Source organism: Moorena sp. SIO4A1 (assembly GCF_010672065.1).
Classification (GTDB): Bacteria; Cyanobacteriota; Cyanobacteriia; order Cyanobacteriales; family Coleofasciculaceae; genus Moorena.
Window position 1 is genome coordinate 1 of record NZ_JAAHHX010000035.1, and the last position, 57671, is coordinate 57671.

A 57671-nucleotide genomic window follows, 5' to 3' on the forward strand; every position below is an offset into this window, starting at 1 on the left:
GTCTTTTTCACGCGCGTTATCGCTGTTCCAAGGCGTCACAACTCAGGTGGGGCTTCAGGGTCAACCTTTTGGGCATAAAACTTACCATGCTCTGTCTTAACAGTAAGTATACACCCGGATTTGATATAACCCATGTGCGGACGCTTACGTAGGGCTTACAGCCCCTCATAATGAGCGGGCAGGATTAATGACCGGCTGCATTAGTACATATGTACTAAGTTGTGCGTGGAATTGAACACAGCGTGACAGTTCTGCTTATTTTTTGTCTAATTCTTCTCACTTTTTGTCTAATCAGTTATAATAGACGAGCAAGTAATGGTGAATTAAAGTCTATTAAAGTTGATGACCAAAGGCGAAAATGCACCGGTTAACGACAGTAGACATCAAACCTCCTGTGGATAGAGCAATCAAAATCAGAAATTTGGCTGGGGCATCCCGTCATAAGTAAAGCTTGCCTTATACCCGAACGCAGAAGCGTTTCCGTAAGGAAATAGCGATGGCTGGGGTTGGCGAAAAGCCTACACCTAATCGATAGAGAGGTTTGGGAAATGTCACCGTGACTAGTTGCGGGTTAGATTCCCCTGATCAGGTAAGTCTGCTGGTGTTGAAGCGGCTTACTTTCGATTGCGCGATGATTTGCCTCTAGCTTGGCATAGCTTCGGGAATATTAGCTGTTTGGTGCAAACATTTTACAGAAAATTTATCTACGGTATGGTTAGTGGTAAGCTATTTTACTGAACTAGCTAATAACCCTATGTGATAGAGCCAAACTGCTTGCTGCTGTCTGGCAAACAAGAAAAGGGCAGAAAACAAAGTTAACTGCCCTATTTTAATTAGGGCTTACGCAATTTAGCCATCGACACACGACATGTAGGTTTTAGAGGGTAACTATAAAACTACATGTAGAGTTCATCCGCAAGCCCTATTTAAGCAAAGCGTTCAAGTTTTCTTGAACAAAAACAATTTATTATGAAAAGCCAAGAAGATCAACCTCTTACCCTGGTACAACTCAGGGAAAATGCCAATCTGACTCAAATGAAATTAGCTATTGCTGTTGGTGTCAGCATTACGACGATTAGTGACTGGGAAAATGGCAAAGCCGAACCACGCTTAAAGCACGTCAGGCTCCTGGTTGAAATACTGGGTTGTTCTTTCGAGGACCTTTCTCAAGCCTTTGAGCAAGCAAAACGTCGTTCGTAAAGCGATGCAGGGTGGTAAAAGGGAGCCAGTGCGGTCAAAGGGAGCCAGTGCGGTCTTGGAGGTCCCCCAAGACCCCGCTGTATCTCTACTCCCTACTCCCTACTCCCTACTCCCATTAACCCAGGACTTTCTACCTCACCCAATTGAGAACTGCTATATATAAACATAAGCGTGAAAATGAACCATTAACCCAATTGATATCTCAGCTGAAAGTTAATTTCCCCAAAGGTCTAATGATTCAACGCTTAGGAGCATTATCAAAAGCACGAGCGATCGCATTCCAGGCTAACTTGGGCTTGAAATCTGCATCCAGAGGTAGAGGTCGCACTGGGGCACCATCTGAGCGGGGATGGAAGCTACTTAAGTATGTGTAGCGATCGCTAAATCCCCAGGTCACTACTGCAATCACTGCTGGCTCATCAAGTACCACAGACAGATAATCTTCATAAGCTTGAGCCACCATGCGATCGCGTACAGTCACATCCTTTGGTAAATTGTCATCTCTGACATCTAGTTCAGTAATCAAGATTTTAAAACCCATACTCGCCACATCCCGGAGAAATTTCCGCAGGCTTTGGGGGTTAATCCGTTTATTCCCTCGCAAGTGAGCCTGGATTCCCAGGGCATGACAGGGGGTTCCCTGAGACTTCAACCCCTCTAGTAGCTTCAAGACAGCCCTACGCTTGGCTTGCTCATCACTCGAATCATAACTCAGTCCATACTCGTTGTAGAGTAACATTGCCTTGGGGTCAGCAACAGCCGCAATGCGAAAGGCTAGGTCAATGTATTTCGGACCTAAAAATTTTAACCATGGCGTTTTGCGTAAACCATCTGCCCGTCCTTGGAAGGTAGCGATCGCTTCATTAACAACATCCCAGGAGTGCATTTGTCCAGCATAACGCCCAGCCACTGTCTTAATATGTCTAACCAAGAACTGTTGAGCGTTTTGGCGATTTACTGTCTCCTCAAACCAAGGGGGTAACGAGATGTGCCAAACTAGGGTATGTCCCCGAAACAGCAATCTATGAGTCTGGGCAAAGTCTGCCATCCAATCCCCAACGGTAAAGTCAAACTGATGGGGGTGAGGGCACAGGGGAGGGGAAGAAGGAGTAGAAATAAACCACTTGAGTCCCCATCCGGGAACCAGCATGGCACACTCTTGAGCAAAACGGGTGGCTAAGGCTGGGTTTGAGGATAAGTCTGGGAATCGACTCTCGGCTCCATAAATTAATCCTTTTGCCGCCGCACGCTCTTTTAAAGAAGCTCCTTGAGCTACTGCAAAGTCTCGCTTCGGGTCATCAATAGCTTGAATTTGGTGACTATGTATCATAGATTGACACCTTGTCAGAGGGCCTACACTGGCTAAGCTACCTAAACCCAGTAATAATTCACGTCGTCCAATCATTAACTTGTTTTTACTCCTAGAAACCATCACGTAATATGCTTAGCTTTAATTATTTCAGCCATTTATCCCTGAGGGGGTGACAAAATAGCAGAAAAAGCTTATTTGGGAAAAAATGCCGGTATTTCTGGTAAAAAAATATCGGTTTAGTTATCTCAATAAGACCAATAAAAATGATCAGCTTACCGTAAGCATATGCGCTACTTGAGGTGCTACTTGAGGTGTCAAAGGCCACGCTACGGGAATAGCCACGCTACTTGAGGTGCTTTCAGCTTATGCTTACGGTTTTAAACCCATTTTTTTTCCCCCAAAAAACTAATTGATGTAGTGAGGTAGCGCACGAATTGTGCAGGCATCAATAAATTGATGATTCTGGTTCAGCTATTGCAATTTCTTCCTTCTTTTTCTGGAGTAGCTGGCAATTTCATTGTAGGCATTAATCGTTTGATTGGCTAGTTCTTGCCAATCAAACGCCTCTAGAGGAGCTTGTTCTGGACGGGGAGTGTTTAATGCCCAATCTAAAGCTTTTTCAATGTCATAATCAGTAATTTCTCCTGTATAGGTATAGACCCATTCTTCACCAACTTGCTCTTGAACTTCAGGGAGAGCGCCAATTTTAGGAACTAATATGGGTCGGTTAAAAGAGAGGGCTAAGAAAGCACTACCAGAGTTTAAAATCTCGCGGTAGGGCAAAATAACTAAGTCAGCAGCACTGAAGTACCATTGCATATGGTCTTGGGGTATGAAATCTAGGTTGATTCGCACTCGTTGATCTAGGGCGGATTCCCTTTCAATTTCTGCTGCTAATTCAGTAAATTCTGGACTACCCACAATGTAGAGTATGGCTTCTGAGTCAAACAACTTTCGGAAAACTCGAATCAATTGAGGAGCATTTTTGTAAGGTCTAATTCTGCCAAACAAAAGCAATACTTTCGCCGAATTGGTAATTCCTAGGTAATTGCGAGCTTCTTGAGAACTGACTTGATTCGGATACTGCCCTCGGTAGTGACCATGGGGTACTACAAAACCTGGAATATTCTTTAACTGAGGGAAGCGCTCTTGGGCAGCTTTCATCCCAGTTTTGCTAAGGTTAATGTAACCATCCAACTGTCTTGTAAAGACTTTCCAGAACCAAGCCTCTAGTTGCGGGTAAAGCTGTTCATGAGAGGCTAAGTTGTGTACTGTCCAGACAATTTTTGTTCCCCGCCAGCGAGCCAAAATCATCAAGAATAATAGAGCTAATGTTTTTGCGATCGCTCTGAAGAAGTTAGGTTCATTTAAGTTTCGTTCTGGCCAGTGCCGATGCCAGATAGAATAATGATTTATCAGCAATTTTTTAGGAGAAAACTCATGGACATCAACCCCCAAAGTAGCCAGGTGGGTGTAAACTAGCCAGGTATAAGGGTTTTTGTCACGATCTTTAAAGGCTGGTTGAGCAATAATTTTCATATTTCACCTACTCCATTGAGCTTTGGTTAACTTTAGAGCTGCCGTTACTTTCACGCTACTACCTAAACCTTGAAATCCAGGACCAGTCAAGGTGTCTACCGCAAACTACTTCATAGCTTTAAAAAAACGTAAACATTCTCAGGTTTCTAGTGACCAGAATTGATCAGACTGATAAAACGGTAGATCGAAGAGTTTAACATAATTACGCACAACCTCGACTTCAGATTGGGTCATCGTTTGTTTCCATTTATTTATTTGTTGGTTGCTTATACGTACCTTGGAATAACGACCAGGTATATTGTTAGTTGAACTCTGGAGTACATGCTTTTCTACCCGCCTATTCCATGGCAATTCAAACTGCTCAAATAGCTGTTTGAACTTACCAATAGGGTCTAAGCATAAGTCCTCATAAAAGACCAATAACCATTCAGGATTTCGAGACAATGCATCGGCTACAACACGATGTCTTGCTGCCCAGATAGCTGCAAATATTTCTATTGGCGTTTTTGCTGCCTCTATCACTGAGCGGTAGGGTTCGAGATGATCTTCAAATAAGCTAGATTGATGTAATAAAGTATCTCGCGAAAGCTCAGCAGGAGTTTCTTTGTTAATTTCTGATAATACGGTAGGGCAAGGATGTCGAACAATTACCAATAGTTTGGGATTGTAGCGCTTGAAAACCCACTCGATGGACATCAGAGATGCTACATCTTTCACGATGATTTGATAATTAGGCAGTGCTCTAGCCCAAAAACCTCGGTACCAACCGCCTCCAAAAGGTAGACCTTTGAAGACATTATCAAAAGCATTTTCAAGCAAGTCATCTCGCTCACCAGGTCGTGTATATTGGAACCATGTGTCCATGTTACCTTTTCCAGTAATAGCTGGATTACATGGCTCGTAGTAGTATATAGCACGATTTGCGGTGGACAATGTTTTCCCGACCCAACTGGTACCGCTGCGACCATGACCTAAAATCAAAATTGGGCGTTTGCCAACTTGCCAGTGATTCAAAAACCACGAGGTAAGATAGTAGCTGGTCTTAGTAATTAAACGTTGTTTTCTCATTTATATTTTACTGAATTTACATTTAATATTTTTATTGATGGTAAATCAAACAAAACAATTAATTAGGGGTGTATTTTTTTAAATATAACCATCAAAATTATCTAAAACTATGCTAACTAAAATTTAATCAACACTAAACACTAAAATAGTATGAAAAATATCAAAATTTAGCTATATCAAGATTTAGATCGAGCTAACTGGTTATACTTTGAAAGTGAAACCAGAGAATCTATTTCCGAAATCACGCCTTCTATTGCTTTAGAACCAAACAATTCCTCAAGCACACCTGGATTAACATTATCCCTGACAGGATGGGACAAAAATCGGATAATTGCTTCTGCAAAGGATGACTTATCCACAGCAATTTCAAAGTAGTGATGAACCTCTTCTGGTAGACCTGCTATTCCCTGTGGTGTGGAAACAATCGCTCTACCAGAAACCAGCATTTCTAGGGACTTTATACTAACGCCACTCCCAGCGGAAACTGGATTAATGAGAACCCGCCCCGACTTGTATACTTCTGCAGAAGACACTGGATTTATTTTCAGATCAACTTCTGGAGTTTCCTCACATAGCTGCCTAACGTGCTGGACAGGATTTGAACCCGCTATTAAAACAGTAAATGTTGGTAACGCCAAACGTATTATAGGCATAACTTGGGTAATAAACCAGATTATTCCCGCTACATTGTTGTCCGAAAAGAGGTTACCCAAAAAAACGATATCATAGACAGGATGGGTGCTTAGTTTATCTCTGGATATTGCTTCCCTATTCTCTTCAGTAAACTCAATCAGAGGTGCTAAGTAGCGACCATTTTTCAATCCTTGACTTCTCCAAAAATTTAGGTCATCTAGGGATATATCGTAAAATAAAGTACTCTTTTTTAGTAAATTTGTTTCATAATTTGCCAAGTTAGACAATGATAAATATCGTTTGAACTTGTTGAACCCTTTGGCAGACGCAAGTTTTCGCTTATAGTACAAATGCTCGATATTGTGAGAGCGAATAACCAGCAGCCGATTCAAGTGTTGACTTAACTGACTTGCTACTTCTCCACCGTGAATACCATCTAGGAAGATGACATCAGGATTAAACGCAGCCACATCAGACAGTAATAGCTTGAATTCTTTACCTCTGACAATTCTAGATGTCACTTCCAAAGGATACTTGAGTAAGTCAATTATCCGCCGAATAAAAGAGCCGAGTGTCCTTGGAAACTTTATCAAAAAAACTTGCTTGGCATACTTCCTAATTTCCAGGACTTCCTCTGGTTTTGGAGTATGGCTACACCAGCAGATAACTTGTAGCTCAGTCCCTAAATTAGAGAAAGCTTTTATCCTTCGCCACATGTCTAATCGCGCCCCATGGATGGGCGGATAGGGAATATCATGGCATACTAATGTAATCTTCATAATACGGCTACTCTTACTCTCAGTTGTTTGCTGCTATAGAATTAATCATGATAATTATCAGCACTGACTTGTAATTATTCAATAACCTAGATGTTCCATAAATTAGGCAGATTTAAAATGTATAATATCACTATATTATCAATAATAGTTATCCAAAGTTACTACAATTTCCTACTTTATATTGACTAGATATATCTAGAACACTATTTAAATACAGCTTAATTTTTTAAGCAATATCAAACGCTTTGAGTAGTTCAGATTTTTGAAAAGATATGAATCGTAAATCTGTCGGCAATATCCCCCTTTGTATTCATCGGATCAATATAATAGTCAGGGGTTGGAAGCGATGCAGCGCGGTCTTGGGGAGGCAGCGCGGTCTTGGGGGTCTCCCCCATGAGCGACTGCCGTGGTTTCCACGGGGCTTACAAGGTGCGGACGCAGGTTCCGCACACAGCCCCTCCCCATGAGCGACTGCATCAAGAATTGAGGAATTTTGGTGATGCTAGTCATACACTATAAATACTGTAGGGTCACTGGACGAACTACTTGATCAAGAGGAGTAGGCAAAGTCTTGTAGACTAAGTATTTACCTAACTCCTACCTGCCATAGTAGGGCGGTCTAGTTGATCACTGGCTATCTTTGATTCCTTACGAGATTTGTCAAAAGTACGAGCAATAGCATTTCACCCAGACTTTAGTTAAAAGTCCGAGGTAGGAATTAAAAGCAAGCCAACGTGCTGATTGGCTTTGCCAGAGACTTATTGCTAGCTCTAGTTGATTCTAAGAGAATATCCGTAAAAATTATGTAAAGCTTTATTAAAGAAAGTGAAATTTCATCCTAAGTAACAGCAAATTTTTTGTAAAAATCAGCCAAGGTCATGGGTAATGGTGATCCGATTACCGATTACCCATGACCAATTACCCATGAGCAATTACCCATGAGCAATTACCTAACAATCTTAGGTTACATCCCTCTTAGAGAAAGGGGATAAAGATTAATGTTCCGATTCTTGAAGGCGCTTGCTTCTAGTCACCTCTTGCCGATATAAGACAAACACTAATAGCCATAAGCTGAGCATCCTCAAGGAATCTGAGGTTAAACTTGACCAGGCAGCTCCCTTCCATGAATACAGAGGAATTAACCAAAGGTTTAACGAAAAGTTCAACAGAGCTGCCGTTACTTGTATGCTACTACGCAACCCTTGAAATCCAGCACCAGTCAGGGTGTCCGCCGCAAAAAACTGCATGGCTTTAAAAAACGGTATCGGTGCTAACCAACGTAAGGCATTGACTACCTCCCTATAGTCATCACCTATAATGTAGGGTACCATTGGAGCGGAGATAAACAACCCGATACCAGCAGCTATTCCGTACATACCAGCAATTGGTGATAGACGCTTGGCCAGATTGAGACTTCCCTGGATGCCAGCGGCTCCCTTCTGAAAAAACTTGGCATAGGAAGCCGCTAACAGAGATTGTACAGGGACAAATGCCACATCAATTAAACGGTATGCAGCAGCATATATACCTGTAGCTTGTAATGTAGAAAGACGCGCTAGCATGGTTTTATCTACATTGTTGTTAACCGTTTCAGCACAAAGGTTGAGAGAAAAGTAGAATCCCTGAAGCATCTCCGGCTTGATCTTTGATATTGCCAATTTAGGAGTTCCTAACATCCGATGTACCATCAGAAATCCAACCCCAGCTGCTATTGCTGTACTAGCCAGATATAAAGCTCCCCAAACTACAATATCTGATGTCTGAAAGAAGCTGACAAAACAAAGTGTTGCCACTAAGTTTTTTAGACTGAGTAAAAAATGAATCTGGGCGGTGTGCTTAAGCTGACTGACCGCGATAAATGCCTGACCAGCGGTGGCTAAAATTTTCAAAAAGAGTAAGTCAGACAAAAATACCAAAAATATTAGCAGGGGCGACGTTTCTTTAGGTAAAATAGCTGGAGCTATAAGCATAACTAAGGCAATTAGCACCAAACTAGAGGTAAAAATCATCAACAGCGCATTGCCCCAGTATTCCTTGAATAAGGCTCGGTTTCTAGAAACATTTTTAATTAAAACATCTCCACTCCCCCAGGTGGCGAAAGGGGATATAATCGCCGCTAAAGCCGTCAAACTAGCAAACAGACCATACTGTTGAGCACCGAGGGTACGAGCAATCATCACGAAGTAGGCGGCTTGGACAATCATCTTCAGAAATTTAGCCAATAGCATCCACAAGGTGTTACGTACTAGGGATTTCTGAAATATGCCAATGAGCCTGGATTTGAGGGATTGAAAATTCATATCAAGTAATTTGGAGCATACCTTTTCGCTGCCAGGATTATCTGCCAAGTTGGTAACTGATCGAAAATTATCTCTGATTACCCAGACTAAGAAGACAATCAGGGAATTGGTATGACTTATACCAAGTTGCCATCAAAGATATTACTATAAAAGTTAGCATCATAATACCTCTGAAGGCAACTTATATATTATCTGATTTATTCCTGCTTAGATGGCTAATTTTTCATTATCCTCACCCTTAGGCTGACTAGCTGCTTAATCCCACTAATTCTTTGCTATACCATGCCGATATCTCCCGCCCCAATAATTTGAATAGCTTTTGATTGTCATTGGCATAGATGGTGTAGAGTTTTTGAATCGCTGATGGACTGGGGCGAAGCTTTTGGTGTTGTAAGGGTAAGCGCTGATCAACACGATTGATCAACCCACGCATAAATGGGAAACGGGTTCCCAGATAACGAGCAATTGGTGAACTAGTGCTTTGATGGACTTTCTTAGACTTTTTACTAAAATCAAAGGAAGAATCTATGTCAAGGAATTCACAAACTTTTTTCATAGAATCCTCTGAGTTTTGAGCAATGTCTTCTTCAAAGACTAGAATTAGCATTTGCTTAGGATCGAAGTATTCATAGTAGGCTTGCAGTTGGCGATAATATCGTCCCATATCGATGATGCCATAGCGCTCAACTAGGGGTTGTTTATCACCAATTAATAGGTCATCAAGGTCATAATTTAGAGATATAGCTCCATTTTTGATAAAGTGATTTATAGCAGCAATGGCTCGTTCAACTGGATTTCTTAGGACTACAATAAGTTTGGCTTCAGGCAATGTCTCGTAGATTAGTCGATGGGAATAGGAAATTTCTTCGAGAGGGTCATAGTAGACTTTACCCTGGGCATCAGGCAATGGTTCGATCCATAAGTAATTAGGAGTTTTTTCTCCAATTGCTTTTTTCCCATTAACATCAGCAAAATGTTTTTTATACCATTCAATACCTTGATTGAGATTATACCTCTTATTAAAGTAATGAATCTCATTTGCAGGTATAAATACCTCAGGATGTTCCCTGAGATTATGGGCTAACCAGGTAGTTCCAGCCTTTTGGGCTCCAATGATTAAAAAGTTCGGTAAAGTCACTAACAACTCTCTCGTCATATGGCACTGCTATTTCGCCATTAATTCTACCTATATAAAAATCGACAAAACAATTGACTATATTGCTGATTATCCTAAGTAAGTTTGCTGATCAGCACTACGCAAATCTAGGGATTAATACGGATTATTTTCCCTAGCCAGAGCATAATTTGAGCACGAGAGTCTGAACTAATTAGCTAATAATAAATTAATTTTTTGTTATTATGAATAACCAGATAATACCAAGAATTTAAGGGGTGCATCTCACTTTTGCAAAAATACCAAAATCATGATATGATTGGAAATAACCTATTTTTAAAAATTACTAAAAATTATGAACTTGAGTCCGGAAGAAAAGCAAGAGCTAAAAGAACATTTAAAAGCTGTCGCTCAACTTTTATATCGCCACACACCCCCAGTAAATAAGCAAAGATTTGAGGATCTAGAAACAACCTTAAGAGACTATATCCAAGAAGAAGTTCCCCCAGAGATAGCTAAATTTTTTTTTCAGAAGTCAGTCAAGTTAAAATTGGCAGACCTCGAAGAATAAAAACGATATTAGGAGAGGTAGAAATCACTGATAAACAGGCGGATTATTTTGAGCTAAAGCCTCATAGTCGATTGAGTCCAAAACTGGAAAAAAATGCTCTGATAATTTGTGCAAATGAATCCTATAAGAGAGCTGAGGAAGATTTATGGGCAATGACGGGAATCAAAATTTCACATAGTACGTTACAGAGATTAGTTCAAAAGCAAGATTTAGACTTGCCAGAATCTAGATTAGGAATACAAGAAGTAAGCTTAGATGGAGGAAAAATCAGGTTACGTACAGAAGAAAAGGGTAAGCCCTGTGAATGGAAAGATTATAAAGCAGTGTGTTTGAATGGAACATATATAGGAGCATTTTTTCAAGAAAATCAAGTTTTAATAGATTGGGTAAATAGTCAAAAACTTCTCAATCCGTTTTTTTGTACAGGTGATGGTCATCAAGGAATTTGGAACTTATTTGAAGACCTGGGAGAACCCGATCAAAGAAGAGAAATATTGGATTGGTATCATCTAAAGGAAAATCTTTATAAAGTGGGAGGTTCATTAACACGTTTAAAAAAAGGCGAAAAGTTACTCTGGTCAGGAAAAGTGGCAGAGAATTTAGAGTTATTTAGGGGCTTAAAAAAGAAAGTAGCACAAAATTTTTGCAACTATATAGAAACTCATAAAAATCGAATAATTAACTATGACTACTATCAGATATAACGAATTAGTTCCCTAGGTTCAGGAGCAATTGAATCGGGCATTAAGCAAATAGGAATGCGAGTTAAACTATCAGGAGCACAATGGAATATTAAAAATGTTAATAAGATTATTTTTTTACGCTGTGCTTACTTAAATGGAATGCTTTATCAATGATGTTTTTACAAAGATGAGATGCACCCGAAATTTAAGCTCTATTTAACATGAGTTAATAGGTCGATTGTTTATACGTCAATATGCGTATCACTTGGCGGATTAGTTTCACTAGCCATAGAATAATTTTAGGACGAGATGCTGAACTAAGCGGCCAATAAATTACTGGTTTTACCATACTATAGGGCATTATCCCTACCCACAGTAACCAATGACTCCAGAGTAGCTTCTTTTTCCAATTAAATTTAGAATATTTCCAGATTGACCAATATCCTTTGTAAGCTAAAACTAAAGGGGAATCAGAAGCAAAAGGATGATGGTGAGGATCTAGTCGTAAAGAAGCGATACGGTGAATCAAATGATTGGAGTCACGAAAGCTCAAATCCGGGCATACGTGATAGCCTAACTCAGTCGCCTTGCGTACTAAATAGTTATACTTGATAAAATCATGGTTGATAGACCGACGAAACCGTTCAATGGGAATGGTTCCCTTAGAAAAAGCCCACAAATTCTTCCCATGTTGTCGGTATGCCCCAAGGGGTTTTTCAATCGATACCACTTGCCCATAAAATGGGTTCAGGGTGACTAGATAGCCGTCAGCAGCTATGGTAAAGTCAGATTCAGGTATAGGAAAAATTTGAGCTAGTGCTGACCGTGCAAAACTATTGCCACTGGTTACAGTACCGCTGTACTTTCCCTTCTCCAACAAAATTGGCCAAACGGTGCCACTATCAAATTTTATGTCTGGAGCTGGAAAGATACCAATGAATTCACTAAGGGCATTGACCAACTCTAAACGATATTGCACCTGGACTACCCCTGGTTTCCAAACGGCGACCACTTCGGACACCGCATTAGGGAATAAGTAATCATCAGCATCTAAAAAAATTACAATCTCCCCACGGCTGACATAAAAACCGGCATTGAGTGCCGATGCTTGCCCACCATTTTTCTTGAGGATAGGAATAATTTTATCACCGTAGCTAGTGATAATCTCCTGAGAGTTGTCAGTGGACTCATCATCCACCACAATGACTTCTGTATTTGGATAAGTCTGACTCAGGCTACTGTCAATTGCTTGAGGTAGAAACTGACCGTAATTGTAGTTGTTGATGACAATGCTGACTAATAACTGAAAGTTTTCGTTCATTTCAATAGGTTTGGTTGTCGCTCTAATGGAATAAGCACCGAAAGAGCTACAGATGTGTAGAGCACCCAAAAGATATTGTTTTGTATCATCACTGACGTCTCAGTGATATTGGCTAACACGGTATAGGTTAAGAACAATAATGGCCAGAGATTCTCTGATGTTTTACTTACACGAAGCCAAGCAATAGCTCTTAGTAAACTAAAACTAAATCCAATTAGGTAGATTGATACTCCCAAGATTCCTAAAGCTAGCCATAGGTCGAGCAAGCCGTTGTGGGCGTTGGGAGCTGGCCACAATACTGCACGCCAGACATAGGCAGATTCACCATTAAAGCCATTCCAGAATGAACCATAGCCATAACCGAGCCACGGCTGTTTATTAATCATGTCCAACACGAAGGGCCATAGCTCTGTACGACCGGTCAAGGTAGCATCCTTACCGATTGCACCTAGCAAAGCGTCTGCATTATCTAACAACCAGATTAAGACGCTGCCTCCGAATGTTGTCATGGCAAATATAGTCGGAATCAGTAGGTCATATCGCCACCGTAACATCCGGTATAGATATAGAGAGAGTAACATAATTATAAGACTAACCAGTGCAGTTTTGGAAGTTGTAAATAGTAAAAGAATTACGGAAAAGCCAAACCCCCCCCAGAACAGTAAATTATTTTTTTTGCCCCGAATAGCCAGGAGCAAAAATACAACTGCACTGGGCACCATGACTTTGCCAAGAACATTTTTATGGACGTATATTCCTCGCCAAGTTCCAGCATGAACTCCCCCCATAATCCCGTATTTCGGCAGAGCCACAATAAACATAAAACTGAGCAATACTGCTACTCCGAACGCCCAACCCAGCATTTCTAGCTGTTCTTTGATGGTGTAGCGGCTGGCGAGGTAAACACCAAACAAAGTTGTGCCAATTAGGGCAACAGCACGGTTGATGGTCGTTGTTGGTTCAGAAGACCAGAAAATAGATACTACTGCTATCCCCACCAACAGACTGAGCCACCTATCTTTACTGAGGACATAAAGTACCTTTTTCCACCGTAGTGTTAGGAGTAAAAAGGTAACGAGATAAATTAATACGAACAGCAATCTACTGAGGGAGGAATCAAATTCTTGTATGACATCCCCCTCACTTCTGCCTCCTGATAAAATTACAGTGAGTACTCCTCCTGAATAGAGCACCAAGGAAACAGTAGTGAAAATTGGTTCAAAAAATGCCAACAGTTTTCTCATGAACCCTGGTTTATATTGAAAAATTGTAATTATAAATTTGTATTCATAATACTGTATGTAAAAGTTGCTAAGCTGTTTTGAATTTAAATGCACAACAGCTTAAAGGAATGAATGAAATTGTTTAAACTTAATAGCATCTTGCCAGCTAAGAGTGCATCCACACCCTTAAACCGGCTGAATCTAAGAGGCTCAGGAATTACCCAGATAGGGAAATTAAACCCTATCCCTAGGTTTGATTTATATCTCAGGCTGAGATAGATAAATTCGGACTAAGTAGAGATTTGCCATCAAAGTAGTCCGGAATCGGTGCTCCCATCAACCTCAAGATGGTTGGCGCTATATCTACAGGATGAGCTTCTGGCAAACTAGAACCGGGGGTAATTCCTGGTCCGCTTGCCATCAAAAAGCCTCTGGCTCGGTGACCACCAGGACGATTATAGGTAATTGGACCAATGCGTCCCACATCAGGACTATCAACTACATCTGTGGGACACTCGTGCCATACGACTACTAGGTCAGCATCTGGCAGTTTGGGGTTATCATCTGTGGCGACGTTATGGGTGCGCACTACTTGTTTAACTAATGGTTCTCCTGTCCTGCCATCGGTAAGGCGATAAAGGAAGTCTGTTAGGTTATCGCACAGAGCATCATACTCGGAAGGGTCAACAATACCATCTCGTTCCCGTCCTTTGAGGTTGATGCGAATATGTCCATCAGCAAAGGCGGGTAAAGCAAAGGCTTTCATCTTGGGCCAGAGGGGAGTATATAGAGTAGCTGGCATCCAACCCAATTGCACCTTGTGCTTCATGAGGGGATAAGGAGAGAGTAAACCGTGCTGGCCAGATTGTAAAAAGGCTTTATGGGTCCAGGTGTTGAACAACTGCTTAATGGGATTGGGTTCATAAATCTTTCGCCATACTTCCCCTGGCCAAGAGTTGCGGATTGGACGAGTAATTGGTGCTGGGGGAGTGACTCCGATTTTGCTGGGAGTAATGGCATACTTGCCAGGGAAGTTATACCGATAGAGCAATTCTGGCAGGAACATCATGCTCATCAAATCTGTAACATTGGCAGCCATGCCATGAACTGCGAAACACAAGATATAGGCATCCTTAGGGGCAGCAGCGATAATTTTTGCGATCGCATCATCCACCGCTTCAAAGATTTTCAGCATCGGGTCTCCAGCCTTACCATTCTTTTTGCTCTGGTAAGGGTAGAGCTGGTGATCTGGTTGGCTGCGGTCCCACAGGTCATGACCAGCACTGTGAGTTTCACCGAAAGCGGTCACGAACAAGTCCCACGGTTCACGCTGAAGTAAATCCCGGCAAATCTCTGAGCGAGTGGAGATACTAGTTTTTAGAGCTTGCTGAATCCATTTAAAATAAACTGGATCCCACCAGCGACCATTATCTTTATGGAGCACTGGGTTTTTGCCGTATTGGGCAATAATATTGGGCAATAATTCCGGCGGTTGGGAATGGCTTGGCACAAAGGGATAATGTCCCCCCCAACCCAAAATTTGTAAGCCATTAATTTGATCTGACAGTCCTGATACTGGTACATCAAAGGCAGCAACCCGGTAGTCATTCCCTAAGGCATAAAATGGATTATACTCTTTATAATCGTATCCACTATAAATTTTGTCGCAGACTACTTTATAAGTTTCTGGATCAAATTTTATGGTATCCCAAAAACCGGTTTTATCTGGTAAACAACCGGTAGAAAACATTACCCACAAGGGTTCAGTGGATGAAAATTCAACTGTCTTATTGTTGTAGTTAACGGTATTGTTCAGGCGACCATAGATTCCTTGTTGCCGTATTTTGTTGAGGGTCTTCAGATGTCCTTGGGACATCCACTTCTCCAACAATAGCGGGTCAGCTGCATCCAGTCCAATAGCAATTACAGGGGTTTTCATGGTAATATTCTAGATTTTATATATAAGTAAAGCTAATCCATAAGAGCAGGTCTGGTTGACTAATCATCATCTTATGGAGCAGGTAATTGGTAATTATTAATTGGTAATTATTAATTTATCATTACCTAGTTGACGATTACCGATTAGTAATTCCCGATTCCCATCCAGGGATTATTTTGGTTGGGAAGTGATTAACCGGATTTGATATAATGTTTCATTTCTCACTAAGAATAATTTAAGTAGTTATTTCCTAAGGGCGTTAACTAATAAAAAATAGGTAACTAATCAAACAATAGGGTTTTAGTCTAGTTATAGTCTGGATTAATCCAGGAAATTAAATCATTAATTTATATTGTTTGATTTTCGGGAATAGCGATTAGTCATAAGTCATAGTTTTAAATCATCTCCGGGAAACCTTCGAGGTTTTTTTAGTCTCAGCTTTACGCTGTGCCAATCTTCTGACTGAGCCATAATCGAAGTATTCCTGTGACTGGTAAAAGTAACCAATCGATTCATCTTTTTGAATGACACCATTAGCCACCAAACCCAAAACCGTCTGACCGGAACTATCTAACATTTGTTTAGCCACATTAGCATTAGCAAAATCCAGCACACCTGGTCGAGCCACCAACAACATGCCATCAGTCATTGGACTTAAGCAAAGGGCATCAGCAGTCAGAAGTAAGGGTGGGGCATCAATAATCACAAAGTCATATTGGGTTGAACATTCCTCAATCAGGGAAGCCATTTGCTTTGAATCCAGGAGTGCCAAAGGATTAGGAGGCATTACCCCAGCAGTGAGAACATCAAGATTTTCCATGGCTTGACAGATGGCAAGCTCTAGAGGCACTTCACCAATCAGTACCTGGCTCAAACCGGCCACATTCATTACTTGCCAAATATAATGCTGACAGGGGTGACGCATATCGGAATCAATCAGCAAAACCCGACGCCCCAGTTGAGCCATAGCAGCGGCCAAGTTTGCTGATACGGTAGATTTGCCTTCCTTGGAAACGGAGCTAGTGACTACAATAACTTTAAGTGGGTGATCAGACCTGAGAAATTTCAGATTCGCTTGAATCATCCGGTAGACTTCACTCACCATGGAATGAGGCTGGTCTGTTACGGGCAATTCCCCTCCGAAAAATAGGTCATCCCGACGACGGGATAGCTTCTTGTGCTTGAAAACTGGAATCACCCCTAGCACAGGATATCTTAATAACTGCTTGACTTCTTTGAGAGTTTTGATAGAGCGGTCTCTCATTTCCAAGAGCAAAACAGCAGTCGTGGCCAGTGTGACCCCCAACATCACCCCTAGAGCCAACACCTTTATTTTCTTATCACCTAAGGGCTTTTTAGGGACTATTGCTGGCTCAATGATGCGAGCATTAGCGGTATCTTGGTTTTCTGCGACCTTTAATTCATTGAGATTTTTCAACAGGGTTTCATAGGTCAAGCGCGCAGCTTGGACTCGTTGTTCGAGCTGCTGCTGAGTTTGCTCCAACCGAGGAAGAACATTGACCCGTTGTTCATAGGCAATTCTAGCCTTAGCAAGAGTTGCTAATCCTTCTGCTAAACTTCGACGTTTGACTTCTGATTCAATAAAATCGCTAATCAGTTTTTGTTTGAGCTGGTCAACTTCTAAAAGCCCTTGAGTAATTTGTATCTGAGTACCAGCCAGACTCTGTGAGCCTAGTATTTGATCAATCTGCTGTTGTAAATGACCTCTGAGGGAGCGTTGCTGCTTGGTCAGCCGAATCATGACCGGGTGATTTTTACCGTAACGATTTTTCCCAACCGCTAATTGCCGCTCAACCTCTTGCAGTTCTTGGAGTACGCCCTGTACTGAAGTAGACTGACTCAGGGCACTGATAGCAATTGCCTGCTGGGGATTAAGACCCACCTGGTTTCTCAAGCCAGCAGCTTGGGCATTGGCTTCTTCAAGTTGAGCTTGAACTGTGGTAATTTGGCTGTCTAAGTCAGCCATCACCGCTACCAAAGACCGGGATTCTTCTGTGAGGGATACAACCTGATTGCGTTCCTTAAATTGGCGTAGAGCAGCTTCTGCTTGCCTGACATTGGCTTCACTTTGAGGAAGTTGGTTAGTAATAAACTCACGGGCTTTTGCTGCTTCCGACTTTTTGGATAGGATCTGATTCTCTATATAAAGCCTCATTAATTGATTGATCACCGCCGCCCCTTTTTCTGAGTTCTTACCCTTGTAGGAAAGCCTAACCACATCGGTGCCACCCACAATTTTGATAGTGAGCCTTCTTTTGAGGGCTTCCGGTTCCAAAGGTAGACCTTCGTTATCAGTAAGGTTTAGTTGATCAATGATCTGTTGCAGAAGCGGGTGGGAATAAATCACCTCAACTTCAGTACTTAGAGGGTTCTGGGCATCAACCAGAGGGCGTAATTGGTCAATTTCCTCCCCCAACCCAGTCAAGAAAGCGGTTCGGTCTATCTTAAACAGTAGTTTTCCTTCAGCTTCATAGGAAGGCTTGAGAAACAAGGTAGACCAGGCCGCTGAGATAACTGTAAATAGGAAAATAGCAACCGCTGGCAGCCAACGACGTTTCAATAGTAGTAAGTATTGGCTAATATCGATATCTATAGAACTTCTAGACTCCATAAGTTCTTAAGGGACTCCCCCTAGGTAGATTGCACAATAAAATAATTTTTGGTATTGGGGCCGATTAGCTACCAAACCTGCCATCCGTCAGATGCAACCTATATATGGAAATAACCAATTATATTGAAATAATAATACAAGTAAATCATATCAAAAGTCCCTCGACATTAAAGAGTTGGTAAAGATCTGCAAATTTTCCGTGTTTCTTGTGATTATAAGAAAGTTAAGGGGCTGACTGGGTGTAGGGCAAACGGGGTTAGGGGGTAGGGTTTTGCGACCGATGGTTGTGTCAGTAAGACCAGCAATCCCTGGAGCTGTTTACTGTTCTATCTTCCGAGTTAACCCAAACCCGGTCACCCTACCCCCGCTGGCTCCATTTCTGGCTAAACTTTTACCAAATTGAACCATTCTGTTGGCCAGTGAGTCTAAATAACATAGGAAAACAAAGCGGTGAGGGAGAACCCACAGTTGTCAGTCAGATCAGCCCAGGCTTCAAAAGAAGATTCTGCTGCTGCAAAAACAACCAGCACAGACACAGAGTTGGTATTGCAGTGCCAACAGGGGAACCAGCAGAGTTTTCGCCAACTATACCGACGCTATCAGCAGCGCGTCAGGTCAACTATCTATCAGCTATGTGGTGCTTATGCTCTTGATGATTTAGTACAAGAGGTGTTCCTACGAGTTTGGAAAGGCTTACCAAAACTACGGCAACCTTCACAGTTCTCCACCTGGCTTTACCGCATCTGCTGGAATGTGGCATCGGATCAGCGGGGCAAGTTGCAACGGCAACGTGCCTTCAACCTTCAACTTCCAGAGGACACAGCTGATCTACCCCTAAAAAATGCCAAGTCTTCCTACACTCCTGATCTGATGCAGTTGCACTATCAGGACATTATTCAACAAGCAATGCAGCAACTGAGCTTGAACCATCGTGCTGTGCTGGTGCTACATGATTTAGAGGATGTGCCACAAAAGGAAGTTGCTAAAATTTTGGGCATAGCTCTCGGAACGGTTAAGTCTCGTCTTTTCCACGCTCGAACTTCCCTACGGAAATATATCATCCAACAACAAGGAGAGATGCCATGACTCAGTTTCAACCTGATGACCAACAATGGCAAGCATTTCTGCGCCAAAATCGACCTACTCCTCCACCAGGAGCATTTGACTTGGAGGAACGAGTTATAAATGCGATCGCTAAATCCCCACCGCCTAGTCGTAAACCAGAGCTTTGGTTACTTCCATCAGCGATCGCTGTTGGTTTACTGATGGCTTGGAGTGGTTACCGCACCCACAATTTAACCACTCTAGAAGCTTTCTTAGAGAAAAATTGGCATGGAGTTGTGGGAGAGACATCGGTGAGCAATGTCATTCATACTCCACCAGCTGATTGGATGATATTAGCCAATACTGGACAATAAATGCGCATAGTAGGAACCATCACCTCAGTATCTCCTATAGAGGATAAGGTTTGACCTGTTAAAAGGTTGGCTCTAGCCAACGGCTATGGCAAGGTAAAAGTGGGTTGTCAACCTTCAACCTTCAACCTTGGCCTTTCGGCCACGCTACGCGAACAACTTTCAACCTTCAACCTTGGCCTTTCGGCCACGCTACGCGAACAACCTTCAACCTTCAACCTTGGCCTTTCGGCCACGCTACGCGAACAACCTTCAAGTTGAATTTTAAACCTTCAATATTTCTTACAAACTTTAAATTAAAGACATTTATAGGTAACTTCCATGCTGTTACGTCCAGGTTATATTTTGTCACTTCTCATGGTTACCCTGACTGGCTGCACTGCTGTAGCTAATTCCAACCCTGTAACCTCTCAATTGATTCCCAACCCTGAGGGTCAACAACACCCAAAATCAATTAAGGATAGGTTAGTCAGGGAACTGAATCTCAACCACGTGCAAAGGAAGCAGCTACATTCCATTAGGATAGAGTATGAAGAGTCCATTATAGATCTTCGTCAGGAAATGAGTCAAGCCAAGCAGACATTAAGTGATTTGATGGTGGGTACAGCTGACAGAGAAACTATCCGCACTCAATACCAACAAGTTCAAGTATTGAACCAGCAGCTAGGAAAGTTACGCTTTGAGAGTATGTTGCAGATGCGAGAGGTGATGACTCCTGAACAACGCATCCAGTTTGCTCAATTCATGAGACAGCGCAGCAACCAAAATCCTTTATCGGATTAAGTAGAACCACAAAGGATAAGGATTTTGAGATTTATTTATCTACATGGTTTCGCATCTAGCCCTGAGTCAGCCAAGGCGGTGTATCTACAGCAGGCTTTTGCTGGCCTCAATGTCGCTCTAGTAGTTCCTGACCTTAATCAAGATGACTTTAACCATTTAACAATAAGTCGCCAGCTTAGTCAAGTGGGAGCATTACTGCCCTTAGATGGAACACCAGTCACTTTAATTGGTTCTAGTTTGGGTGCTTTTACCGCTGCACACTTAGCACAAAAACATCCACAAATCAAGAGACTGGTTCTACTAGCACCAGCATTTGGGTTCCTTCGCCATTGGTTGCCCAAATTAGGAGCAGAACAGCTCAATCAGTGGCGCTCCGAGGGATATCTAGAGATTTACCATTACCGAGAAAACCGAAAGCTTCCCTTGCACTACCAGTTTCTAGAAGATGCCCGTCAGTATGAGGCTTTGGAGCTAGGGCGACAAGTACCTACTTTGATTCTACATGGGTGCTATGATGACGTGATTCCTATCATCGAGAGTCGTGATTATGCCAGTACCCGCCCTTGGGTGCAATTGGTTGAATTGGAGAGCGATCACGGTTTGCGGGATGTGATGGCGTTGATTTGGGCAGCAGTTCGGGAATTTTGTGATCTTTAGGTCAGTTGAGGGGTGAGTGTTCCATCCGATCCAACAGCACATTATTCCGGACATAATCACAATAATTATTTCCCAAAAATTTCACTATAGGCTAGAATTACTCTGTCAAAAAAAAATGAATCGAGATCGAAACTGAGGTTGACTCTCGAGTTCACATTTACTGTCATTGAGTTGAATAAGTTGATGTTAGATTCAATTAAATTCACAAGCTCTCGCTCTAGCCCAACCCAAAATTTGATTGAGCCTCTCTATCCATTTAAACCAGGAGATCTGATTACTTTTTCTGGACTGAAGATCGATGCTGCTCTGATTCGATACTTCACTGGAAGCGATTACAGTCATACGGCGATTGTCCTGGATTCCGATCTGGAAGCAAACGGGAACGGAAAGGTGGCGATCGCTGAGTCCACAAGTTACACAAGTTTGCCGGATTTTAGAAACCAAAAATGTAAACCAGGAGTACAAATTCACTACCTGGAGAATTGGCTCAATGCTTATCGAAACTACGGACAAGCTTGGTGGGTTCCTTTGGCAAAACCATTAAGTTCGGAAGGGATCGATAAAATGCAAAATTGGCTGTGGAATCTTCATGAGCGCCAAGTCAGGTATAGCTGCTGGAAGTCCATCGGAGCTTGGCTGAAAGTTAACCGATATTTGGTTCCTTCTGATAGCCAGAACATACAAAGAATATTTTGTTCGGAACTGGTAACCCAAGCCTTACAAATTGCAGGATCAATCGATGAGTCGGTTCTCGCTTGCCAGCAAACACCCAAAGAAGCAGTTACTTTTGGATGCTTTGAGGCTCCCGTATTACTGGAAATTTAGTCAGGGTTAAACTGTGTTATCAAAATTGCAATCAATCAAAGATATCTGGCGATATCTTGGTTTTAGTTGGGTACATCAGCAGAATCTCGTTTACGTTACCTGCTGGGAAGATCCCAGACTCGATCGTGTTGCCTTAAACTTGCAAGCTGACGATACCGTTGTCGTAATTACCTCTGCGGGATGCAACGCTTTGGAATACGCTCTCGACGCACCCAAACAAATTTACGCCATCGATGTCAATCCCAAACAAAATGCGTTGCTAGAACTCAAAATTGCGGCGATTCGAGAACTGGATTTCGAGCAATTTTTTCAATTGTTCGGTCGCGGTCGGTTGGAGCAGTTTAACGAGATTTATACTCAAAAGCTGCGCTCCCATTTATCTTTACCCTCGCAAGGGTATTGGGACAAAGAAGGAACTAAATTATTCGACAGCGGACGCTCGTTTTATTTTAGAGGAACTACGGGTAATTTTGCTTTCGCTATCAACTACTACATTGATCGCATCCTGAAAATTCGCCCCAGTTTCGATGCCATTCTCAATGCCAAAACCCCAGAAGAACGGCAGGAAATTTACCAGCGCGAGATCGAGCCCGTCTTTTGGAAAGATTATCTCTATCGCTTCCTCAATAGCGATTTAGTCCTGTGGATGCTCGGTGTTCCCGCACAGCAACGTCAACAGATGGAACGCTATCTCGACGAAGGAAGTATCGCGACCTTTGTACGCCAACGGTGCGAAAATGTCTTTACTCGGATCCCCATTCAAGATAACTATTTTTGGCGAGTTTTTCTGAATGGAGAATATTCCCCCGATTGCTGTCCCCAATATTTAAAGGAAGAAAATTTCCTGCGCCTAAAATCCGGGTTAGTGGATCCCATTCAGGTGGAAAATAGCACAATAACCAATTTTCTGGAAAATTGTCAAGCTCGAATTTCTCGCTTCGTGCTTCTCGACCACATGGACTGGCTGAGTCAGTATAATCACGAAGAATTGCAAAAAGAATGGCAAGCTATTTTGACTAGAGCCAGTGATAAAACTCGCATTTTGTTTCGCAGTGGGGGATTCAAAGTGGAATACCTTGATTCGGTGCAAGTGCGTTATGGCGGTAAAGACCGATTTTTATCAGACTTATTGATGTACAATACTGAATTGGCTGACCAATTGCACCCACGCGATCGCGTCCAGACCTACGGCAGTTTTTACATAGCTGATTTGCTGACTGCTTAAAACTATTTCCACTGGCGAGGGAAGAGAAAAAATGAGCGTTTTATCCGACTTGATTAGCGATCTCAAAACGGTTTATCATCTAGCCAAACCGATCCGAGGGGATAGCCATCAAGAGCGATTGGAAAACTTTTATCGTACTCAATCAACGGATTACGATCGCTTTCGTAGGCGTTTGCTAAAAGGACGAGAAGAACTTTATCAATCCCTTGCCGATAGCGATAGCAATGGCTGTGTCTGGGTTGACTTCGGGGGGGGTACGGGGTCGAATTTGGAATCCATTGCTAATCGCCTCTCTAAGTTTAGTAAAATTTACATTGTGGATTTGTCCCCTTCCCTGCTGGAAGTGGCGCGAGGGCGAATAGCCGATCACGGCTGGACAAATGTAACCACTGTCGAAGCCGATATCACTCAATTTTTACCGCCAGAAGGGGTGGCGGATATCGTCACTTTTTCCTATTCTTTAACCATGATTCCCGAATGGTTTGCGGCGATTGAGCAAGCTGAAAAGAGTTTGAAGCCAGGGGGAATGATCGGGGTTGTGGATTTTTATGTGTCTCACAAACATCCCCCTGAAGGATTGCAACGTCATTCGTTTTTAGCTCGTCACTTCTGGCCGATTTGGTTTGCCACGGATAACGTTTTTCTTTGTCCCAATCGCCTAGGCTACTTGCATCATAAATTTGATACTGTGTCTTTGAAAGAAAAGATGGGAAATTTACCATTTCTACCTGGCTTGAAAGTTCCCTACTATAGGTTTATTGGTCGAAAACGATCTAAAACTTGAAGTTGCTCTAATGGTGGTTAGTGGTACAAAAGTAGTTATTTGAGCCCCGGAAACCTTGAAGCTTACCGCAGCAAAACCACTAGATGTTTATCACTAGCTTGTCTAGGCAAATTAAATGCAAGGCTGTTTAATTTACCAAGCCAACACTAACTCCAAACCAAGCCAACACCAACCAGCCAATTCCCCCTAACCCTAATAACACCGGAGTCAACCAATTACCCCAGCGCACATACAACGTCTGAGTCTGTCGTCGATAAATCGTATCTGCGTGCAACTCATAGGTATTAATCCCGGATAGCCATAGTGTTTTGCCATGGGGGTCTACAATACCCGAATAGCCGGTATTAGTTGCTCTAACTGTCCACCTATCTGTTTCAATGGAGCGCATTACATCTTGAGCATAGTGCTGGGCAGGCATTGTATTACTGTAATGGGCATTATTGGATGCAGTGAGGATAAACTGCCCACCAGCGGCAGCTTGATAGCGGAAGTGGTCGGGAAAAGCTGACTCATAACAAATTCCTACCACTGCTTGACCAAAGGGCGTTTCTACTAACTGGTTAGGTTTACCTGGTGCTAAGTGAGCATCAAGAGGGGATAGTCGGTCAATTAAACGTCCTAAGAATTCTTCAAAAGGAATATATTCCCCCAATGGCACTAATTTGACCTTATCGTAACGGCTCAAGGTCTCACCAGTACCGGTGACAGTAAACAAACTATTGGTAAGGCTACGCCCTCTTTGCCCATAGCCTCCTACCCAAACTAAAACCCCTTTATCTAATATTGCTGAGTAGAAGGAACTACGAGTGCGAACCTGTTCTTGCCAAAGAAAAGGTAAGGCAGTTTCAGGAGTTAGCACTGCATCTACTTTTTGATCTGCCAATGTCTGATACCCAGTAGTGTAACCTTTTATAGCACGCTGCCAGCCAGCGGAGTAAAGTTTGATTTCATTGGGGATGTTTCCTTGAATAATACCGACTTTAATAGCAGAATCTTTTGATTGCTCAATTGGTTGGCTGTACAGTAACCATCCCAGCAGATGCAAGCTGATTAATAACCCGATTGCTATAGTCACAAGGGTTAAAGGTTTGTAGGGAGTGAATGTTGTAGGTTGAAGGTTTTTAGGAGTTGTTCGCGTAGCGTGGCCTTTTGGCCAAGGTTCAAGGTTTTGAGAGGTTGTTCGCGTAGCGTGGCCTTTTGGCCAAGGTTCAAGCTTGTTGTGATTACTTTCAACTTTCAACCTGTCAACTTTCAACCTGTCAACTTTCAAGCTTCCAACGTTAAACTTATTAATGGTTAAGCCGCTTTCAGCAATTAAACCATTGACGGCGACAATAGCTGCTGTAACTGTTATTGGACCGGATAATTGACCGAGGTGCAAAATTATCAGGTTATGGGGACTTTGGGTATAGGATAAGGAAGACCAGTACAGGGGACTCATACTCCGCAGGGTTTCTATGCCACACCACAAGCCTGTACCGATTAGAACCCGCAAGCAGGAGGTTAAAAGAAAATAGTTTTGAGTGGGGATAGGGAGATTTATATCAGGATTTATATCAGGATTTATATCACGTTGTTGTGTCGCTTTGGTGGATGGGAATTTACAGCGGTTTTCAGATGAATTGACCTCATTACCTTTAGCTGCAAGCCCCCTAAATCCCCCAATTCTGGGGGACTTTAACTCAAGAACCCCCCAAAGTTGGGGGGCTAGGGGGGCGAAACTTGCTGTAATTGATTGAGTTATAGAGATTCCTATTGCCCAGACAGCTACTAGGAGTGCTCCCCAGAGGGTAATGAATATCCAGCAGAATAATGCGATCGCAATACTAGCTAGCCATGGTACCCCCATCCAATCCATCGGGTGAATACCAGTAATCCAAGATAGAGCTAAGCCATGATAACCGATACCCCAGATCAGACCAGATAAAGCATTGCCACGAATACTCTGACCCCTGACGACTATGAACCATAGCGGCACTAGGGCAATCCACGCTAGGGGCCAAGCTTCTGTTGGTGATGGTGTCAGTCCCATCAGGATGCCACCGATTAACGCTAATAGAGCAGTTATCAATTTGGTGAGGTACAAATTTCTAGGTTTTAGGGAGTAAGTAGTAGGGATTAGGGAGTAGGGTTAAGAGTTTGTTTAGTTGTGATTACGGGCGCTGGTATGGATGGGAGTCTTGAAAAATACTGTGTACCTCATGATTATGAAAATTGCTATATATTCAAAAAGTCTCAAGTTGGCGGACCACCTGCTACACGATACAACGTTGTGTAGTAATGCACTAGACCACTACCCACTGCTATAGCGTAGAGCAAAGTTACTAAAACAGCCACCCGACGTTGCCAACGCCAAACTTGCATCAAGCCTGCTGCTAGAAGAATTAAGAAATAGGGGGATACAATTAGTAGATAGCGAGCTTTCCATATGGAACTGGAAACATAGGATATCAATAAGATAGATCCGGCAGGTAATAATGCCCACACTTTAATCCACCAGAGTTTTGTTGAGGGGTGCCTGCTCAATAGAGCTATAGCAAGCAAGCCGATTGCCATGGCTGTATATGCCATGTAATAGAGCAAAGGTACAATATTTGAGGTTAATACATGCTCCACAAGCCAGTCCATGATAGACTGCTGATTGAGCTGTTTCATCAGGTCGTTGGCACTGATGCCTGATCCTAGTAAGTGTCTCAATGGCCAGAAAACTGTCAAGTGGGTGACTTCAGAGACAATTAAGATCATGTTGGGTTTTGGGTACTGTGTCACCCAACCTTTGAGGAATTTAGTGGAAGAATCATTAACTGCTGATACTAAAGGAAGCCAACAACTCCCAATCAGCAGCAGCCTAATCCCAAAGGCAAATAATCGGCGCTTTTGATTACGGAACTGCCATCCAATTAATACCAGATCTGGCAGAAACAAGGTCACACTAACCGGAGTAGTCACAAGGGCTAGAAACCTGCCCACAGCCCACCAGTTGATGGCAGCAAACCTAGGATTTTCAAGGGCATGAGCTAGAGCTAAGGTACCCCCCAAACTTAAGAAGGGGATTAGGGTGTACATCCTTACCTCTTGGGCATGGTTGATAAACAGAGGGGAGAGGGTTAGTAACAGGGCGGCAATCAAGCCAACTGGCTTTCCAGCTAAGCGACGACCCAACAGGTAGATTAGGAAGACACTGCCTAGTCCAAAAATCACAGATAGCCCACGCAACCAAACGGTGCTAGTGCTAAACTGCATCCAAATGTAGAGAATCATGAAATAAAAGGGACGTGTCAGATTCTTCGGAGGCAGTGATATCCCACTCTGGGTTTTGTTAATGCTAAATAGTTCATCGTACCATAAGCTTTCTGTGCCGAGTTGATATAGGTACAACCCAGTAGCGACTAGTAAAATTAGGCCGATCGGCATCCACTTCTCGAGCCAATTTGCTCTTATTCCAAGTGCTGGTGTATTCAGTTTCATAGTGATGCAAAGTTAATTCAAATTAGTTAACTCAAATTAGGGATTGCAATCGCAATCCTAGTACTCTGTCAATTTAGTTTTGAAAATTAGGATAAGGTGTTAGGTGTTAGGTTTTCGTATTTAATCCCTAGCGCTATCCGGTATAATGCTTAATACCAATTAAACGTAATAGTAGAGGATTTTCCCATTTCTAAGACCAAAACCGAAAATCTTTATCAGATATTTATTTAGATATAAAATCTTTATCAAATATTTATTTTTCCCGACTGATCAACGGCCTAATTGTTCCCTTGCCTGCTGACGCAGATTCTTAGCATTGGGGTGATTCGGCTGGATTTGAAGTGCGTTTTCCATGGCATTGATTGCTTCCTTGTATTGACCTTTGGCCCAATAGGCTGCCCCTAAATTACTCCAAGCATCGGCAGAATTAGGATTGAGTTCAAGTGCCCGATTATATGCTTCTATGGCCTCACTGTACCGACCGAGTTTATGGAGGGCTACTCCTTGGTTAATCCAGGCGTCAGCAAAATCGGGCTTGATAGCGATCGCTTTCTCGTATAGAGTTAGAGCTTGAGTTATGGCTGTTGGGGTGTTTTGGGATTCCAGAGCTGCACCTTTACTCCACAATGCTTCTGGGTAGTCAGGTTTAAGGGCAAGGGCTTGATCGCAGGCAGCCAGTCCTTCTGGAGTACGCCCTAAGGAATTGAGGCTATAGCAACGACCCCAATGAGCTTCTGCTAAATTTGAGTCCCTTGCGATCGCTTTTTCGTAAGTCATCAGTGCTTGTTGGTACTTTCCTGCTTGCCGCAAGCTCTCCCCTTGGCTGTTTAATTCTATTGCAGTTGGTTGTGTTTCCGTTGGTTGTGTTTCCGGGTCGGATGCCGATTTCGCAGCTGATTCGGTATCCGATTCAGGAATAGTTTTTTGGACTGAGCTGGTAGTAGTACTTTCAGGGGTGTTGCTAACAACGGCTGGAGTTCCAGGTTTTGACTCAGAGCTGGTAGTCGAGGTTTCCGCAACGGTATCGCTAATGTTGTCAGTAATATTGTCAGTTTGACTGACAGGTTTCGTAACTAGAAAAGTCTTAGTACCGATCACAGAAATACTGATACCCATCCCTGCTAAGACAGTAATCATCAACCAAGGCTTAGTTAACCATCTTCGGATGATCTCTGATCTGGCCTGGGTTTGTGCTGATGTTGCTGAAACAGAAACAGTCTCTTCCGGAACTTTAGCAGACATAGCTATTGTTGGTGCAGCAGTTAGCCTCTGAACTGCTGCCAACGCTTCTACTGCGGTCGGGTAGCGGTCACGGAAGTCATAGCGCACCATACAGTCGAGGATATCCGCTAATTCTGAGTTAACTTGGATGTTAACTTGGACGCGATCGCGCCAGTTAATTTCCCCTGTTTCGGAGTTTTCTTTCAGGAACTTGGGATGAATTCCGGTTAATGCCTGGATGCCTACCATACCCACCGCATAGATATCGCTGCTAAAACGGGGATTGCCACCGAACTGTTCTTTGGGGGTGTAGCCATGACTGCCAATAGCAATGGTCTTGGTTTGCCCCGTTTCGGGATCGATAATCTGGGTGCTAGCTTGCTTAACTGCCCCAAAGTCAATCATCACAATTCTACCATCCTTGCGACGGCGGATCAGGTTTGGGGGTTTGATATCACGATGGATCACACGTTGCTCATGGACAAATACTAGGACTTGTAGAATGTCTTGCAACAGAGCAATCACTCGATTTGATTCCCAAGGCTGACGGATTTCTTGGTTGAGGGGTTCTCCATCAATAAATTCTTGGGCCAGATAAAACTCCTGATTTTCCTCAAAATGTGCCAGCAACTGGGGGATCTGATCGTGGTTACCCAGCTGGTAGAGGACTTGGGCTTCTCGCTCAAATAGGCGTTTGGCAATTTCCAAACACTGAGGATCCGTCACCTGGGGTTTGAGCTGTTTGATCACACATTGGGGAGTTCCTGGCAAGTGCAAATCCCGTGCCAGAAACGTTTGACCAAACCCACCTGCTCCCAGCTTGCTGATGATTTTGTAGCGACCGCCTAAGGGGTTTGCAGAATTTATCAGTTGATTGTTCATGTGTTTAGCTTTGATTCTACTCGCTATCCCAGACGTCGCTACAGGTTTACAGGGTTCTATAAGCCTAAGTTTAGTTTATTTATCAATTTTAACCGTATACACCCAGTCTTTATATTTCGGTTCCCGATTTTCGGTAATTGCTGCTAGCATCTCCTTGAGCTTTTCGGTTATTGGTCTGTTTGGAGATAAGTGATAGTTTTCGATTCGTTTAACTGGGGTGATCTTTGCCGCTGTCCCACTCAGAAATACTTCATCGGCAATAAATAGTTCTGATTTATCCACTGGTCGTTGTATAGTTGGCAAGCCCATGTCTTTAGCAAGGGTCAGAATACTATCCCGAGTAATTCCTTCTAGGATATCCTGATCGAATCCAGGGGTAATCAGCTGGCCATTTCTGACCACAAAGATATTCATCCCAGAAGCTTCCGATACTTTCCCCTCAGAATTCATCATAATGGCTTCATCAAAGCGAGACTCTACTGCTTCGCTTTTCGCCAAGGAAGACGTAATATAAGCTCCACTAATTTTACCTCTCAAGGGTAAACTTTGGTCTTGTTGTCGATACCATGAACTAATCCGACAGCTAACTCCCTCAGGAGATAAATAATCTCCTAATTCTAATCCATAAACAAAAAAGTCTTTTTCAATATTATGGAGTCGCGGGGAAATTCCTAAATCTGACGTGTAGACAAAAGGGCGGATATAAAACGACTTAGTTGGTTTATTTTGTTTGATAAACTCAACGATAATAGTCTCGATTTTATCAGGAGGTAAATTGTAGTGTAATAACCGAGCACTATTACTTAGGCGTTGGCAATGGCGGTCTAACCGAAACAGTAAACATTGCTGTGGGTTTTTTGGGTCAGGGATACAGCGTAATCCGCCAAAAGCTCCCGTGCCGTAGTGCAAGGCATGGGTAGCAATGGAGATTTTGGCGTCAGTGAAAGGGACAAACTTGTTCTGAAAGTAAGCAATGGGCAAAAAATCAGGCATAGTTAAAATCAGTGCTTTAAGATTAATTTACCTCAGTTTAACGAGTGGCTGACAGCATGCTCTCCATGGCATTTAGCCTTGTTGTCACTCCCTCAGGGGGAACTGGCTCCTCCCCACGACCTACCCAAAACCCTACACCGGACACCTTATCTATTTTTCACCCTTTTTGTCATCCCCTTAGCATCGGTGGGTATAGTTGAAAAACAACGCTTAATGTGCTAATCAAAACTCAGCACTCAAAACTGACCCTCTCAGCACTGATCCACTATGTTCTAGTTAGCAGGAGTGAAATCTTGGCTGAACCTATTTATGTTCAATTGACCTGGGAAGACCCAGAAACCGGCGAGTTAAAGAAACCTGTTCTGAGACCGCCCATTGCTGTTGGTCGAGAAAATGACCATTTGCCAGCACACTTAGCAGGTCAATCTGTGTCTCATCTGGTACTTCTTGACAAGGAGATTTCCCGGTATCACGCCCTGATCACAGTGGCTAATACCCAACTCTATGTTACTGACAGCAGCGCCAACGGCACGTTTATTAACGGGCGGAAGATTCGCTCTGGTATTCAACCTTTTTCAAGCAAGGATACCCTGCGGATTGGTCCGTACAAGATTACAGCGACCTTGAAACGGGAAAATGACCTGAACGCCACTGCACAGAACTTTGACCAGACTAGTCTATTAGGAGAGAAAAGTGTCACTAACTCTCTGCCCAATAATAAACCTGTGGTTTGGTTGATTGGCTTAGTGGTACTGTTAATAATGGGAGTCGGCACCTGGGCCGTGGTCAGCGGTCTGCTGGAGGGGTTAAAACCGGGAACGCCAGACCAGGAAAACGATTCCTCCACACATTTAGAACGGGTAGTCTAGCACAGCTAGTTAGCTAAACCTTAACCATGAGATTCTAATGTTATCGAAAATAGAACCTAAATGGAACGTCACCTATGGAATCTCTTCTGAATGTTCGATTTTCCATTAACCCTTTCCCAAGGGTTAGGTTTCAGCGTTCCTTGGGATTGGTTTTGCTAGGTGTACTTACCCTACTGCTCACCCTATTACCAGCCTCTACCTTAGCACAGGAATCTTTTGCAAATGGCACTAAGAAAGCTCCTGTGGTAGTGGATGGTATTGAATTATTTCAAGTCGGCAACGCTGGCAACTTTAGCGCTACTGAGCGAGCCGAGCTGATCAATCAGCGCTTAGCAAGGGAGGTGAAATCCCTACAAAAACCTGAATATGTGGACATTGAATATGTCGGGCAAAACGAGGGGATTCTTCGTACCAAGTTTACCGAGCGGATTCTGGTCACGATTACCAAGGCCGATCAAATTCCTGATACTGATCCTCTTGAGCAAGCCGAAAAATGGGAGAAGCTGATTGAAAAGGCGATCCGGCAGGGCAAACGACAGCGGATGCCAGATTATAGTCGTCAGGCAGTAAGGTTTACAAGCATAGTGCTGGTGTTGTTAATCCTGTTGTACTTGCTGTTACGGGTCTTCAGGCAATTTGCCTTGCGGAAACTGACCTCCTGGCTAGGGAATCCGGCTTCGCCTTTTTTCCCTTGGCACGACCCAGCTAAATTATTTCTCGGGGCAGCCCTGTTAGGGTTACAGCTTATCCTGTGGACTACAGTTATCTTAACCATTAGTGACCTATTTCCCCAAGTTCGCAGTTGGCGTTATGAACTGTTAAACTTCCTCAAGTCTCCTGTAATTGGTTCCGGAGAAAGCAAGTATTCTGCGATCCAAGTGCTGCTGTTGGTGGTATTAACCGTTGTGCTATGGTTTGGGGTTAGTGCCCTCACCAGGCTATTGAGGCGTTACATCTTGGGGAAAACTGGCGCTGATTCAGGGGTGCAAGAGGTGATTGCTACCCTGATCCAGTATGTCCTGACGTTTTTGGGCATGATTATCATACTCCAAAGTTCTGGGTTGGATTTAAGTTCCCTAACCATTTTTGCTAGTGTCTTAGGGGTGGGAATTGGCTTTGGTGTGCAAAATATTGCTAACAACTTTATCAGTGGCTTAATTATCACCCTAGAGCGACCGATTCAACTGGGGGATTTTATTAAGGTCAACGATTTGGTGGGAACTGTGCAGCGAATGGGTTCCCGCAGTACAGAGATTTGCACCTTGGATAAAGTGACAATAATTGTGCCCAATGCCCGCTTTTTAGAAACTGAGGTGATTAACTGGAGTCACGGTAACCCGATTTCCCGGCTCAAGATTCCTGTAGGAGTGGCTTACGGATCTGATGTGGAGCAGGTCAAGAAGGCACTGTTGGCAGCTGCGAAGAGTCACCCGGAAGTGTTACTAAGGCCCTATCCCCAAGTTTGGTTTCAGGAATTTGGTGAGAGTGCCCTCAAGTTTGAGCTGTTGGTCTGGACTGGAGACCCCAAGCGGCAGCCTAAAATCAAGAGTGACCTCAACTACCGGATTGAGAAAAGTCTGCGTCGCTATGATATCCATATACCATTTCCTCAACGAGACCTCCATGTGCGATCGCCTCAGTTAGAGAAATTGCTGACCGCTTGGCTAGGGGAACGTCAGCCAAAACCGCCCGAAAACCAACTCTATATTCCCAATGGGTATCAGTCTCAGCAGCTACCCCAGGATTCCTTAGTTTCAGGTTTCCTAGAGCCTATGGATGAGATAGATCAAGACTCTTACCCTACGGCTCCTTTCCAAGAGGATATGATAACACTAGACATTGAAACCTTGGTCGAAGAAATGCGTCAACCAGAAGCGTTGGATATTAAAGACCGTCGCTATCGTCTCAATAGCTATGGATGCTGTTTTGTTGGCTCAGAAGCGGTAGATTGGTTGGTAAAACGGTGTAATTCTACTCGGGAAGACGCAGTTGCTATTGGACAGATACTGATTAATCGAGGTATTATTCATCATGTCGCAGATGATCATCCTTTCCGAGATGATTATTTGTTTTACCGTTTTTATTTAGATGAGAATTAAGTTAAGCTATCAGCTTTCAGTTATCAGGTATCAGCTTAAGCGCTACGCGCACGCTACGCGAACAGCTATTAGCTAAGAGCTATTAGCTATCAGGTATCAGCTATCAGCTTATGCAGGCTAGATCACAGGCTAGAAGCCTGTGCCACGCAAACTACAGTAACAGGCAAAGGCCAAAGGCTGAGCACTGACCGCTGACCACTGACCACTGACCACTGACCGCTGACCACTGACCGCTGAATACTTAGATTAATTTCAATAACAGAATAAAGAATCGCGAGTATCAACACCAGTTATAGTATTCTTACCAGAAGCTTTTTTGCATAGCTTCCGGTCTTGGTTATAATCCAAAATTGCAAACGTGAAGTCAGCGCCAGTAATATCTGCACCCTTAAATTTAGATTTCGACATAAATGCATCTTCAAACACTGCATCGGTTAAGTCTGCTTTCTTGAAGGTAGATCCATTAATGAATGCATAGGTAAAATCGGCTCCATGTAGGTTAGCATTCGTGAAATTAACTTTGGTAATATCCGCACCTATAAACTTAGCGTTGCTCAAGTTAGCTGACTGTAAATTGACATTGCTAAAAACCTTGTAACTAAAGTTTTTACCGGAGAAATCCTTACCGCTTAGATCCTTGTTTTCAAAGTCAGCGTTAATGGTGGCAGCGCTTTGGGCTTGGGCTGGCAGAGGCAAGACTAATATAGTTAGTGCTAGTAGAAAGGCTGCCAGGTGTAGAAAGTACTTACCGTACTTCATGAATTGCTCTAATCCTCCTTTTGATTAAAATTTGCTGACAAGGGTAACTATAGCACTTATCATAGTCATGAGGTACAAAATTCTCGGCTTTAGGGAGCAGGGAGCAGGGAGCAGGAAGCAGGTAAGATGGAAGAGGGAATAGGTAAAAAATTCTGTGTACCTTATAGCTATAAGAAACGCTATATAGGGAGCAGGTCAATTTTGTAAGAAAACTTGAAATACAAACGCTTGAACTAAAGTGTTTTCGGGGCTTCAGTAGCAGTTATCAGTTATTTTAGTACATTTGTTCTGCGAATTTGACATGCTCCCAACGCTATATATCCTCAAATTACTTCCCTGATAGTTCTAGTGAACAATAGCTCATCCTTAGAAGTCAACTAAAGCGGCATTTCGGGCAGGGTAAACGCATCTAATTTTTTTATCCTATATATAGTGTTTTTAAAATTAAATAAACACTATATGTTGAAAAGCAATTGTCAATAAGCACAATAAGGCCAGGTTTATTGAGAACTACCCCCGCTTACCCAACAAGATGCGTTTACCCTGGCATTTCGGGCTATACTTTGATAAATTTTTTTTGATTTTATTTAAGGTTTACGTTAACATAGCATACTAAATACTGAAGACCGGTATTTCCAAGGGCCACCCAGAAGTTCCACCCGATAATAATCGAGTAATCGAGCGGAAAGAGCATTGCGTCCAGGAGTGACCAAACGTAAGGTCTGTGGCGGTTCCCGTTCCATAGAACGGTTTCGGGAAACAGCCGATTTACTCAGCTTTCCGGCAAAAGGAGCCCCACATCTCAATACGTAGTATGAGTGCTTAAAGTTACCGTAAGATAGTGGAGCTTTTATGGTTAGTCGGTTATGCGCAAAAGGGTTAAATCTTTTGTAATAAAGCTCCACTATCTAAGGTTTCGTCTCCAGGGAGGAATTTTGCACAGAGTCTTTCGGGAGTGGGAGACGAGCTATAAAACTTCTGAGCAATTCTGAGTAAGTCATTCCTCTTCTGTCGGCCTCTTCCTGTAACTGCTTTTTTTCAAATTCGGTAACTCTAACTACAAGCTTTTTACTTTTCATTACGGGTTGACTTTTGTCGCCACGACTGCTAGATTAATAATAGGTCGAGAAACAGGAATTGACAACAATGAGAACAGCGTATCAATATCGGTTAAGGCTATCAAAATCACAGGAAGCAGAAATAGAAAGATGGCTTGATCTGCTGCGACACCAATACAACTATCTATTGGCTGACAGATTTAACTGGTATGAGCAAAATCGCTGTTCTATCAACTCCTGCCCTTTGATCTGCCACTTACCAGAGTTAAGAAACAACCCTGATTACTTTTCTCAAAAGAGAACTCTGCCTCAGTTAAAGAAAGATAGGCACTGGTACAAAACTATCCATGCTAATGTCTTACAAGATTGCGTTAAAAGGGTAGACCTGGCATTTAAAAGGTACCTGAAAGGCGATTGTAATGGGAAGAAGAGCGGTAGACCTAGATTTAAAGGCAAGAACAGGTACAAATCCTTAACTTTTTCCGCTTTCTCGAAAAATCCTATCCAAGGAAACAAGTTGAATCTACCTAAGTTTGGATGGGTCAAGATGGTTTATCATCGACCTATTCCAGACGGTTTTAAAATCAAAACTGCTACAGTCACACGTAAAGCCGATGGGTATTATGTGACCTTGTCGCTACAGGACGATACTGTTCCTAGTGTGATTCCCATAGAACAAGTATCAAACCCTATTGGGATAGACATGGGTCTCAAATCATTTTTGATCAAGTCCGATGGAACAGAGGTTCCTATCCCCCAGTATTATCGGAAAGCTCAAAAACGACTAAAGAGGATCCAAAAAACTGTCAGCAGATCTAAAAAAGGTAGTAACAATAGAAAAAAAATTGTCACTAAATTAGGGAAAGCTCACAAAAAGGTTGCTGACACTCGAAAAGATTTTCATTTTAAAACTGCGAAGGGTTTACTAGATAGTCATGATCTAATTGCTCACGAAAAGTTAAATATCAAAGGTTTGGCCAGAACTAAGATGGCTAAATCCATTTTTGACGCTGGTTGGGGTCAATTTCTGTCAATTCTATCAAGCAAAGCTGAAAATGCTGGTTTGATCACGAAGGCAGTAAATCCCAAAAATACCAGTCAAAACTGTTCCAGTTGTGGGACAAAAGTACCTAAAAAACTAAAAGATCGCATCCATTCTTGTCCTCACTGTGGATACACAGAAGACCGTGATGTGAATGCGGCAATCAACATATTGAAGTTGGCGGTGGGGCATCCCGTCGGAAATAAAGCTTCCCGAGTATCCGAGCCGATAGGTGGAGTTGGGAAGAAGCCTATACTGAACCTGCAAAGGTCAGTGTAGGAGTATGTCACTGTCATCCAAACCTGCCGTGTCCAGGTTCCTTCGGCTATGGAGTTTTTCCGACAAGCTCTTGAGGCTACCGTTTCCCCAACGGTTTCTTATCCTTCCCTGATTCCGATGACCTAAATTCTTACGTTTTAAAAATCAGGTGCAAGATCTGAGTTATACTTATTCTGTTGACTACTAGACAATAACAAATAATGAAAAAGATAAATTATGGATTTATAGGAACAGGAATAATTGGTGAAATGCTAATTAATAGATTTGTAGATAGCGGAGTAGCCGATCCCGATCAAATCTATGCATCAAATAGAAGTACTGAAAGATTAAAAAGAATAGTCATATATACAGGAATAAATAAAGGGACAAATCAAGAAGTTATTTCTAATTGTGATTATATTTACCTGTGTGTGAAACCACAGGATTTGCCTGATGTATATCAAGACTTAAACGGAAAGTTGAATGAAAAAACTCTGGTAACTTCTGTCGCATCTATAGAAAGAAATTCTTACTATGAAAATTTAGGCAAAATAAAATTAGTTAGAATAATCCCAAGTATAACAAACAAAATAAAAGGCACAATTCTTTTTGTAGCAGATAAATCTCAAGAATCAGAAAGAGTTTATTTAGATTTGTCACAAATTGCTAATGTCTATTGTGTCCCTGAAGAACATCTTGATGAATATACGCATCTTGCAAGTTGTTCTCCTGCAATAATCTCTGAATTTATCAGAGGATATCTGACATCAATTACAAAAAAAGGAATAAATGAAGAGAAAGGTAGAGAAATAATTTTTGATGCATTATATCAGACTGCTGATTTGTTAAAAGAATTTGGATTTAGAGTAATAGATGATGTTTGTACAAAAGGAGGAATAAGTAGAGTCGGAGTTAATTTTGTTTCTGAAAATTTCCCAATTGAGAGATTATCAGATGAATTACTTGGAAGAATGAAATCAGTCAAATTAGAATGGAGTGGTAAATATGAATTGAATAATCAAAATATTTTAGATATAATTAATGAGAATGGAACACCTCTTTATGTTTATGAAGAAAATGAGATTAAAAGAAACTTTGAACTAATCATAGATTCAATACCTTATGAAAATAAACAGGTACATTATGCCGTTATGTGTAATAGTAATAGCGAGGTATTAAGGAAAATCCTACAATTAGGAGGCTTTGTTCAAATAAATTCTATACACGAACTTGATTTAGTTAAGAAAGTGGGATTCAGTAATGGGGATATTTCTTTTACTTCAACTGGTTTGGATAGTGAAAGTTTAGAGAGATTAGTTCAAGAAGGAGTGCAAGTAAATTTGGATTCAGTTGAAGAGGTTGAGAAATATTGTAAATTGAATGCAGGGGGTAATTTTGGAATTAGAATTAAAATGAAAGAAGATATCGAACTTCCTGAAGGTTATACTAATTCCCCAAAAGATTCAGATGTAGGTATACCTCAAGACTATTTTTCAAGAGTAAAACAAATTGCTCAAGATTATGGATGTAGAATCAATGAAATACACGGATATCTCGCATCTAATATTTTAGAGTCAGAACCTTTAATACACTCTTCAAATTATTTGATGGAATGTGCAAAGCAATTTCCAGATTTAGAATATGTAAATTTTGGAAGTGGTTTTGGCGTACCTGGAAGAAAAACTGAATCAAAATTTGATTTTGCTGGAATAGGAGAATACTATTCAAGATTAACAAAAGAATTATCAGACCATCTTGGAAGGGATGTAAAATTAAAAATAGAGCCTGGTAGATCGGTTGTAGCAACGGCAGGAACACTTTATGCCAAAGTAACAAATGTTAAACAATTGACTGGTAAAAAGCAGATATCAATCAATGCAGGGTTCGGAGAATTTCCAAGACCAAGAATATATGGAGCATACCACGAAATTGAGGCTGTTGGTAAAACAGGAGAGACAGAAACTTATGACATAAGAGGCAATACTGTATTGCAATCAGACTTTTTAGGCAAAGAGAGAAAACTACCTCAAGTACAAGAAGGAGATATCCTGGCAATTAGAAATACAGGGGCTTATGGAATAGTAATGGCTTCAGGTTTCCCAGGAAAAGAGTTACCTTCTGAAGTAATGGTTTATTCAGATGGCACATTTAAGAGGATACTTGATTGGGCTGAGTCTGACTCGCTTGCCAGAAGCAGTAGATATGAGTAGGATGTTCTTGACTGAGTGAGTCGAATTTAGTGAAGAAGCAGCTCAACGGCTACAAGCTGAAGGTGCTTCACAAGTACTGCAAGCCATCCTTGATGCTATTAGTGATCTGTCACAGCTGAGTGCAGATTAGGCTGGGCAGATTATTAAAAAGGTCACTAAAGAGCAGAAAGTGAAAAAAGGATCCCTCGTGCGATCGCTCCGTGCTGCACTCACTGGAGATGTTCACGGTCCCGATCTCATTGAATCTTGGGTGATTTTCCATCAGCACGGTAGGGACAAAATCCGCCTACAGCAGGCATTGATTAACACTTCTACTACTTAGGTGATTTACTGATTGTAGGATGTGCATACCCTTCGGGATGCTCCTAAAGCATCCTGAGTTCGGTGTTTTTAACCACTATGGGAATACGTTAGGACATGAGTAGAACTCACCACAGAGTCACAGAGAACACAGAGAGTAATCGAGATGAGCAACAAGCGCTGTTAGAAATTGCTGAGTCTTATCTCCGGGAGTTTGTTGCACCAGTAGCGTCAGAAATTGATGATAATCCAGAAGTATTAAGAGCGGCACTTCAGGGAATGGGTGCTCGCTCTTTATTGGCACTGCAGATTCCTAAGGTTTGGGGAGGTACTGGAGTTAGTGAGCTAACCTTTCGCCACTTCCAGCAGCTCATTCCCCGTTACTCTGGTGCGTTGGCATTTCTGCACACCCAACACCAAAGTGCAGGAGAATTCCTCACCAACACTGACAATGAATCTTTAAAGTGGCAATATCTGCCTTATATGAGCCAAGGACAGGTGTTGCTTGGCATTGGCTTTTCCCATCTGCGACGCCAAGGCAAGTCAATGGTTAAAGCTATTCCTGTAGCAGGTGGGTATCAGATAGAAGGAAAAGTACCTTGGGTAACGGGTTTTGGTTTCTTTCAAGATTTTATTTTGGGTGCAACACTTCCCGATGGTCGGGCAGTTTATGGTATGTTGCCGTTTATTGAAACCATGCAAGAGACTGGGGGAGCAATTACTTTTAGTAAGCCAATGGAATTAGGGGCAATGTCCTCAACCAATACCGTTACGGCAGAGCTTACTCATTGGTTCTTACCTGAAGAGCGTGTTGTCTTCATTAAACCCACTGGTGCAATTCATGAGAACGATCGAAAGAATGTTCTGAATCACGGGTTTGACTGCTTGGGCAATACTAGAGCAGGTCTCGATATCATAGAGGCTGTTTACCAGACTAAACAACTTCCCTTCATCAAGCAAGCATTTGATGCCTTCAACGAAGAACTCAAACGTTGTCAATCAGCAATGATGGCGGCACTAACACCTGATTCTCAGTCTTGCGAAGAACGGCTACAACTCCGCGCTTGGGCAATTAATTTAGCGCAACGTTGTACTGCAGCAGCAGTTACTGTTTCTAGTGGTGCCGCTAATTACCGACATCATGGCGCACAGCGAGTATATCGTGAGGCATTGGTGTTCACAGTCTTAGGTCAAACAAGGGCTGTTATGGAAGCAACTCTTGCTCAGTTGGTGAATTAGGTATTAGGTGTTAGGACACGAGGAGAACTCACTACAAAGCCACAAAGAACACAAAGAAAATCTATACGTCCTAATCTTTCCTAATCTGCCATCTTAGAGGTTGTCTGAGAAGTCTCATTTGCTACATCCAAGCCCCCTAAATCCCCCAATTTTGGGGGACTTTTAGAAGCAAATTGACTCTTATTCCCCCCAAAGTTGGGGGGCTAGGGGGGCAAAATTCAGTATAAAAAAACTTTTCAGATATCCTCTTAGTGCTATAGCGTTTCTCATAGCTATGAGGTACACTAATAAATAGATTAGATAGTTAGTGATACAAATTTCGGATGAAACCTTACTCTCTTGACTTTCGGCAAAAAATTCTAGAAATCCATAAAAAATAAAATTTATCAATCCGAAACTTAGCTCAACGTTTTGGTGTAGCCAAAAGCTTTATTCAAAAATTACTAAAACAACATCGAGAAACCGGAGATATTAAACCCCTCTCTTGGTGCGCATTCCCTAGGTCGGGTTTCCCGACCGGGGTCGCACAGCAACGTCAAGGGGTAAGTCCGCCACGCAAACTTAGGGTCGAGCAATTAATAGATTTGGGAGAAATAATTGAAACAAATAATGATGCTACGTTAGTTGAACTTTGTGATTTACTAGAAATAAAGATCCAAATTCGCGTAAGTCGAGCCACGATGGCAAGACTAATCAAACAACTCGATTATACTTAAAAAAAAACATTATATGCAGCGGAAAAAGAGTCAGAAATAGTCCAAATAAAACGACTAAAGTTTTGGTCAGATATCCGAGATATCCCGGCATAATATTTGATTTTAATAGATGAATCGGGAGTAAATTTAGCAGCGATGCAGCGCGGTCTTGGGGAGGCAGTGCGGTCTTGGGGAGGCAGCGCGGTCTTGGGGGTTCCCCCCATGAGCGACTGCCGTGGTCTCCCCCACTCGCGGTCTGCCGTGGTTTCCCCCATGAGCGACTGCATCTTGACAATGGTTAGGATGTATGCTAGAGCCTTAAAAGGGAAAAGAGCCAGAGGTAAAAAACCACTGAAAAGAGCCTGAGGCAAAAATATCTCCGTAATAGGTGCTTTATCTTTATAAAAAGTCGTGGCATCTAGTAATATATCTGGAGGAGTTAATCGAGTAACTTTTGAAGCAGTTATTGCTAAAAATTTAGTTACTAAGTTATTTCTGTAAAAATGCCTGTGTAATAATGGATAATGCTAAAATCCATGAAGGAGAAATGGTTAGAGAATTAATTGAACAAGCGGGAGCAAAACTGATTTATTTACCCCCCTATTCTCCCGAGTTTTCACCAAGCGATGCAGCGCGGTCTTGGGGGTTTCCCCGGAGACGAAACCTTAGAGAGTGGAGCCTTTAATGTCAGCAGGTTATGCAGAAAAGAGGTGCGACCCGTGGCGAATTTAATTCGCCTACGGAAAGCGCACCTTTGGTTAAATATTTTTTAATAAGGCGACCCTCTCGAAACGGTAACTTCGGCGTAGCCGACGCTTGGCCGTAGGCCACGCCAAAGGCGAACGCGAACAAACCACTCGCTATTGCATCAAGACATCGAAAATTTTTGGTCAAAAGTCAAAGCAATCTTGAAAAAGATTAAAGCCAGAACTTACAAAGATTTAATAGAGGGGATTGCCGATGCCATCTTAAAAGTCACTAAGGAAGATATTCGGAATTGGTTTACTCACTGCTGTTACTGTACCTCATGACTATGAGAATTGCTATAGCGCAATTTTCTCATAACCAAACTCTAGAAACTCGCTCTGGCATGGTGTATAACCCAATGTTTGATAGGCTTGAATATAGGCAGATAATGTTTCTTCTTTCGGTACGCATTCAACCCAATAAAACTGATATTCTGGCGTAGGTTGCCACCATCTTTCGCGATCGCCAGCCACCCAAGCAAAACAGTTATATTCTTGGGATTTTGGACTGGTAACAGTATATTGAGTCCGCGCTAAATTAGGAAAACGTAACTCTAAGTGTATAGCTTCTCCCATGAAAAACTCAAGCAATATAACCCTTTTGTCTTCCCCAATTTAACCATGCTTGAGCCATTAGTTTGATTTTTCCCCGTTGTTCTGGCAGAACTGGGTTTTCTTAGGTAATCTGACCTAAAGCAGGCAACCAATAGAGCGGGTTTTGCTGCAAATCTTCCAATAAAAAAGGAATTACCCCTTCTCCCATCTTGATGATTTCTTGATAAGCGGGATGTTTTGACATTTCGACAGTCGAGGATAACGCCTCTACTTCTTGACGACCTTGGGAAGCAAGAGCGGTAAATTTTTGGCGTATTTCTTCGGGATTTTCTTCAGTCGGTTTTCTAGAGGCTGCATCTAAGGTTGGTTTTTTCATAGTTGCTTTGTGAGTTGCTTTGTGAATTGGCAATACTGACTAGGAAGTCATTACTCCAAAGTGCGTTCGCGTAGCGTGGCCCAAAGGCCAAGGCCAAGGTCAATCGCCCATCTTGTAGGGTGCGTTAACAAAGTGTAACGCACCGAAAACTCACCCGTCCACCCGACAATATCGTAGGAAATCATCTGGGGCTCTTGGAATTGCGATCGCCTACGGCACTAGCGGAGCTGATCCCATCAAGTAAGGGAATTACTAATATAGTGAAGAAAAATACAGCAATTTATAGCCTAATGAGGTACACAGGATTTTTTCCCTCTTGCCTCTTGCCCGCCCCCCTTACTAAGGGGGGTTAGGGGGGATTCCTCTTGCCTCTTCTCTGTTCCCTGTTCCCAGATCCGCTGTTCCCTAAAACCCAGGACTGAAGTACCTCACTCAATTAAAAACCACTATACAAGGTGTGAGCTATGACAGATAATAAACTGGTATTTGAACGCATTACCTGTCTTGATGCAAAGCGCGAGTGGGGGAAACCACGGCAGTCGCTCATGGGGGGAACCCCCAAGACCGCGCTGCCTCCCCTGTTCCCTTGCTGCATCGCTTTGATCCCCAAATAATGGGAGGACGTGCTTGTATTCGAGGCATGAGGATTACAGTATCTCTAGTACTGAGTTTGGTAGCCGACGGTATGGATGTCAACGAAATTATTGAAGCTTATCCCTATCTAGAAGCAGAAGATATTAAAGCTAGTCTTCTGTATGCAGCATTTTTAGTTAGTGAGCAAGTTCGGCTCTTCAGTAGAAGTGCAGCATGAAGTTTTTAGCAGATATGGGTGTCTCTCCTTTAACTGTTCAATTAGTGCGTCAACAGGGACCAGTCCAAACTTGTCGTTTTCAACAACGGTCGGTGATGGATTTCTTTGACCTTTGGTCACGCTACGCGAACGAGCAAGCTCTCATGGCTCAATCGGGTCATTTAACGGAACCTCCTTCCCTCATCCCTTCTTTCGAGACCTGAATCCTTACTAATTTACTGTTCAAAATCATTAATTTTTTTCATGTATTTTTTTGATAATTCTTCAGATAATAGAAGTCTTTGTTCTTTTTTAATGCGGAAATATTCATTATAATTTTCCTGACTTTCTTTCTGTTCAAGTAAATAATCATAAGGACCTTTGCCAGACAAAAGTTTAACTAATATAGGTGAGATTTCAATAGTGACGAATAAGGCAGTTATTAGCCAATTAATATTACGAATATTCGGATCGTCTTTAGATAGTTCTTCTAAAGCAACAAGACGGGCTAAGAAGCCATCTGATTCTTTGTCAATTTGTTCTTTCAGTTGTTCTAAGTTACTGTCTGGTGACTGCAAAATCAGGTTACGTTCTTGCCTAAGGTTCTCTATTTTTTCCTCTTTATCCTTAACTTTATTATCTAATTCAATAAATTTTTGTTTTATTTCATCTGCATAATTTCGTTTGTCTTGATAAACAATTCCTTTTCCAAATTGGCCTGTTCCCTGTGTACCTTCTGCTTCTGCATTAGCCACATTTTCGGCGTCCTTCCATTCATTTTTATACTTGTCCTTTTCTTGATTTAATCCTTTAATTTCTTGCTCCAATTCTTTTATTGGTTCGTTAATTTTTTCTTCTCTTATCTCATTTTTATCTTGTTCTATTTTCTGGTTAATTTCTTTTTCAAAAAGCCTCAATTCAAGGGGTTTAGCAACCACAAAGCTCAATAATAAGGCTATTACTAATCGAAGAATTGTTGCTGCAATAAATGGCAAGTTTGAATTTGAATCCGATTTTCTTCTCTTAGAGCTTAAAATTAAAAAACGATCTAAGTTAAAAACTATAAAACTCCAAAAAGTTCCTCCTACACAAGAAGCTGCTACAGAACCGAATACTGTAAAAAGAGCATAACCACCGGAAAAAATAGCCGTTGTTGATGTTAGCAAAACCGTGGTACCAATTGCTGTATATTTATATCGTTCTGTCAAACATTCTTTTTGTGCCAAAATATCATGATCTGCACCAGCAGACCATAGCAAGAATTTTTCTAGTGAATTTAAATTATCTTTAATTGTTGGAGCCTGTATTAGGTGTTGAAGTTCAGCTGGTAAGCCAATTTCGTTGATAAAAGTACCAACCGCTTCAACACCATAAGCATTAAGAGCACTTTTGATATGTTCTGTAGCTCGTTCCTGGATTTGATCCCGTTGTTGTAAGAAGTCTAAGACATTATATTCTTGAGCGGAATTACGGAAGTAATTATCAACCATCGGTTCTAATACCCTATTCACAAGGTTTTTAATGGAGCTATATTTAACCGCACCATTAGACAAGCAGCTAAGAACTCCTCCTTGTTCCTCAACTTGCTTATAACTATTAGCATTTGGTGAACCCACACGAGATATCATTTTAGGGGAATTTTTGGGATAAATATTAATAACCTGTGTGACTTCAAGATTCAAAATAAAGCCATCTTTTGAGCGAAGCTTTAAGGTTTCCAAATTAGAATCGTAGTTGGTTGCTGGTTTATTTTTATCTGTCCTCCAGTCCAAAGTTATTTCATGGACAGGAACTATTACTATACTTTTCACTCTTGTATTGATAGGATGTGTTCCAGCTTCTATTGGTATGTTCTGAATCCCTTTATACCCGATATTAAACTGAGAACCATAAGTAGTTTGCTCTTGATTTGCTTGGCTATTCTTACCAACATTTGAGATTAAAACTCCAACTGTTCCAGTTTTAATATTAGTTAAAGGAACTTGTTCAACTTCCACAAACCAAGGATTTAAACTCCAAAAACCTTCTTCGATAAATTCTTCTTGTAAACCTCGATAGCCACCTTTATCAATAAACTCCTGTGGCTCCTGAAACTTATTATGTCCCTCAATAACTGCTCCCGCAATGTCCCCTCCTGGTAAGGGCTTACCATCAAAAGTGGTAACAATACCAATTTTACCTGATTCAACTCTGTAAACTTTTAATTGTTCTGGATTCAGTCCATATTGCTTGGCATTGTCAGTAGTAACTACTGTAAATAGTTCAGTGTTTATTCTATAGTAACCTTCAGTAAGAATTGCTCGCTGTTTACCTTGTTGACCACCGTTGTTGAGAAAGGCTTCAGCATTCTGAAAATTCTCGCAATCTACAGCTTTAGCTAGTATTTGTCCTGGTGGTAGTTCAGCACCATCTTGAGCAATAACTAGCCCTATCTCCCCTGAGCGAATATTAATTAGTGGGACATTGTGAACTTTAAACAACTCTGTATTAATGTAGTGAATTCCAGGAGGAATAATTGCTAATTGGTTCCCTTGTTGACCGCCGTTTTTGATAAATGCTTCAGCGTCCTGAAAAGTGCCACATTCAACAACTTTACCAAAGTTCTGACCAAGTGGAAGTGGCTCACCATCCCTTGCTTCCACTAACCCTACTTCATTAACTCCAATTTTGATAAGTTCAACTCTCTTAATTTTGAAAAGTTCTGTATTAATTGCGTATTTGCCAGTAGTAAGAATCTTTAACTGTTGTCCCCTAGATCCCCCATTATCAATAAATGCTTGAGCATCCTCAAAATTGTTGCATTCAACAGCATCACCAAAGGTTTTTCCCCCAATCGGAAGTGGCTTGCCATCTTTCGCTTCTACTAAGCCAATTTCATAGTCATTAATATGAGTAATTGGCCTTATTTCAACAGAAAAAAGTTGAGGATTAATCCGATAAATACCATTTCTTAAAATACCTAACTGCCTACCCCGTTGACCACCATTGTTGATAAAAGCACGACCATCTTGAAAGTCATCACATTCTTCGACAACTTTACCAAACATTTTACCTGTGGGAAGAGAAGCACCATCGTTGGCTGTTACTAATCCAATTTCATCTTTATCAATCTGTATAGCCTTTTGTTTGAAAACTTTATAGGTCAACCTAGAGCGGAAATGTCGTCCAGGACCAAGAGTATCAACCTGCCAACCCATTTCTCCATTAAGAGCAATTTGACGATTAGATGGTAAAGGACTACCAAACTTTTTATAGACAATTCCAACCTCATCTTGAGAGATTACATAAACGCCAGGTACCCGATCAATTGCCATAACAACAAATTTAGTTAATTAGTTAACTAATGAATTGAAAAAAAAATACTCTTTCGCTACCTTAATCGTTATTATTGTAACGTGAGTTGGACGAACTGCACAAAGGTGAAAGAAAGGCGCTCGACTAGATTTGAAGCAATTGAGTCTGAGCCAGGTATGACCAATATTCTATCGCGTTTGGATATCACCCGTATGTTCTGTGAAGTAGACGACTTTTGTCAGTTGTTTGAGTGTTACTGGCAGCAACAGTCCCAATTACCTTCCATTGCAGGGGAACGATCCTGTCGTTCTCGAATGAGTCGAGGGTGAGATGATGACCATCGTGATCGCTTTTCATGGTTCTGGGTTCTCTACATTCAAAAAGTAGTATATAAGATTATGGAATTCTGTTGGGAAGCGATTGACCTTGGCCTTTAAGCCACGCTACGCGAATGGTCACGCTACGGGATGCTCGGTACGAGCCGCTACGGGATGCTCGGTACGAGCCGCTACGCGATCGCATTCTGGGGCACTTTGCGATTGACCTTTGGTCAATTAAGTATTTCCTATCTCATAAAGTGACTTAAAACCATTACAATCCCTATCCCATATTCCCTTTTTTTTCAAACAAGCTTCCATTCCATTACCGTACGATTTCTTTCAATTACCCCTCAAAAAAAAATTTCTAAAAACCCTTGACACTTAAGGATATAATCGTTATGATTATATCCTTAACTTCAAAACCAATTTTGAACTATGCCTGACAACTTTCGCCCGAATCCAGAAAACAATCCTGAGGAGATCACTCCTAGTAATACTCCTCAGGAACCTTCTCCAAAAAAATACCCCGTTCAGCACATTCTGAAGGGCTCCCGCCGGGCAATAAGCAACACCATGTATACCCTTTCTGCACTGCGTTATGCCCAAATTTCCGACTGGAGCCCCCTTCAGCCGACTGGAATTCCTGGCGAATTCATCACGACTATGACGAAGTACATAATTCTAGATTAGACTAACTTAGTAGGGGGGGTTCCCCCCCTAGCCCAAGAATCAAATCTGTTCGCCTAGGGTGACCTTTGGCCAATCGGATCGGATTATTTCTGGGTTGGTGTACAAAGTTCAGGCATAGTAAAATTTCCTAGCCGTGGAAGGTATTTCTGCGGCTATTTTTTTTTGGAGTTGTTCGCCTTTGGCGTTCCCGTAGGGTAGGTTAGAAGGTTGGGATGTTGAAGGTTGGGATGTTGAAGGTTGGGATGTTGAAGGTTGGGATGTTGAAGGTTAGAAGGTTGAAGGTTGAAGGTTAGAAGGTTGAAGGTTGGGATGTTGAAGGTTAGAAGGTTGAAGGTTGAAGGTTAGAAGGTTGAAGGTTGAAGGTTGGGATGTTGAAGGTTATTAACTTGTTCGCCTTTGGCCTTTTTGAAGGGTAGGTGATTAGGTTGAAGGTTGTTCGCGTAGCGTGGCCATTCCCGTAGCGTGGCCATTCCCGTAGCGTGGCCCAAAGGCCAAGGCCAAGGTTATTAGGCATTGCATATTGTTGTGGAATGGGCATCTTGGTGGAACCGGCATCTTGCCGGTTTCATTTCTGACGGCTGAATGCTTACGCGATTCCTAAATATGATCAGACTAATATATTCCTTCTCTACCGAATTTAAAACTGCTATAATAACAAAAATAGGAAATCAATAAAATGGAAAAACTGACGGTTACTGCTGCCCAAAAAGAGTTAATTAACCTAGTTGAATCAGTTACAGAAGAAAACAAAGTTTATGAAATAGAGATTTCTAATGGCTCTGCTGTTTTAATTTCTCGAAAAAACTATGAAAGCTTACAAGAAACCTTAGAATTACTTTCAATACCTGGAATGAGGGAAAGCCTACAAAGATCCCTTGAACAAATAAACAGTAATGAAACCTACTCCCTAGATGAAGTCTTGGGAGATATTGATTGATGGTTTACGAAGTTCGTTTTACCAAAGAGGCTAAAAAGGATGTTGCCAAACTTACGCCCAAATTAAAGCAAAAACTCAAAACAATGATTCAGGACACGATCAGTATAAATCCTTATGCTGGTAAAAAGCTGGTGGGGGATCTTGCTGGTTTCTTTTCTATGCGTTTAAGTTATAAAGATAGAATTATTTACACAATTGACAATGAGCAGAACCTGATCTATATTCACCGCGCCAAAACTCATTATGGAGAATAAAATAATGGTATTGCATAGTGCGTTCGCGTAGCGTGACCTTTCGGGCAAAGCCCGACGCTGTGCGAACGGTAAATCCCGTAGCGTGGCCAAACGCGCCCCGCGTGGCCCAAAGGCCAAAGCCAATCGCCCATCTTGTAGGGTGCGTTAACAAAGTGGATGCTGTTGGGCGATAAGTCATGACTATAGTATTTTTATAGTATTTATCAAATAGGTGAGGCGTGAAAGTCCTGGGTTTTAGGGAGTAGGGAGCAGGGAGCAGGGAGTAGGGAGATGGGGAGATGGGGAAATAGGGAGATAGGAAACATTTTTATAGCGTTTATCATACTGACGAGGTACAGTAAATTTTCGTCTTACCCCGACTCCCGATTCCCGATTCCCGATTCCCGATTCCCGATTCCCGATTCCCGACTCCCGATTCCCGATTCCCGATTCCCGATTCCCGACTCCCGATTCCCTATTCCCTATTCCCTATTCCCGATTCCCGATTCCCTTTTGTAACTGATTAACCGGACTTGATCTGACTCGCCTACCTCTACCGATCTTTTTTTGAAAACCTGGGAACTTTCAGGTCACCTGTGCGTCTGGGGATGGTGTTTGAGAGGCTATCAACTCTGATAACTAAGGAGTTGAGCTATCTGGAAGAGTTATCTAAATCAGGAGAGTTGTGTTCTATGTCTAGTGCGTCTACTTGGAATTCCACAAGCACTGCCATGTTGCTGTTGGGAATAGTAACTGGTGTGACTGCGCCGATGGTAATTGCGGTTCCAAACCAAACTAGCTTTATTGATATTCAAGGTCATTGGGCAAAACCGTTCATTGAAGGGTTGGCAGCAGAAAACCTGGTAAATGGATATGCCAATGGCACCTTTAAACCTGATCAAGCTGTTACTTACGCTCAGTTCTCTGCGATGGTGAGCCAAGCTTTCAGCGAAAATAATTTAGCCTTGCCCAAAACATTTGATCGTGAAGTGGCTGAGTATTGGGTAAGTCGTAACCTAACTGAGCAGGATAAATCTAATAGCCAACTACGTCCATCTTCGCCACTATCTCGGGGACAAGTATTGGTGTCATTAACCAATGGTTTGGGTTTATACTCTAGCACTTCAGTCAAGAACACTCTCTCTTCCTATGAAGACCTATCCCGAATCCCTGACTATGCCAAAGATAGCGTTGCGGCTGCTACCGAAAAGGCTATGGTGGTTAACTACCCGAATGTAACCTATCTCGATTTTGGTCAACCTGCTACCCGTGCTGAAGTGGCAGCCTTTATTCATCAAGCTTTAGTGAATGAAGAGGTATTAGCTCCCCTGTCTAGTCAACATCCAGCCTCTCAATATATTGCTCAGCTGACGGGAGAGACTAAACCTGTGGGTGACGACAGCCTGATGGAATCAACTGAGACAACTGAAAAAACTGATTCCACTGAGTCCACTGAGTCAATGACTAGTAAGGATGACTCCTTTGAAACTAAGGAATATCAAGTTTCCAAAGGCACAATGATTAATGTAGCCTACACAGTATCAGACAAGGTGGCTGTGGAGCGTGGTGAAACTATTGATATGACGCTGTTAGTAGCTGAGGACATCAAAAATGATCAAGGAATAGTCTTAATTCCAAAAGACAGCGAGATTGAGGGTCAATTAGTACCTCGGTATAGTGGTTCTGAGTTTCTTGGTACTCAGTTTGTAGCTCAAAAACTTAAAATTGGTGAATTATCCTATAACACCATCAATGCTACCTCGAAACTGGTTACTGATGCTAAGCCTGATGATACGGAGACACAAACATTAGAAGGTGCTGCGGTTAATATTTTGACTGGTGTCTTAACTGGTGGTGATTCTAATCAACAACCGGAGCAGCAAAATCCTATAATCATTGATCCGGAAAATGATTTACCACTAACACTGGGTTCTGATTTATATCTCCAAGTAGCTACTAAAACGCCAGAAATGCCAGAAATGCCAGAAGCCCCAGAAGCTATGGACACTGAAGAAATCCCAGAAGCTATGGACACTGAAGAAATGCCAGCAACACCAGAAGCTCCAGCAGTTCTAGAAGCACCAAAACTTGAGCTTCCGCAAGTGCCACAGTTGAAGGTTCCAACTCGCTAACTAACCTACAAAAGTTCCTAGTTAGTGCCTAGTCAAGGATTGAGAAGAGACATGCGATGGGCGTTCGCGAAGCGTGGCCAAAGGCCTCAGCCCCGCTTTCAGCGAACGCATGTCTCTTCACTTGTATCGAGGCAAATGCTTAACAGTCGGACAGACTACCGATACTGAGGGGAAGCATCTCTCCGTTGATCGTAAGTCCTAATAACATGGGCTCTTGGGGTTCTATATACTTGCCAGTTAGTACACAACGCTCTTTGCGCTCAGCGATCGCTTGAATGCTGGCTCTGATATCAGACTTACAAAATTGAGGTCGATAATCACCAGACTTGTGCTGGACATAGTTCCAGAGAATATCTCGAATCAGAGCTTGATAGCCCTGAGTGCCAGAAAGTTCTTTGAGTTTATCTTTCAACTGTCGCTCCAGACGGATGCTGGTAACTTCCATATCAGTGGTTGAGTTTTGACGGGTGAGTGTAGGCATTAATTTTTTCCTCCAAATATCTGGACATTCCCGTAATACAAGTGTAGTATTTAAAAAGCGGCTTGAAAATCGTTTTTCACAAATTTCGCCTTCAAACATTTCATCTTCTATGAGTCATCATTTAACCTCCTCCACCAATTGCTCAGATATCAACTGCTTCGGCGGTTCTGGATTCGGGGCAATATGGGTGGAGCTTTTGTTTAGGGGCAAATATGACTCGATCGCACAGAGAACAGTCGAGTATAGAAGGCATGATTCACAACCAGTCAATTGTCGGCCAGAGATCAATCTGAAACTAAATAGACACAGCGGGAGGTATAGGCGAACGCTAGCACTACTGACATAGCAATCAGCCTACCCTAAAAAATCTTAAACGCCCCCGCTCCTGACAAACAGAAGCGGGGGTTTGGTTTATGAGGAGTCAATCCGTGACAAGCACAACTGAGGTGTTAAAGCAATCGGTAGTGGTTTTTTCCAAAAACTACTTACCTATTAATCGAGTCAATATCAAACGAGCGATTGCTCTGTTGGTTACCGGCAAAGCTGAACCAATCGATTTCTTTGGTGGTAAGGGCTACAAAGTCCGTTCCCCTAGTGTAGTGATCTTGGTACCAAGCCATATCCGCTTGATACTTACCGAAACCGAACCAACTTGGCGAGTTCCTCCAGTAAATCGGCGGGAGGTCTTAAGACGGGACAAGCATCGGTGCCAATACTGTGGCAGCACCAAAAAGCTAACCCTTGACCATGTCATTCCTCGGTCAAAAGGCGGAAAACACAGTTGGGACAACGTCGTTACGGCATGTGAGAGTTGTAATAGCCTTAAAGGCAACCGCACTCCCCACCAAGCGGGAATGAAATTACCCAGGCAGCCCAAAGCACCCATGCATCCAGCTGTTGCTTTTGCGGAACAGTTTTGGCGTCAACAGCAAATCAATCGGTTAGAGGAGGAGGTTACAGGTAATGCTGAAACTGATTTATACCGAAAATAGCTTTTATCTAGAGCGTTTGGCTCAATCCCTAGAAGAATGGGTAACCACACGAACCCTTGTCTCGCTCCGTGCGGGTGCAAGTTTCTATATCGAACCCAGCACTGCCTCATTTTTGCTACCAGCTAACTTGCCCCACCTCAGGCAATTAGAGGTGTTTGTGCGGCAAGACAAAACAGATGCGATCGCATTATCGATTTGTGATGCGGAATATGTTGAAGTAAGCCTACAAGGCACCTGGCTAACGTCAGATCCAGAGGATGAAGAGGGAATTTTTGTAACAGCAATGAACTATGCTGTTGAGTTTTTTCTCTATCAGCTGTGGCAAGAGGCTAACCATCGGGCTTCTGTTCCGAAGGATTGATCAAGAGGCGCACTTAGGTGTGCCTTTTTTTTACAGTTCTCTTAAACGTTCTCAATGTCGATAGGCACCGATTTCTGGTTGAAACGGTACCACTTCCTGGTGTACCTCTACCCCCAACTGCTCTAACATGGCCTGCAAAACCGGGTCAGGAGATAATCTTAAATAGCTAGCCGTTACTTCTAAAGGCACATGGCGATTACCCAAATGATAAGCAGCTCGCAGCAAATTCACCGGTTTTTGGGAGGTGACAGTGAGTACCGGTTCTGGTTTAGCAGCAATTCGGATCATCACCTTTGTATCTTCCGCTTCCAGTAAATCCCCATCCTGCAAGACACTGCCCCTAGGCAAACGCAAATACAAATTTTCACCATCCGCTGTTTCAAAGCGGTGGCGCGTTCGGGTACGTTCTTCCGCTGTCAAGGAGAGGGTAAAACCGACTTTAGTATTCTGATTAGCTGTGAGGCGTTTGGTAAAGGTGAGCATTGGAAATTGACCATTGCTGAATTCAGACTAAAATACCAATTAAAGTAGGGTGGGCAAAGTAATCTGATCGTGAATACTCAAAAGAACCAAACTGTTTTTGCCCACCCTACAAGCTTGCGTGTAAAAAAAATACCAATTAAAGTAAGGTGAGCAAAGGTAAGCTATCAGCTATCAGCTATCAGCTATCAGCTTTTTAATAAGAAATAAAACAGGTAAGCATTGGTTTAATCTCAGTGAAGTCACAGGCTGGAAGCCTGTGCCACAAAGCTGTTCGCGCAGCGTGAGCCTTTAGCTCACGGCTGACCGCTGACCGCTGACCGCTTTTGCCCACCCTACAAGCTTGACATATTATCAATTTTGTTGTAAGCGAACTAGTTCATTGTGGATTCGCCGTTGTAACTTCTGATCGGATTGAGCGCTAACCGTAATTGAATTAAATCGAGATATGGTCAAGTCATGACTTTCAGCAATGGTTTTCGAGCGGTTACAGTAGTTTACAGCCAGATCTCGGATATTTCGACGTAGAGCTGCTATGGTTTTTACTTGGGTGCAGTTAATTTCAGGAACTATCTTGTCCTTGTCTTTGGTTAATTCCTGAATATCCTCGTAGACACCTTGACGATTTTGATCGATCGCCAGAACAGCTTTGGCGTAATTCTTCAATTCCTGACTCTTCACTTCAGATGAGGCTACTGTGGGGATAGCTGCCGTGGGGTCAGGGTCTGGACTGGAAGAACATCCAACCAAAACCACTATCATTCCGGCAAGCCATCCCAAGGGATAGATAAATTTGCTCATTAGTTTTTTGGGAGATCAGCGACCTGCACTGGCTAGCCTGTTCGCGCAGCGTCGGCTTTGCCGAAAGCTGGATTAGTCTATTTTTTACTATTGCTAGTGGCTAGCTATTATGGTTCTTTTTCTGATAACTATACCATTATCGGTGTAAACTTGATTGATAATTCCCAGGTGTACAACTCGTCTTACTGCTTGCCCAAGAGGAACGTTGAGAGCCTTACGCTTTAACCAAAAACATTTAATTATGGTTGAAGTTATGGTTGAAGTTATGCTTCAAGGGAATAAGTTGCTGATTCTTAGAGCTATATCTAGCTAAAAGCTAGCGTCAAATTTTGCTTGTTGAATACGCACTAATTCACTTTGAATCTGTTCCCGTAAAGTTTGATTATCTTGCATCTCAATAGTAATTTCGTTGAAGCGTTTATTTCCTCCTTCGGGAAAATACTTAGAGACAATTACCTCTGACTGTTGGCAGTAATCTTTAGCAATCTCTTGGGCGGTCGAGGGGAGCTTATTGATGCTCTCGGAGTCATCGCACAAAATTTCTGGTGGCTCTCCTAGGATTGTAGTGATTTTTTCATAGGCAGATGCGCGAATAGGCTCTATTTGTAATAGAACTTCAGCATATTGAGTGACGTCATTAGGACTAATGTCAGAGGTGACATCTTGAGCATAGGCTGAAGTGCTAATAACAAGGGTATAAGAGTCTTCAGAAAGCTCAGGGATAAATCCAGATAGCAAACTAATAGCAGTAAGTCCTCCGACAAGTAGAGATTGGGAGAAAAGTTGGGTCAAGCTAAGTTTTAGAGAGTTAGCAGTGAGCATGATGATCAATTAAAAGCAAAATAAACAATAACCAAAACCACTAAGGGCTAGTTTAATGTGAATTAATTTATGGGGGATAAGTTCCTCATAAGGCAAGAGCTTCTGGGAATTGGGAAGTGCAGACAGGATAAATATCAAGCATGAGTATAAAAAAAATTTAACCTTCAACCTTAAAGCTAGCCTGGGTGAAGCCACTGACTGGTCTAAACTCTTGAACTGTTAAAGATTTCACAAAGTTGTATCACCTTAGTTTGTAATGTTGAAAGGGGGTCTGCTCCCGTTTTGAGGTTGAGGTCTAACTCCAGCAACACCCGCAGAGTGGAGATGAGTTGCTTGGGGGAAAGGAACTCCACGTCTTGTTTGAGGAAGTAAACTCGTTTGGGGTTATTGATATTGGCGGTGTTAGCGATCGCATTTGGATCGGTTTCGCCCTCACTCACCAGCAACTTCACCCACAACCAGGTACGAAACTGAGTAATTAAGGTAGCGACAATCTTTAAAGGAGGTTCATTCTGGTTGATCAAGGCAGCCAACAACTCCAAGGCTTTTGCCCCATCCCCTGCCCGAATCGCCTCTGCCAGTTGCAAGGTATTTTGAGTATTAGCCACTACCAGGGTGGCAACGGTACTTTCTTGTAACGGTTGGCTGTCATACAGCGCGTAGAGTCGTAATTTTTCCAGTTCGTTGAATAACTGTCGGGTGTCATTGCTAACGGATTCGGCTAAGAGTTCAGCTGCACTATTGGTTAGTTTGACTCCAAATTCAACGGAGTACGACTTGACCCGATGCACTAGCTGCTGGGTCTTCCAGGGGGGAATCAGAGCAAACTCCCGAATCTCGGCGTACTGTTGCAGTAACTTCGTGGACTTGAGTCGTGGATCTGGTCGATGGGGGGTAGTTAGTAACAAAACGGAGTGTTTAGGAATGACTGGTATAGTACGCTCTAATTCTGCCAGTAAATTGTCCGAACATTGCTGGCAAACGGTTGTATCGACTAACCACACTAGACGTCCACCCATGCCAAACGGAGGAGTCATGACTTGATTCAAGGCTTGAATTACGGCATCTGGTTGGTCTGGGGAAATTTTGTCATAGTTAAAACTAGCCCAGTTGGGGTCAACTAGGGATTGACGGAGCTTGTCCAGGGCTTGGGCCATGGCAAAGTCATCCTTTCCCCAATAGAGGTAAATTCCCATATCAGAACACGTAAGGGGGCAAAATTGGACGATACATATCAAACTTATCTAAATCGGGTCACACGGCTTACCCTAACCGCAACCTATCAATCGCAGTTACTCAATATCCAAGAGTCACCCAAGTTTAAACGTCTCCCTAATGGCAGCAGAGAGCCTGCCCCTTTTCCTGGTTACACTGTAATCACACCACCTTGGGAGGAAGAGACTAATAACTCAACATTCTATGATAACATGCAGCAGCTCCAAAAAGAGCTTCTCCAGCAACTAGACCCGGGTTTAATGGTACCGATACCCCCGGATAGTTTTCATTTAACCTTGGCTGACTTGATTTGGGAAAATGCCTACCGAGATGCCACGGCTGAAAATCCACAGTTTGAAACTCAACTGCTTAAGTCGATACAGGCAAGTTTTGACAAGTCTGTCAGTATCAGCCAGGAAACCTCTTTAGCAAATGGTGGTAATCCTATTAGCTGGCAGCTATTGGGCTTAATGGTGATGCCCAGGGCGATTGGTGTATGTCTAGCACCCCAGGATGAACAGGCATACAATCGCATTTCCCAGCTTCGTCGGTGTATTTATCAAAATTCTGATTTAATGGCTCTAGGTATTGAACAGCAATACCATTTTACGGCTCACATCACTCTAGGATATTTCGGAGATATCCCCCAGGAGTTGGATAGCGATCGCATTAGCAATATCCTATTCGAGTTAAGTGGCCAAGCCTTAGAAGTAGAAGGGAGTGTACTATCGATTCGGCAGGCTCAATTAAGGAAGTTTGACGATATGATGCGCTTCTTGCGGGAACCAGAATGGCCAGTTTTGGAGTTTTGAGTGCTTTCGCGTGCTTAGTGTTTGAGTTGGAGCAGAGTATGGGGTGGGGATTTAGATGAAAGCATTGTCGATGCATCCGATTATGGAGCAAAGTTTTGCCATTATTGACCAACAGATTGGGGAGCATCAGTTTAATCCAGCTGAGTATGGGATTGTGCGGAGGGTAATCCATAGTACGGCGGATTTTGAATTTACCCAACTGCTTCGGTTTAGTGAAAATGCGATCGCATCTGGTATCTCTGCACTGAGCCAGGGAACACCAATTGTTACAGATGTAGGAATGGTCAAACAGGGGATAGCTAGTATGGTGGCAAAAACCTTTGGTAATCCCCTGATCGTAGCAGTAGACCAGGCACCAGTCGCTCTGCCGGGAAAGACGCGCACGGAAACTGGTTTACTCCGATGTTTCGAGCAATTTCCAGGGGCTATTTTTGTGATTGGTAATGCCCCTACGGCATTGTTGGCTTTATGTGAGCAGTTGTCCCACTCTCAGGTCAAACCAGCTTTGGTCATTGGCGCAACCGTTGGGTTTGTTTCA

General features: G+C 42.5%; 57 protein-coding genes and 4 pseudogenes (1 of these 61 running past the window's edge). 33 read left to right on the top strand and 28 right to left on the bottom strand.

Translation table 11 applies throughout. From position 1 onward, the window contains the following. Window positions 1-969 precede the first annotated feature (969 nt). Together F6K53_RS21885 and F6K53_RS21890 are read left to right on the top strand one after the other, a co-directional pair. A complete protein-coding gene (locus F6K53_RS21885) occupies window positions 970-1200 on the top strand; it encodes a helix-turn-helix transcriptional regulator (protein WP_293024917.1) in 231 nt (76 codons plus the stop codon). Beyond that, entirely contained in the window at window positions 1175-1363 is a 189-nt protein-coding gene (locus tag F6K53_RS21890; RefSeq protein ID WP_293024918.1) for a hypothetical protein, read from the top strand. Before F6K53_RS21885 ends, F6K53_RS21890 begins: the two co-directional genes overlap by 26 nt. Before the next feature lie 75 nt (window positions 1364-1438). Here F6K53_RS21890 and F6K53_RS21895 read toward each other — a convergent pair whose 3' ends face one another. From F6K53_RS21895 to F6K53_RS21920, 6 genes are all read right to left on the bottom strand, one after another. Then, window positions 1439-2530: an endo-1,4-beta-xylanase gene (locus tag F6K53_RS21895; RefSeq protein ID WP_293024920.1), complete on the bottom strand. Its 1092-nt coding sequence runs from the start codon at window positions 2528-2530 to the stop codon at window positions 1439-1441. Window positions 2531-2983: 453 nt separating this feature from the next. Then, entirely contained in the window at window positions 2984-4051 is a 1068-nt protein-coding gene (locus F6K53_RS21900) for a glycosyltransferase family 4 protein (protein ID WP_293024922.1), read from the bottom strand. Between the two features lie 138 nt (window positions 4052-4189). Beyond that, window positions 4190-5119, bottom strand: coding sequence for a sulfotransferase (locus tag F6K53_RS21905; protein ID WP_293024924.1), 930 nt, complete (start codon window positions 5117-5119; stop codon window positions 4190-4192). Window positions 5120-5295: 176 nt separating this feature from the next. Further along, window positions 5296-6531, bottom strand: a complete 1236-nt coding sequence (locus F6K53_RS21910) for a glycosyltransferase (RefSeq protein ID WP_293024926.1) — start codon at window positions 6529-6531, stop codon at window positions 5296-5298. A 995-nt stretch (window positions 6532-7526) separates the two neighbouring features. Next, on the bottom strand, window positions 7527-8831 hold the full coding sequence (locus F6K53_RS21915) for an oligosaccharide flippase family protein (RefSeq protein WP_293024928.1): 1305 nt from the start codon (window positions 8829-8831) through the stop codon (window positions 7527-7529). A gap of 247 nt (window positions 8832-9078) precedes the next feature. Then, on the bottom strand, window positions 9079-9987 hold the full coding sequence (locus F6K53_RS21920) for a sulfotransferase (protein ID WP_293024930.1): 909 nt from the start codon (window positions 9985-9987) through the stop codon (window positions 9079-9081). 313 nt (window positions 9988-10300) lie between these two features. Here F6K53_RS21920 and F6K53_RS21925 point away from each other — a divergent pair. Beyond that, window positions 10301-11373 (top strand): annotated as a pseudogene (locus F6K53_RS21925) (ISKra4 family transposase). Window positions 11374-11425: 52 nt separating this feature from the next. Here F6K53_RS21925 and F6K53_RS21930 read toward each other — a convergent pair. The 4 genes from F6K53_RS21930 to F6K53_RS21945 form a co-directional block, all read right to left on the bottom strand. Then, complete coding sequence (locus tag F6K53_RS21930) at window positions 11426-12520, bottom strand: glycosyltransferase (protein ID WP_293026481.1); 1095 nt, start codon at window positions 12518-12520, stop codon at window positions 11426-11428. Continuing rightward, window positions 12517-13764: an O-antigen ligase gene (locus F6K53_RS21935; protein WP_293026483.1), complete on the bottom strand. Its 1248-nt coding sequence runs from the start codon at window positions 13762-13764 to the stop codon at window positions 12517-12519. Before F6K53_RS21935 ends, F6K53_RS21930 begins: the two co-directional genes overlap by 4 nt. 244 nt (window positions 13765-14008) lie before the next feature. Then, window positions 14009-15682: an alkaline phosphatase family protein gene (locus F6K53_RS21940; RefSeq protein ID WP_293026485.1), complete on the bottom strand. Its 1674-nt coding sequence runs from the start codon at window positions 15680-15682 to the stop codon at window positions 14009-14011. A 400-nt stretch (window positions 15683-16082) separates the two neighbouring features. Next, window positions 16083-18314 carry a polysaccharide biosynthesis tyrosine autokinase gene (locus tag F6K53_RS21945; protein ID WP_293082211.1) on the bottom strand — a complete coding sequence of 744 codons (2232 nt, stop codon included), beginning with the start codon at window positions 18312-18314 and terminating at the stop codon, window positions 16083-16085. A 468-nt stretch (window positions 18315-18782) separates the two neighbouring features. On the opposite strand from F6K53_RS21945, the gene F6K53_RS21950 reads away from it, so the two are divergent. The 8 genes from F6K53_RS21950 (at window position 18783) to F6K53_RS21985 (ending at window position 24003) form a co-directional block, all read left to right on the top strand. Then, window positions 18783-19400 (top strand): sigma-70 family RNA polymerase sigma factor, encoded by a 618-nt coding sequence (locus F6K53_RS21950; RefSeq protein WP_293082213.1) that lies wholly within the window; start codon window positions 18783-18785, stop codon window positions 19398-19400. Beyond that, complete coding sequence (locus F6K53_RS21955) at window positions 19397-19732, top strand: hypothetical protein (protein ID WP_293066997.1); 336 nt, start codon at window positions 19397-19399, stop codon at window positions 19730-19732. Before F6K53_RS21950 ends, F6K53_RS21955 begins: the two co-directional genes overlap by 4 nt. A 66-nt stretch (window positions 19733-19798) precedes the next feature. Further along, window positions 19799-19990, top strand: coding sequence for a hypothetical protein (locus F6K53_RS21960; protein ID WP_293082216.1), 192 nt, complete (start codon window positions 19799-19801; stop codon window positions 19988-19990). A gap of 60 nt (window positions 19991-20050) precedes the next feature. Beyond that, window positions 20051-20512 carry a Spy/CpxP family protein refolding chaperone gene (locus F6K53_RS21965; protein ID WP_293067001.1) on the top strand — a complete coding sequence of 154 codons (462 nt, stop codon included), beginning with the start codon at window positions 20051-20053 and terminating at the stop codon, window positions 20510-20512. Between the two features lie 24 nt (window positions 20513-20536). Continuing rightward, window positions 20537-21169, top strand: a complete 633-nt coding sequence (locus F6K53_RS21970) for a YqiA/YcfP family alpha/beta fold hydrolase (RefSeq protein ID WP_293067004.1) — start codon at window positions 20537-20539, stop codon at window positions 21167-21169. Window positions 21170-21352: 183 nt separating this feature from the next. Then, complete coding sequence (locus F6K53_RS21975) at window positions 21353-21994, top strand: hypothetical protein (RefSeq protein WP_293067008.1); 642 nt, start codon at window positions 21353-21355, stop codon at window positions 21992-21994. Between the two features lie 13 nt (window positions 21995-22007). Further along, on the top strand, window positions 22008-23219 hold the full coding sequence (locus F6K53_RS21980; protein ID WP_293082219.1) for a BtaA family protein: 1212 nt from the start codon (window positions 22008-22010) through the stop codon (window positions 23217-23219). A gap of 31 nt (window positions 23220-23250) precedes the next feature. Continuing rightward, window positions 23251-24003: a class I SAM-dependent methyltransferase gene (locus F6K53_RS21985; RefSeq protein WP_293067014.1), complete on the top strand. Its 753-nt coding sequence runs from the start codon at window positions 23251-23253 to the stop codon at window positions 24001-24003. 127 nt (window positions 24004-24130) lie between these two features. On the opposite strand, the gene lnt is transcribed toward F6K53_RS21985, so the two are convergent. The 4 genes from lnt to F6K53_RS22005 all read right to left on the bottom strand — a co-directional run bounded on the left by lnt (window position 24131) and on the right by F6K53_RS22005 (window position 30567). Then, on the bottom strand, window positions 24131-26035 hold the full coding sequence (gene lnt, locus F6K53_RS21990; RefSeq protein ID WP_293082226.1) for an apolipoprotein N-acyltransferase: 1905 nt from the start codon (window positions 26033-26035) through the stop codon (window positions 24131-24133). A gap of 203 nt (window positions 26036-26238) precedes the next feature. After that, window positions 26239-27471 carry a glycosyltransferase family 39 protein gene (locus tag F6K53_RS21995; RefSeq protein WP_293082221.1) on the bottom strand — a complete coding sequence of 411 codons (1233 nt, stop codon included), beginning with the start codon at window positions 27469-27471 and terminating at the stop codon, window positions 26239-26241. A 270-nt stretch (window positions 27472-27741) separates the two neighbouring features. Further along, window positions 27742-29574 carry a tetratricopeptide repeat protein gene (locus tag F6K53_RS22000; RefSeq protein ID WP_293026507.1) on the bottom strand — a complete coding sequence of 611 codons (1833 nt, stop codon included), beginning with the start codon at window positions 29572-29574 and terminating at the stop codon, window positions 27742-27744. A gap of 75 nt (window positions 29575-29649) precedes the next feature. Then, a complete protein-coding gene (locus tag F6K53_RS22005) occupies window positions 29650-30567 on the bottom strand; it encodes a branched-chain amino acid transaminase (RefSeq protein ID WP_293026509.1) in 918 nt (305 codons plus the stop codon). Between the two features lie 293 nt (window positions 30568-30860). Here F6K53_RS22005 and F6K53_RS22010 point away from each other — a divergent pair, with 293 nt between their 5' ends. Together F6K53_RS22010 and F6K53_RS22015 are read left to right on the top strand one after the other, a co-directional pair. Beyond that, window positions 30861-31436: an FHA domain-containing protein gene (locus F6K53_RS22010; protein WP_293026511.1), complete on the top strand. Its 576-nt coding sequence runs from the start codon at window positions 30861-30863 to the stop codon at window positions 31434-31436. A gap of 74 nt (window positions 31437-31510) precedes the next feature. Next, on the top strand, window positions 31511-33535 hold the full coding sequence (locus F6K53_RS22015; protein ID WP_293042061.1) for a mechanosensitive ion channel domain-containing protein: 2025 nt from the start codon (window positions 31511-31513) through the stop codon (window positions 33533-33535). Between the two features lie 122 nt (window positions 33536-33657). On the opposite strand, the gene F6K53_RS22020 is transcribed toward F6K53_RS22015, so the two are convergent. The 3 genes from F6K53_RS22020 to F6K53_RS22030 all read right to left on the bottom strand — a co-directional run bounded on the left by F6K53_RS22020 (window position 33658) and on the right by F6K53_RS22030 (window position 35100). Next, a complete protein-coding gene (locus tag F6K53_RS22020; RefSeq protein ID WP_293067022.1) occupies window positions 33658-33819 on the bottom strand; it encodes a hypothetical protein in 162 nt (53 codons plus the stop codon). After that, complete coding sequence (locus F6K53_RS22025; protein ID WP_293023437.1) at window positions 33788-34294, bottom strand: pentapeptide repeat-containing protein; 507 nt, start codon at window positions 34292-34294, stop codon at window positions 33788-33790. The genes F6K53_RS22020 and F6K53_RS22025 overlap by 32 nt, the downstream gene beginning before the upstream one ends. 599 nt (window positions 34295-34893) lie before the next feature. Further along, a complete protein-coding gene (locus F6K53_RS22030) occupies window positions 34894-35100 on the bottom strand; it encodes a hypothetical protein (protein WP_293023449.1) in 207 nt (68 codons plus the stop codon). 340 nt (window positions 35101-35440) lie between these two features. Between F6K53_RS22030 and F6K53_RS22035 the strand changes: the two genes are divergently transcribed. The 5 genes and pseudogenes from F6K53_RS22035 to F6K53_RS22055 form a co-directional block, all read left to right on the top strand. Further along, window positions 35441-36673 (top strand): transposase, encoded by a 1233-nt coding sequence (locus F6K53_RS22035; RefSeq protein WP_293023434.1) that lies wholly within the window; start codon window positions 35441-35443, stop codon window positions 36671-36673. Window positions 36674-36873: 200 nt separating this feature from the next. Next, window positions 36874-38862 carry an NAD(P)-binding domain-containing protein gene (locus F6K53_RS22040; protein WP_293023431.1) on the top strand — a complete coding sequence of 663 codons (1989 nt, stop codon included), beginning with the start codon at window positions 36874-36876 and terminating at the stop codon, window positions 38860-38862. 142 nt (window positions 38863-39004) lie between these two features. Then, window positions 39005-39184 (top strand): hypothetical protein, encoded by a 180-nt coding sequence (locus F6K53_RS22045; RefSeq protein ID WP_269087119.1) that lies wholly within the window; start codon window positions 39005-39007, stop codon window positions 39182-39184. Between the two features lie 95 nt (window positions 39185-39279). Then, window positions 39280-40401, top strand: coding sequence for an acyl-CoA dehydrogenase family protein (locus tag F6K53_RS22050; protein WP_075898734.1), 1122 nt, complete (start codon window positions 39280-39282; stop codon window positions 40399-40401). 323 nt (window positions 40402-40724) lie between these two features. Then, window positions 40725-41207 (top strand): annotated as a pseudogene (locus F6K53_RS22055) (hypothetical protein); the annotation flags it as partial. Here the strand turns inward: F6K53_RS22055 and F6K53_RS22060 are convergent. Further along, window positions 41114-41467: a hypothetical protein gene (locus tag F6K53_RS22060; RefSeq protein WP_293023446.1), complete on the bottom strand. Its 354-nt coding sequence runs from the start codon at window positions 41465-41467 to the stop codon at window positions 41114-41116. The pseudogene F6K53_RS22055 and the gene F6K53_RS22060 sit on opposite strands and share 94 nt — an antisense overlap. On the opposite strand from F6K53_RS22060, the pseudogene F6K53_RS22065 reads away from it, so the two are divergent. Then, window positions 41385-41724: pseudogene (locus F6K53_RS22065) on the top strand (transposase); the annotation flags it as partial. The gene F6K53_RS22060 and the pseudogene F6K53_RS22065 sit on opposite strands and share 83 nt — an antisense overlap. 247 nt (window positions 41725-41971) lie before the next feature. Then, window positions 41972-42127, top strand: a pseudogene (locus F6K53_RS22070) (IS630 family transposase); the annotation flags it as partial. 12 nt (window positions 42128-42139) lie between these two features. Here F6K53_RS22070 and F6K53_RS22075 read toward each other — a convergent pair. The 3 genes from F6K53_RS22075 to F6K53_RS22085 form a co-directional block, all read right to left on the bottom strand. Further along, a complete protein-coding gene (locus tag F6K53_RS22075; protein WP_075899039.1) occupies window positions 42140-42418 on the bottom strand; it encodes a hypothetical protein in 279 nt (92 codons plus the stop codon). A 100-nt stretch (window positions 42419-42518) separates the two neighbouring features. Next, the gene (locus tag F6K53_RS22080) at window positions 42519-42773 is read right to left on the bottom strand and encodes a hypothetical protein (RefSeq protein WP_143727581.1); all 255 of its coding nucleotides are present in this window, start codon (window positions 42771-42773) and stop codon (window positions 42519-42521) included. A 50-nt stretch (window positions 42774-42823) separates the two neighbouring features. Beyond that, entirely contained in the window at window positions 42824-42958 is a 135-nt protein-coding gene (locus tag F6K53_RS22085) for a hypothetical protein (protein WP_269086991.1), read from the bottom strand. Window positions 42959-43386: 428 nt separating this feature from the next. On the opposite strand from F6K53_RS22085, the gene F6K53_RS22090 reads away from it, so the two are divergent. Continuing rightward, window positions 43387-43584, top strand: a complete 198-nt coding sequence (locus tag F6K53_RS22090) for a DUF433 domain-containing protein (protein WP_293023443.1) — start codon at window positions 43387-43389, stop codon at window positions 43582-43584. Continuing rightward, on the top strand, window positions 43581-43787 hold the full coding sequence (locus F6K53_RS22095) for a hypothetical protein (RefSeq protein WP_075899041.1): 207 nt from the start codon (window positions 43581-43583) through the stop codon (window positions 43785-43787). The genes F6K53_RS22090 and F6K53_RS22095 overlap by 4 nt, the downstream gene beginning before the upstream one ends. Before the next feature lie 12 nt (window positions 43788-43799). On the opposite strand, the gene F6K53_RS22100 is transcribed toward F6K53_RS22095, so the two are convergent. Continuing rightward, window positions 43800-46877: a DUF4407 domain-containing protein gene (locus F6K53_RS22100; RefSeq protein WP_293023424.1), complete on the bottom strand. Its 3078-nt coding sequence runs from the start codon at window positions 46875-46877 to the stop codon at window positions 43800-43802. A 105-nt stretch (window positions 46878-46982) separates the two neighbouring features. On the opposite strand from F6K53_RS22100, the gene F6K53_RS22105 reads away from it, so the two are divergent. The 3 genes from F6K53_RS22105 to F6K53_RS22115 all read left to right on the top strand — a co-directional run bounded on the left by F6K53_RS22105 (window position 46983) and on the right by F6K53_RS22115 (window position 47867). Next, window positions 46983-47186, top strand: a complete 204-nt coding sequence (locus F6K53_RS22105) for a hypothetical protein (RefSeq protein ID WP_293023421.1) — start codon at window positions 46983-46985, stop codon at window positions 47184-47186. A 91-nt stretch (window positions 47187-47277) separates the two neighbouring features. After that, a complete protein-coding gene (locus F6K53_RS22110) occupies window positions 47278-47400 on the top strand; it encodes a hypothetical protein (RefSeq protein ID WP_293023419.1) in 123 nt (40 codons plus the stop codon). 212 nt (window positions 47401-47612) lie between these two features. Next, window positions 47613-47867 (top strand): hypothetical protein, encoded by a 255-nt coding sequence (locus tag F6K53_RS22115; protein ID WP_293023417.1) that lies wholly within the window; start codon window positions 47613-47615, stop codon window positions 47865-47867. 319 nt (window positions 47868-48186) lie between these two features. Here the strand turns inward: F6K53_RS22115 and F6K53_RS22120 are convergent, their stop codons facing one another. Beyond that, entirely contained in the window at window positions 48187-48405 is a 219-nt protein-coding gene (locus F6K53_RS22120; protein WP_293067031.1) for a hypothetical protein, read from the bottom strand. A gap of 138 nt (window positions 48406-48543) precedes the next feature. Here F6K53_RS22120 and F6K53_RS22125 point away from each other — a divergent pair, with 138 nt between their 5' ends. The 4 genes from F6K53_RS22125 to F6K53_RS22140 all read left to right on the top strand — a co-directional run bounded on the left by F6K53_RS22125 (window position 48544) and on the right by F6K53_RS22140 (window position 51169). Beyond that, window positions 48544-48804 (top strand): type II toxin-antitoxin system prevent-host-death family antitoxin, encoded by a 261-nt coding sequence (locus F6K53_RS22125; RefSeq protein WP_293023410.1) that lies wholly within the window; start codon window positions 48544-48546, stop codon window positions 48802-48804. Continuing rightward, a complete protein-coding gene (locus F6K53_RS22130; protein ID WP_075899051.1) occupies window positions 48804-49058 on the top strand; it encodes a type II toxin-antitoxin system RelE/ParE family toxin in 255 nt (84 codons plus the stop codon). The genes F6K53_RS22125 and F6K53_RS22130 overlap by 1 nt, the downstream gene beginning before the upstream one ends. A 270-nt stretch (window positions 49059-49328) precedes the next feature. Beyond that, window positions 49329-49556 carry a hypothetical protein gene (locus F6K53_RS22135; protein WP_293023406.1) on the top strand — a complete coding sequence of 76 codons (228 nt, stop codon included), beginning with the start codon at window positions 49329-49331 and terminating at the stop codon, window positions 49554-49556. Between the two features lie 173 nt (window positions 49557-49729). Beyond that, a complete protein-coding gene (locus F6K53_RS22140) occupies window positions 49730-51169 on the top strand; it encodes an S-layer homology domain-containing protein (protein ID WP_293023403.1) in 1440 nt (479 codons plus the stop codon). A gap of 139 nt (window positions 51170-51308) precedes the next feature. Here F6K53_RS22140 and F6K53_RS22145 read toward each other — a convergent pair whose 3' ends face one another. After that, complete coding sequence (locus F6K53_RS22145; protein ID WP_293023401.1) at window positions 51309-51650, bottom strand: hypothetical protein; 342 nt, start codon at window positions 51648-51650, stop codon at window positions 51309-51311. Between the two features lie 413 nt (window positions 51651-52063). On the opposite strand from F6K53_RS22145, the gene F6K53_RS22150 reads away from it, so the two are divergent. Together F6K53_RS22150 and F6K53_RS22155 are read left to right on the top strand one after the other, a co-directional pair. Further along, window positions 52064-52642 (top strand): HNH endonuclease, encoded by a 579-nt coding sequence (locus F6K53_RS22150; protein WP_075899055.1) that lies wholly within the window; start codon window positions 52064-52066, stop codon window positions 52640-52642. Continuing rightward, entirely contained in the window at window positions 52614-53003 is a 390-nt protein-coding gene (locus F6K53_RS22155; protein ID WP_293023398.1) for an alr0857 family protein, read from the top strand. The genes F6K53_RS22150 and F6K53_RS22155 overlap by 29 nt, the downstream gene beginning before the upstream one ends. 51 nt (window positions 53004-53054) lie before the next feature. Here the strand turns inward: F6K53_RS22155 and ureE are convergent, their stop codons facing one another. From ureE to holA, 4 genes are all read right to left on the bottom strand, one after another. Continuing rightward, a complete protein-coding gene (gene ureE / locus F6K53_RS22160) occupies window positions 53055-53486 on the bottom strand; it encodes an urease accessory protein UreE (RefSeq protein ID WP_293023396.1) in 432 nt (143 codons plus the stop codon). A 351-nt stretch (window positions 53487-53837) separates the two neighbouring features. Continuing rightward, a complete protein-coding gene (locus tag F6K53_RS22165) occupies window positions 53838-54284 on the bottom strand; it encodes a DUF4168 domain-containing protein (RefSeq protein WP_293023394.1) in 447 nt (148 codons plus the stop codon). Window positions 54285-54593: 309 nt separating this feature from the next. Further along, window positions 54594-55106 carry a DUF4168 domain-containing protein gene (locus F6K53_RS22170; protein WP_293023392.1) on the bottom strand — a complete coding sequence of 171 codons (513 nt, stop codon included), beginning with the start codon at window positions 55104-55106 and terminating at the stop codon, window positions 54594-54596. 203 nt (window positions 55107-55309) lie between these two features. Continuing rightward, entirely contained in the window at window positions 55310-56302 is a 993-nt protein-coding gene (holA, locus tag F6K53_RS22175; protein WP_293023390.1) for a DNA polymerase III subunit delta, read from the bottom strand. Window positions 56303-56326: 24 nt separating this feature from the next. Between holA and F6K53_RS22180 the strand changes: the two genes are divergently transcribed. After that, on the top strand, window positions 56327-57133 hold the full coding sequence (locus F6K53_RS22180; protein WP_293023387.1) for a DUF1868 domain-containing protein: 807 nt from the start codon (window positions 56327-56329) through the stop codon (window positions 57131-57133). Between the two features lie 55 nt (window positions 57134-57188). After that, window positions 57189-57671, top strand: partial view of a cobalt-precorrin-8X methylmutase gene (locus F6K53_RS22185; RefSeq protein ID WP_293023385.1) — the 5' portion only. It continues 132 nt past the right edge of the window; 483 of the gene's 615 nt are visible here — the first part of the coding sequence; it begins with the start codon at window positions 57189-57191; its stop codon lies off the right edge, out of view.

Coding starts and splice junctions, on each gene's coding strand:
- F6K53_RS21885 (WP_293024917.1), top strand. CDS start 970: ATGAAAAGCCAAGAAGATCAACCTCTTACCCTGGTACAACTCAGGGAA.
- F6K53_RS21895 (WP_293024920.1), bottom strand. CDS start 2,530: ATGATACATAGTCACCAAATTCAAGCTATTGATGACCCGAAGCGAGAC.
- F6K53_RS21900 (WP_293024922.1), bottom strand. CDS start 4,051: ATGAAAATTATTGCTCAACCAGCCTTTAAAGATCGTGACAAAAACCCT.
- F6K53_RS21905 (WP_293024924.1), bottom strand. CDS start 5,119: ATGAGAAAACAACGTTTAATTACTAAGACCAGCTACTATCTTACCTCG.
- F6K53_RS21910 (WP_293024926.1), bottom strand. CDS start 6,531: ATGAAGATTACATTAGTATGCCATGATATTCCCTATCCGCCCATCCAT.
- F6K53_RS21915 (WP_293024928.1), bottom strand. CDS start 8,831: ATGAATTTTCAATCCCTCAAATCCAGGCTCATTGGCATATTTCAGAAA.
- F6K53_RS21920 (WP_293024930.1), bottom strand. CDS start 9,987: ATGACGAGAGAGTTGTTAGTGACTTTACCGAACTTTTTAATCATTGGA.
- F6K53_RS21930 (WP_293026481.1), bottom strand. CDS start 12,520: ATGAACGAAAACTTTCAGTTATTAGTCAGCATTGTCATCAACAACTAC.
- F6K53_RS21935 (WP_293026483.1), bottom strand. CDS start 13,764: ATGAGAAAACTGTTGGCATTTTTTGAACCAATTTTCACTACTGTTTCC.
- F6K53_RS21940 (WP_293026485.1), bottom strand. CDS start 15,682: ATGAAAACCCCTGTAATTGCTATTGGACTGGATGCAGCTGACCCGCTA.
- F6K53_RS21945 (WP_293082211.1), bottom strand. CDS start 18,314: ATGGAGTCTAGAAGTTCTATAGATATCGATATTAGCCAATACTTACTA.
- F6K53_RS21955 (WP_293066997.1), top strand. CDS start 19,397: ATGACTCAGTTTCAACCTGATGACCAACAATGGCAAGCATTTCTGCGC.
- F6K53_RS21965 (WP_293067001.1), top strand. CDS start 20,051: ATGCTGTTACGTCCAGGTTATATTTTGTCACTTCTCATGGTTACCCTG.
- F6K53_RS21975 (WP_293067008.1), top strand. CDS start 21,353: ATGTTAGATTCAATTAAATTCACAAGCTCTCGCTCTAGCCCAACCCAA.
- F6K53_RS21985 (WP_293067014.1), top strand. CDS start 23,251: ATGAGCGTTTTATCCGACTTGATTAGCGATCTCAAAACGGTTTATCAT.
- lnt (WP_293082226.1), bottom strand. CDS start 26,035: ATGGGACTGACACCATCACCAACAGAAGCTTGGCCCCTAGCGTGGATT.
- F6K53_RS21995 (WP_293082221.1), bottom strand. CDS start 27,471: ATGAAACTGAATACACCAGCACTTGGAATAAGAGCAAATTGGCTCGAG.
- F6K53_RS22000 (WP_293026507.1), bottom strand. CDS start 29,574: ATGAACAATCAACTGATAAATTCTGCAAACCCCTTAGGCGGTCGCTAC.
- F6K53_RS22005 (WP_293026509.1), bottom strand. CDS start 30,567: ATGCCTGATTTTTTGCCCATTGCTTACTTTCAGAACAAGTTTGTCCCT.
- F6K53_RS22015 (WP_293042061.1), top strand. CDS start 31,511: ATGGAATCTCTTCTGAATGTTCGATTTTCCATTAACCCTTTCCCAAGG.
- F6K53_RS22025 (WP_293023437.1), bottom strand. CDS start 34,294: ATGAAGTACGGTAAGTACTTTCTACACCTGGCAGCCTTTCTACTAGCA.
- F6K53_RS22035 (WP_293023434.1), top strand. CDS start 35,441: ATGAGAACAGCGTATCAATATCGGTTAAGGCTATCAAAATCACAGGAA.
- F6K53_RS22040 (WP_293023431.1), top strand. CDS start 36,874: ATGAAAAAGATAAATTATGGATTTATAGGAACAGGAATAATTGGTGAA.
- F6K53_RS22050 (WP_075898734.1), top strand. CDS start 39,280: ATGAGTAGAACTCACCACAGAGTCACAGAGAACACAGAGAGTAATCGA.
- F6K53_RS22075 (WP_075899039.1), bottom strand. CDS start 42,418: ATGGGAGAAGCTATACACTTAGAGTTACGTTTTCCTAATTTAGCGCGG.
- F6K53_RS22080 (WP_143727581.1), bottom strand. CDS start 42,773: ATGAAAAAACCAACCTTAGATGCAGCCTCTAGAAAACCGACTGAAGAA.
- F6K53_RS22085 (WP_269086991.1), bottom strand. CDS start 42,958: ATGATTTCCTACGATATTGTCGGGTGGACGGGTGAGTTTTCGGTGCGT.
- F6K53_RS22090 (WP_293023443.1), top strand. CDS start 43,387: ATGGGAGGACGTGCTTGTATTCGAGGCATGAGGATTACAGTATCTCTA.
- F6K53_RS22095 (WP_075899041.1), top strand. CDS start 43,581: ATGAAGTTTTTAGCAGATATGGGTGTCTCTCCTTTAACTGTTCAATTA.
- F6K53_RS22100 (WP_293023424.1), bottom strand. CDS start 46,877: ATGGCAATTGATCGGGTACCTGGCGTTTATGTAATCTCTCAAGATGAG.
- F6K53_RS22115 (WP_293023417.1), top strand. CDS start 47,613: ATGCCTGACAACTTTCGCCCGAATCCAGAAAACAATCCTGAGGAGATC.
- F6K53_RS22120 (WP_293067031.1), bottom strand. CDS start 48,405: ATGCCCATTCCACAACAATATGCAATGCCTAATAACCTTGGCCTTGGC.
- F6K53_RS22125 (WP_293023410.1), top strand. CDS start 48,544: ATGGAAAAACTGACGGTTACTGCTGCCCAAAAAGAGTTAATTAACCTA.
- F6K53_RS22130 (WP_075899051.1), top strand. CDS start 48,804: ATGGTTTACGAAGTTCGTTTTACCAAAGAGGCTAAAAAGGATGTTGCC.
- F6K53_RS22135 (WP_293023406.1), top strand. CDS start 49,329: ATGGGGAGATGGGGAAATAGGGAGATAGGAAACATTTTTATAGCGTTT.
- F6K53_RS22140 (WP_293023403.1), top strand. CDS start 49,730: ATGTCTAGTGCGTCTACTTGGAATTCCACAAGCACTGCCATGTTGCTG.
- F6K53_RS22145 (WP_293023401.1), bottom strand. CDS start 51,650: ATGCCTACACTCACCCGTCAAAACTCAACCACTGATATGGAAGTTACC.
- F6K53_RS22150 (WP_075899055.1), top strand. CDS start 52,064: ATGAGGAGTCAATCCGTGACAAGCACAACTGAGGTGTTAAAGCAATCG.
- F6K53_RS22155 (WP_293023398.1), top strand. CDS start 52,614: ATGCTGAAACTGATTTATACCGAAAATAGCTTTTATCTAGAGCGTTTG.
- ureE (WP_293023396.1), bottom strand. CDS start 53,486: ATGCTCACCTTTACCAAACGCCTCACAGCTAATCAGAATACTAAAGTC.
- F6K53_RS22165 (WP_293023394.1), bottom strand. CDS start 54,284: ATGAGCAAATTTATCTATCCCTTGGGATGGCTTGCCGGAATGATAGTG.
- F6K53_RS22170 (WP_293023392.1), bottom strand. CDS start 55,106: ATGCTCACTGCTAACTCTCTAAAACTTAGCTTGACCCAACTTTTCTCC.
- holA (WP_293023390.1), bottom strand. CDS start 56,302: ATGGGAATTTACCTCTATTGGGGAAAGGATGACTTTGCCATGGCCCAA.